Origin of the sequence: Endozoicomonas sp. (assembly GCF_051008435.1) — a bacterium.
Taxonomy (GTDB): Bacteria; Pseudomonadota; Gammaproteobacteria; order Pseudomonadales; family Endozoicomonadaceae; genus Endozoicomonas_A.
This window is the reverse complement of record NZ_JBPCXO010000334.1, coordinates 1-47,191: the sequence shown is the minus strand read 5'-3', so window position 1 is coordinate 47,191 and position 47,191 is coordinate 1. Positions and strand designations below refer to the sequence as shown.

Sequence of the window (47,191 nt, the reverse complement as noted above, 5' to 3'; positions counted from 1 at the left end):
TCCCACGCTCCAGCGTGGGAATGCATACTGACCTCACCGTAACCTTTCTACCTCCTGCAAACCTTCAATCCCCAAATAATTCCTGACACTGGTAAGTGGCCTGACGGTCTATGTTTTGAATGTTGCTATGCTGTCTTTCTTCAGCTCTGGGCTTTGCGCTAGAAGAGGTACATAATTTTCATGAATGACATAAACATGGATTTTCATGCTCCAGAATCAGCAGATGCCTCATTGAGTTTAGAGGTATGGTTACGCTCTCTGGTCTGGTAAAGCCGAGCTCCAGTGCAGCACGTCTACCGCCATAAAATAAGGTGGGTCTGGCTGTGTGAATGGGTATCGACTTTTACCCATGATTAATTACGGGTACTTTGGCAGTCACGTATGCGTTCCCACGCGAGAGCGTGGGAACGAGTCAATTTTTTAACTTGATAGAGATCTGGTAGGAAATGACTCTTCATCCCCTGAGAGAGGAAGAGTTATCTAACGAAGTGGGAAGTGTGGGAAAACAACTGGATTTCCCACGATCAGGTGCGAACCGTCAACATGATTTTGGGCTAGCGGTCCTTCTGAATCACGTGAGTGATATGGTCAAAGTAGCCTGTACCGACTTCTTTCTGAGGGCATACAAAGGTGTAGCCTCGTTCATAAGCCGCCTGTTCAGGTTGCTGAACCATTTCCGCGTAATGCTTCATGCCTTTACCCTGGCCGTAGTGGTAGGCCAGATCAAACATGTTGTGCCACATGCTGTGAATGCCTGCCAGCGTGATGAATTGGAATTTGTAGCCCATTTCACTCAGTTCATCCTGGAAGCGAGCAATGGTTCGATCGTCCATGTTCTTTTTCCAGTTGAATGAAGAAGAGCAGTTGTAGGCCAGTAACTGATCCGGATGCTCGGAACGAATAGCCTGAGCAAAGGTTCTCGCTTCATCCAGATCGGGTGTTTCTGACTCGTACCAGAGCAGGTCAGCAAAAGGAGCGTAGGCCATGCCTCTGGCAATGGCTTGCTCAATACCCTTGCGTGTACGGTAAAAACCTTCTTTGGTCCGCTCTCCGGTCAGGAAAGGATGATCGTATTCATCAATGTCGGAAGTAATCAGATCAGCAGTACTGGCGTCGGTTCTTGCCATGAGTAAGGTAGGTACTCCAGCAACATCGGCAGCCAGTCGGGCAGAGATCAGTTTGTCGACAGCTTCCTGGGTAGGGACCAGAACTTTTCCGCCCATATGTCCGCATTTTTTGACGGAAGCCAGCTGGTCTTCAAAGTGGACACCTGCAGCACCGGCTTCGATCATGCTTTTCATCAGTTCGTAGGTGTTGCGAACACCACCAAAGCCATCTTCGCCATCGGCAATGATAGGGGCAAACATGTCTTTGTAACCTTCATCGCCGGGCCCAATGCCATTTTTCCACTGAATCTGGTCAGCTCTCATGAAGCTGTTGTTCATTCTTTCTATTAATGCAGGTACTGAGTCTACCGGGTAAAGAGACTGATCCGGATACATGGAGCTGGCAGAGTTGTTATCTGCGGCTACCTGCCATCCAGAGAGGTAAACAGCTTCCAGTCCAGCTTTAACTTGTTGCAGTGCCTGTCCACCGGTCAGAGCTCCCAGGCTGTTGACATAGCCCTTGCGAGACTTGTCTTCATAGAGTAATGTCCAGAGCTTCTCTGCTCCCATCTGTGCAAAGGTATTTTCTACCTTGATGGAACCGCGCAGACGGACGACATCCTCAGCTTTGTAGGTGCGTTTTACATTCGCCCAGCGAGGGTTTTCTGACCATTCCTGTTCAATGCGGGCAATTTCTTCAGCGCGATTATAAGTAGACATTGTATCGCCTCTCCTGAAATTCAAACGGTTGTTTGTCAAGGCAGTTTCAATCTATAACAAAAGATCACAAACTTGATAATTTATTATCGTTATGATGATTATTCTTGTGGAGAATGATGCTCTGTCTTTGTTTAAAATCGGGCCCTTGGCTGAAAAAGATCACTTTTTAATAGACGGTTTATTGCTCTGGAAAGTTCATGCCAGAAGGTTTTCAAAGGTAAGAAGTGGTTGGATAAGAATTTCAGGTTCAGCGTCATTCGGGATCCAGGCAACGGTAGTATGAATGCCCTCAAGAAATGAGTAGTGAAAATGAGCCTGTTTTCTTTCTGTGCCAACACGGTCCAGAAAAATTCCGGAATGTCCGGCCAAGAGGAGCCTGTCCGGAGGGTAGGAAAATCCGGTTCCCAGGGCTTTCAGGCAGGCCTCCTTGCCGGTCCATAATTGAAGGAAATGGCGATGATTGCTGCCAATGCGATCCAGTTCTTCTGGCAGGCAGCAGATCTGCTTTAACAGTTGGAGATCATCGACTTGCCGATCTGGTTCTATATCTATGCCACATTCATGGCTCAGGCTGAAACAGAGAGCAATACAGTGTCCTGCATGAGACAGATTAAAGTGGATAGGGTGCGTTTTAATTTCAGGCTTGCCGAGGAGAGTTTCCGTGAACTGCCATTGAGAAGGTGACAAATCTCCGGTCATTTTACTGAGGCAGATTCGAAGCACTGCATGAGCCAGAAGATATCGATCCTGATCTTCGGACTTTTGAAAATGCCATATTTTCTCCAGTTCTTCTCGAGAGAGCAGTGACTCCAGAAATACTCTGCACCCATGATCTGAAAGTGAATTCAGGCAGGCAAAACAGACTATGAGTTCATTCGAGAATATGCTTCTCATGCAGCCATTGTCCGATTGTTTGAGCCACATTGTGAACGGCAGGGGGATCCATCATGCTGTGATGATTGCCTGGGGCCGTTTTAAGGATAATCCTGCTGCCAAATAGCGCCTTCCAACTTATATCAGCATTGCAATGCATGCCTTTCAGTGTTGTTTCAGCCTTAACATAGAGAGCTGGGCAATCAGGAACTGTCTTGGCAGGTCTGTAGTTATGCATGGCATTACCGTAAACACTGAAGATATGGACGTAGTTTCTCAGTTCATCGGCACTGATACCTTTTATGGCAGGGTGACGGGACGACGCCAGAAACCACTCCAGCCTTTCTGACTCAGGCACTGCTTTCAGCGCTCGCCTGGAAACAGCTTGCTCTGGATGAGCGGCGTTCAGAGAAACGCTCATCTGTACCAGTACATCAATGTTGTCATAGAGTTTGTCTGGCAGTTGCCCGTAGGCTGGAGCATCCAGCAGGATCAGTCCAGCAATTTCATGACCAGCAGCTTTCAGCTGACAAGCCATTTCAAATGCAATCATCCCGCCCAATGAACCACCGCCGAGGATCATTTCACCCGACTCCTGCTGAGGTATCCGGGAAACATAATCACCGGCTATTTCTGAAAGCTCTTTCAAAGGTTCGGTCTGGCCATCCAGGGCAGGGGATTGAATACCTGTAATGGAGAGCTTTTCAGGCAGGCTGGAGACAAGGCTTTCATAGTAATGAATAGTCCCACCGACCGGGTGAATCAGGTAAAGCTGAGGGCCGCTCTCATCACCTTTTCTCATCTCTATCAGGCAGTTGGATGACACAGCGCTTTTGTCGATAAGTACCTTGGCCATGGATTCAGGCGTCCTGAGGGTTTGTAGATCATGAGGTTTAAGTTGGCTGCCAAAGAGCTTGTTCGTTTCAGCAATCAGTCGTATAGCCAGTAATGAGTCGCCACCCAGGTCGTAAAAGTCACTGTCTGGCCCCAACTTACGGGTACCAAGAAACTCAGACCAGAGCTGACAGACTTTTCCGAGCAGAGTATGGGTGTCAAAAGAAGGTCGGGGCTCTTCGGTTTCTTTCAGACTCGGTGGCGAGTATGCACTGCCAGTTTGTTGGTCTGGAACAGACCAGAATGACTGTTGCTCAAAGCCGCGAGGTGGGAAAAAACAATGGTCTGCTGATTTGATATCCGGATTGATGGTATTCCAGTCTGGTTCTATACCGGCCTGCCAGAGCTGTCCAATGGCAGTTAGGGCAATCTGTTCGTCGCTCAGGGTATCTTTTGGTCCTGCCAGAGTCTGGACCGTTGCAAGGTGATCCTGATGTTGCCTGACCAGGTGGCAGAGAGTTTTTCCTGGACCACACTCAACAAAGACCTGGTAGCCTGAAGCCAGAAGGATTTTGACATTATCACTGAATCGAACCGTGCTGCGAATCTGATCATTCCAGTATTGACTCATTTTTCCATGATAATTACTGAGCCAGCCGCCGGTAACGTTGGCTGTTACAGGAATTTGAGGTGGTTTGAAGTGGATGGAGTCCGTCAGCTCTTTAAACTCCTTCAGCATGGGCTCCATCATGCGAGAATGGAAAGCATGGGAGGTATGCAATCGTGTAAATGGGATGTCCTTCTCAGCGAGTCTTAGCTCTGCCTTTTTAACAATGTCTTCAGGCCCTGAGAAGATGCATTGCTGTTCGGTATTGATGACAGATTGATCAAGCTCCAGGTCATCAAGAAACCCGAGAGTAACGGCTGGACTTTGGGCAGATAACATGCAGCCGTGGGGCATGGCTTGCATTAACCGGCCTCTGGTGCAGACCAAATGCAGGGCATCTTCAAGAGAAAGTATGTCTGCAAGACAGGCTGCAGTGTATTCCCCTATGCTGTGCCCTGCCAGGGCATCAGGCTGAATACCCCAGAACATCAATTGTTTCGCCATCGCGTATTCAATGATGAACAGTGCTGGCTGAGTCATGGCAGTTTGCTTCAATAAGTGAGCTGAATCTTTTGCCTGATTCCATAGTAATGGCCGAAGTTGATTGACTATATTCTTTGGCATCTGTTTAAAACATTCTTCAACGGCCTCTCGAAAACAGGGCTGACTTTCATAGAGCTGAACGCCCATTCCCGGAAACTGGCATCCCTGGCCGGTACAGAGAAATACGATTCCGGTATTCTCTTTAATGAGGGGAGAGTCCGGCTCAGCTGTAATATAAGATTTATCAAGGCCCTCAAGAATAAATCCGCGTTGAAATTGTTCATCCCGATATGAAATGAGTCCTGACAGGTTAGAAAATGAAGACGAATTGCAGTGAGCAACCAGTCTTTTTTGCCACTGATCAAGCGTCGAGTTAGTTCTGGCTGATAAAGGCAAAAGCCTGATAGTTGAGTTGGATTCGAGCGCTCTGTTCTTATCTGAAAACAGTTCTCTTATAATGATGTGGGTATTGGTTCCACCCATTCCGAATGAGCTGACACCAGCCGTTCTTGGATGATCAGACTGCCACTGTTCAAGCTCACTGCTGATATAAAAAGGTGTTTTATCCAGGTTGAGCTCAGAGTTAGGCTGCTGAAAATGAAGGCTGGGAACGATCCAGCCTTTTTGCACGCAGAGGCTGGCTTTAATCAAACCTGCGATGCCAGCTGCTACATCAAGGTGGCCAATGTTGCTCTTAACTGAACCAAGGGCACAACGGGCGTTTTCTGATACCAGGTCAAAAGCCTGGCGAAGGGCTTCTACTTCTATAGGGTCACCAATAGCTGTCCCGGTTCCATGGGCTTCAATCATGCTGATTTCGGCAGCTGTCACCTTCGCCATTGTCATAGCATCTCGAATAGCAGATGTCTGGCCTTGAATGCTGGGCGCGCTGAATCCACTCTTCTGTCTGCCATCATTATTAATCCCGAACCCGGTAATCAGGGCGTGAGCTGCTTCATGGTTCTCTATAACATCTTCTGTTCTTCTTAGCAGAACTGCGCCAATACCATTAGCGGGGACAGTTCCGCTGGCGTTCTGATCAAACACTCGACAATGGCCGTCTTTGGATAAAATGGATCCTTCCTGCCAGAAATAGCCATCTTCAAAAGGCCAGGACAGGGATGAAGCACCGGCCAGAGCCATGTCACACTGGTATTCCAGTAGACTCTGGCAGGCCATAATTACAGCAGAGAGGCCTGTAGAACAGCTGCTCTGGATGGTCACAGCTGGCCCCGTCAGGTTAAGGTGCCATGCGATCCGGGTAGCCAGGTAATCATTGCCACTGCCCAGCAGCCAGCATCGATAATCTCCGAGTCGTTGACGCAGTCGTGTATTACCCGCTACTTGAGCCTGAAAGTACTGACAGATATTGGAGAGGCCCGCAAACACCCCAATGGATTGGGGAGAGTCAAATTCTCTGATGCCACCATCTTCCAGACATTGCTGACAGATCTGCAGAAACTGGCGAACCTGGGGCTCCATAGCTTCGGCCTCCAGAGAGCTGAGACCAAAGGCGTGTGGGTCAAAGTTGGCTTCATGGCCGAGCCATCCCTTGGCGGGCACAAAGTCAGGATGCCGGAACCGATCTTTGCTCAGTCCTGACTTGAGTAATTCCTCGCTGGAGAAAAAACGAATACTTTCTTTGCCTGCGTAGAGATTATCCCAGAATTCAAAGTAGTCATTGGCTCCCGGAAAACGGCAGGCCATACCCACAATAGAAATGCTGTCTGTGAGGGAAGAAGACATGATTATGACTTCTCCTGGTGGCGTCGCTGAAGATGAGCATGGCGCTTCTCTGCTTTGTCTTTAGTCAGAGAATCTATGGGTTGTTGCGTTGTTCCTGACAGGAATTGAGCCAGGCTGGCAACGGTTGGATAGGTAAATAGATGCACCAATGAAAGCTGCTCAAGATAGTCCGGAAGACGTTTCTTGAGTCTGGCTTGAACCCTGACCATCAAAAATGAGTTTCCACCCAGAGTGAAAAAGCCTTTATTGTTGGGTACAGAAGGGATGCCAAGTACGGGGGCCCAGACTTCGGAGATCACTTCTATCAGTCTGTGATATTGGCTGTCATCGACAACTGACAAAGCCTCCTCTATCTCAATAGATGACTCTACATTTTCGATTATACGATGTGGCGGCTCTGGCAGGGTAGAGATTTTGGTGTCCGGACTGTCAATAATGATATCCACCAGATTTAGAAAGTGATCCGCCATGGATTGAATGGTTTTCTTGTGGAATAAATCGGTGTTGTACTCTATCCATCCCGAGAGACCAGAGACATGACTGCACTGCTGGTCGAGATAAAGGGTTAGTTCAAACTGGGACATATTCTTTGTAGGGGCGATCAGACTAACATCAACATCAGGCAAGCTGGGTAAGGCATGAGCTGAATAAGGATTTACGACAATCATCACCTGTGCAAGGGGGGCACGCTTGCGACTTTCAGCCAGTCCAAGGCTGGCAATCAGTTTTTCAAACGGTAGTTGGCGATGCTCCCAGCAGAGTGTCAGCTCTTGTGTCATTTTCTCAAGAAATTCTGAAAAGAATGCAGCGTCTGGAATAGAAATCCGTAGTGGCAAGGTATTGATAAAACATCCTGCAACGCCTTCAAGAAAATCATAGTTCCGAGTTGTTACAGGAGTTACCAGACAAAACTCTTTCTGCTGACTGAACGAACTCAGCATCATGGCAAACAGGCTCGCCATCAGATTGAATAGCGTTGTAGCCTCGTGGTTGGCAAGATTGTTGAGCGCACGAGTGTGCTCTACTGAAAACTCAATCGGAACCCGCTCTCCAGGAAATGTCTGTACGGGTGGATAAGGCCTGTCATTTGGCAGATTGAGTTCTGGAACCTTCATCATATGTTGATGCCACCAGACCATTTCCTGCTCCTGAAAATGCTCGACCCACTCTTTTTCCCAGAGTATGTAGTCCCGATAACTGAATGCGGTCACAGGAAGAATACTGGAACTCTGCTGGAGTTTAGCGCGGTATATTGCTGAGAGTTCGTCCATCAGTGTGACGCTGGAGTGACCGTCAGTAATCAGATGGTGTTGATTCAGGATCAGGATGTAATAACTGTCCTCGACCAGGAGCAATCTCAATCGATACAGTGGGGGAGAATCCAGTACGAAGTCATATTGACTCTCGGTCTCCAGTTCTGATTTGACCTCATCCTCACGGATGCCCTCAACCTGTAGGTGCAGATACCTGGGGGAGTTGAAAACCAGGCGAGGTTCACCATCGCAGGCTTTGATGCTGGCGCTCAAAATCTCATGCAGTGTCAGTAGCCGGTTGAAGGCGATTTCCAGGGCATTGATGTCCAGATCGCCTGACAGCTTAAGAAACAGAGGGATGTTATAGAGATGACTGCTGGTTAACTGCGAGAAGAACCAGAAACGCTCCTGGCAATAAGAAAGTGGCAAGGAATCACTTGAGCGATTTCGACTTCTGGCAGGGGAGAGTAATGTACTGCTGTCAGGTGACTCCTCAAGCGCCTTTGCAAACTCATACAGCACAGGGTGTTTGAAAATCAGACTGATTGGGATGGTTTTCTGAAGTCGTTTACTAAGACGGGAGATAACCCGAGCTGCCAGTAATGAGTGGCCGCCTTCGCTAAAGAAGTTGGCCTGCCGGTGTTCAACGCTGTGGCCGAGAATAACTCCCCATATAGAAGCAATCTGCTTCTCAAGGGGGGTTAACAGGGGGCTTGTGTTTATGGATTCTCTCAATTGTTCTGGTGCAGGAAGAGCTTGATAATCAAGCTTGCCACTGGGCGTTAAAGGTAACTCAGTCAAAGGAATGATCCAGGAAGGCAGCATGAACTCAGGTAACTGTTCAGACAGCTGTTGCCTGATCAGTTCCATGGTATCTTTCTGCAGGCTATGAACGGTGCAGTAGGCTGCTATACCTGACCTTTCTCCACTCCCCTGTACCGTTACACAACATTGTCTTATATCGGGGAGGCTGGTTAGAACAGCTTCGATTTCTCCCAGCTCAAGGCGCTGACCTCTGAGCTTTATCATTCCGTCCTGTCGGCCCAGAAATTCCAATTCTCCGGATTCATTCCAGAACACCTGATCACCGGTTCTATACAGCTCTCCCTGCGCAAATGGATTTTTAAGAAACCGTTCTCTGGTCAGGTCATCTCGGTTCAGATAACCTCTTGAAACCTGGATACCACCGATACAAAGTTCACCGGGTATACCGATGGGCTGAGGTTGCAGCTGTGAGTTGAGTACATAGAGCTCAGTATTCTGTACAGGTTGTCCAATGGGACAGCTGATTGCTGGAGTGTCGGGATGTGCTGAGCAGGTATGGTAGCTGACATCAATGGCAGCTTCTGTAGGGCCATAGAGGTTGTGAATCTGTGCTTTGGGAAACGTTTTCAGTGCTGTACTGATGACTTCCTGGGGCAGGGCTTCACCGCTGCAGTATACATTTCTGACATTGGGAAAAGTGACGCTGCATGACTCGAGAAACAGATTCAGCATTGAAGGAACGAAATGTACATCAGAGATATTTTTGTCTTGAATGATCGATTCGAGATAATCCGGATCTTTATGAGCTTCTGGCTCAGCCATCACAACCGTAGCGCCACAGAACAGAGGGAGCAGAAGCTCCCAGCCTGAGACATCGAAAGAGATAGGTGTCTTTTGCAATATGCGGCTACTGCTGTTTATGCTGTATTGATCAATCATCCAGAAAAGTCTGTTAATTAACGCTCTGTGACAGGTCATAACCGCTTTGGGACGTCCTGTTGAGCCAGACGTGAAAATGACATTAACCAGTGAGCTGGCTGATAATGATGATTGCTTGGCTTCAGGGACAAAGTCAGTATCTGTTTTCTTAAGATCTGCTTCATGAAGAGCTTGCTTATGAAGAGACAGTATCTTGAGTTTTGGGAGCATCGCTTTCAGCTCATCCTTATGCTCAGGCACGGTGATCAGAAGAGACATGTCACTGTCATGAGCCATAATCTGGAGACGTTGTCTTGGGTAGTTGATATCCATGGGAACATAGGCAGCCCCAGCCTTTAAAACCCCCAGAATTGCAGGTAGAAGTTCCAGTCCTCGTGGACAAGCAACACCGATACAGAAAGTGAGAGATGTTTCTTTTTCGTGCTCAGATTGATTCTGGATGATCAGATGCTGGTATTGTTCTGCTCTCGACATCAGCTCCTGATAACTCAGAGCTTGTTCGCCGAATTCTACAGCGGTGGCAACAGGAGTACGTTCTATCTGCTGGCAGATCAGTCGGTCAATCGTTGTTTCAGAGGGGAAGTCAGTAACATTCCCGGTTTGCCAGCTGTTGAGTGTCTTCAGCTCAGTTCTTGATTGAAGGGTGATTGATCTTAAAGGCTGCTCTGTACTGGTTACTATTTGTTCCAGTACAGAAATAAAATGTTCTGCCAGACGTTTAATGGCAGGCGTTTCAATTCGATGCTGATGATAAAGAAACCGGATCTTCAGACCGTTCAGGGGAATGAACTGAATGGTCAGAGGGTAGTGATTTTTCTCTGCTATTTCGAGATGAGTGATACGGCCGCTTTCAGTAAAGGCTGATGATTGCATGGGATAGTTTTCAAAGACCAAAAGACTATCGAACAGATTGCCGTGTAATTCGGATCTGGCTGCGATCTCACTGAGCGCTACGTAGCCATGCTCGAAAACTTTCTGTTGTTTGCCGTGTTGTGCCTTTAGATGAGTGCTGACACTCTGATTTTCCTGAACAGAAAAACAGACAGGCAGCGTATTGATAAACAAGCCGATAGTATTGGCAATCCCATCAAGTTCACTCATGACCTGTTCTCTGCCAGAAACAGCTGTTCCATAGAGAACGGTTTTCTGATCACTGTATCGAGACAGGATCAGGCTCCAGCTGAACTGGAAGAGGGTATTCAGGGTGATGGCTTCCTGATGGGCCAGGGTTGTCAGTGATTGGTACAGTGACTCTTTGACCGGTGTCTGATACTGCCCGCAATCAATGTCAGCCAGGTCTGTTGCAGCCGGTCGATTTTTTCTATCCAGGCCCAATGGAGTAGGTTCTGAAACTGAGCTAAGTTCCTGTTGCCAATATTGGTATGCACAAGCCTTGTCTTTGCTTTGCAGCCATATCAGAAAGTCTTCGTATTCGGGTACTTTAACGGCAGGGAATGAACTTTCATGGTCAGGTAGCAATTGGCTGGTGTAGATGGTCTCCAGCTCATGAATCAGCAGTGGAAAGCACCAGCCCCCCATCAGGATATGATGCATACTGCACATCACGTAACAGTGTCTTTCAGAGGATTCTGCCAGGTAAATCCGAATGGGCGGCTTTTCTGCAATATCGAAAGGTGTGCTTGCGTCCTCGGCAGTCAGGCGTAGCCATTGCTCTTTGGGGTCTTTGCTATCTTTCCAGTCAAGGATTGTAAGGTGGTCGGTGATGCTTTTCAGAACTACCTGCACAGGATGAGAGTATTGTTGCCAGAGGAACAGGGTTCTGAGCATTCGATGACGCATGAAGAGTTCCCGGCAGGCAGTTCTGAAAATTGACTTGTCTACAGGCCCATTGATCTCTGCAGAAATCTGCACCTGGTAAAGTGTACTTTCCAGATCATACTGGCTATGGAACAGGATCCCATGCTGGGTAGGAGACAGGTCGTAGACTCGCTCGAGTTCCTGACCGAAAGATTCTATAAGGTGTTCGGTCTCTCTTTTTGGCAGGGTGCATGCCGGGAAGTCGCAGTAACAGAAATGAGTGATTTCCTGACTACAGCCATGCCGGATCAACTTTTTCAGGTTAATCAAATAGGCCTGGAGAATATCCCGTATTGGCTGTTCGAAATAGTTACTTCTGGCAGAGCAGAATACTACTAGTTCTCCTTCACTGATTGTGATCAGCCAGTTGCAGGCACCCACCTGTCTCCCGGGTTCTTTCAGATTGTGGGCCATGCCCCGTAAGTCAGGTTGCCAGACGGTATTGCCCGAATGAGCTGGACTTTGCCCCAGAAAATTGAATGTCATGGCATTGGAAGGCTCAATGGCGAGTTGTTTACGGGTGATGGGGTCTGGGTGCTCCCAGCGCAGAATGTTGTAGCCACTACCCTGATCGGGAGGGTTCAGCAGTTCTACTTTGACAGAGAGTATGGCTTCCGTTAACCGTTTGTCTTCATTCTGAGTTTTCGGGTATTCGAAACAGACCGGGTATAAGGCAGTAAACCAGCCAGTGGTCAATTCCATGGTCTGATCAAAGTGGTTTATTGTGCGACCATGACCTTCGAGTAATAAAGCCAGAGAATGAGATTCTCTTTGTTCTGTAGTGAGCAGTAAACCGGCCAGTAAGAGTGTTTGTGGGGAGGTCAAAAATGGATCACTGGCACTGGAGAGTAACAGCTTGGTTTCGCTTTGACTGATCTTGACCTGTTCAAAGACCCAGGAGGACGCTTCAGGTTTTTCTGCTCTACAGCTGTCAATACTCTGATGATATTGCTGGACTTGTTCCAGCCAGTAAGGCAGTTGCCTGCTGATGAAGGGGGTGGAGGATAAACCCGAGATGGCTTGACTTATCTGACGCAGCTGGTGGGTTCCTTTCATGGGACATGGGATTTTTTTCTCGATTAAAGTTGAACAGGTTTCTTGCAACTGGTGATCAAATAGCTGCCAGGATACAGAATCGATGAAAAAATGATGAACTGAGACCAGCAGCCATCTCTGCTTACCATGTGTGGCTATACCCCCGGCGACCGGAGCCTTGTTTTCAATATCCAGTGCTGACTCAAGTCTTTGGAGGCATTGACCGAAAAAGATATCGACTGTCGTGTTGTCGTCTGCACTGAACTCAAACCACTGAGGCAAAGGAAAGGCAGTTTCAAGCCTTTGCTGTGAAGTATTCTGAAGCGAGAAACTGCAATTCAGACTGTCATGTTGTTGGACCAGCCACTCAAAGGCTCTTTTTATGACGGGTATGGCTTCAGGTCGGTATATTTTCCAGGACAGAGTCTGGACCCAGTCCCTGAATTGATTCTCTTTATAACGCAGTAGCCATTTTTGCATTGGGAGTAACGGCAGGATTCCGGAGCTACGCTCAGCTTCGTCCTGTGGTTGGTCAAATCTTATACTATGAGCCAGTGTCGAGATGGTTGGGTTGGCGTAAAACTGTTTCTGGGTAATGTACAGTTTTTGCTCTCTGGCCCGGGCAATAATCTGTATACAGAGAATAGAGTCGCCACCAATACTGAAAAAATTATCATCTTGTTGGATCGTATGAAGGCCGAGAACGTCTTTCCAGATTGAAGCGATCACATTCTCGGTAACGTTGAACTGATTGTCCTGAGAACGCTGCTGATACTTTTCAAGGTACTTCAAAGGGTCAGGGAGTGCTTCATAGCGGATTTTTCCGTTGCTGTTCAGTGGCATGGTTTCCACTGCAATGAGCAGAGAAGGAATCATGTAGTCCGGTAACCAGCCGTCCAGCTCCTGTCGAATACTCTCACTTGCTCGCCTGTGGTGGTCGTCCTGATACCATCCCACCAGTTGCATACGTCCCTGAACTTCACGTGCATTTGCAGCCGCTATCTCAATATGTCTGCATTGCTCAAGGGCGTTCTCGACCGAGTCCAGTTCAACACGAAATCCCCGAATTTTTACTTGTCGGTCTGTTCGACCCAAAAACATCAAAACACCGTTATTGTTCAGATATCCCCGGTCTCCGGACTTATAAATTATGTCTTGTTCTTTGAGCCAGTAGGGGGCAGGCAGGAATGTTTTCTTCTGTTCATCAGGGCGGTGCCAGTAACCCAGGGCGAGTCCTTCTCCCGTAAAGCAGATCTCACCTGGTATACCGGGTGGTAGAGGGTTATTGTCCTGATCCAGAATAAAGACCTGGGTTCCCCTGATCGGTCTACCCAGCGGGATGGAGCCTTGGCAGTCGGCAGCAAAAATCAGGTGTGTTGTACTGAACGTTGTGTTTTCAGTAGGTCCATAGCCATTGATCAGGTATTTAGGGGCACCATCAGGGCATTTTAGAATCTTTGAGACCAGCTCCGGATTCAGGATGTCGCCTCCAGTAAGAAGCGCTCTTAGATTTCTGAATAGAGAGGGTTGGTGACGAGCAAAATGATCGAACAGTCCTGCTGTCAGCCAGAGAATGGAAATGGCTTCTCGCTCCAGACAGGCTGCAAAAGCCCTGTTATCACTAATGATGTCTGGTTCCGGGATGACCAGTTTTGCTCCATTGAGCAGGGCCCCCCATATTTCCAGCAAGCTGGCATCAAAGGAAGGATTGGAAAGGAACAGAAAGTGGTCACTGTCAGTAATGGATATATAGTTTGGCTGTATGACCAGCCTGATAATAGCCCGGTGGGGAGTCATCACTCCCTTTGGGTTGCCAGTCGTGCCAGAGGTATAGAGTAAGCAGGCCAGGCTGTCGGGGTTCAGTGTTACTTTCGGGAGGTTTTGTTCGGAAGTGGATTTTTCAACTAGGGACTGCCAAGTGACAACAATGACTGAATGATTATTGCTGTCGCTGCTGGACAGTTGTTTTCTTCTTTCTTCGCAATCAACAATGCACAGAGCGGCCTGGGTATCTTCCAATAGAAAGTGGACGCGGACAGCCGGTGAAATTTCTGTAATGGGTATCCAGGCTGCTCCCAGTTTGAGACAAGCCAGCATCGCTGTGATCAGTTCATGGCCTCGATTCATCCAGAGGGCTATCATGCTGCCTGCTACAGGGGCTGCGTTACTTATTTTAATGGCCATCAGGGAGCTGCTCTGGTCCAGTTCCTGATAAGTAATGGTCTTATGTAATGTCTTGATGGCTGTTTTCTGTCCATGTTCCCGGACTGCTTTCTGAAACAGATCCAGTAAATTTTCAGTGATGCTGGGAAGTTCTGGTTGCTGCCAGCGAAAAGTCTCCAGAAATGTTTCGGGTATCAGAGAAAGCTGACTGAGTAACAGGCTGTCTTTTACTGTCACTTGCTTAAGAAAGTGCTCAAGGTAGTTCATTAGATTTGCGATCAAGCTGGGTTCCAGCATTTGTCCCTGGAATTCTGTGCTCAGGGTGAACCGGTTATTCTCTTGTAGAAAACGAAAACAGAGATCAAATCGGGACACGTTCAGGGCGTCTATGATTCTGGCTGGGCAGGGCTGGCCATCCAGATTCAGTGCCACTTTATCGGTTTCTTCTTCCATGACTGCCAGTACCCTGATCAGGGGAATGCTACCTGGTACTCGACTGACCCCCAGAGACCTCAAGATCTGGTTGAGAGGAACACCCATATAGCGGACTGCACTTCGAATATCCTGTGAGGTTTTAATTAGATAAGAGGAGTATGGCTGGTCATGAACTTCGACTTTGACGGGCAGGGTGTTCACCAGGCAACCTACTGTTTCGGCCAGTGCCGGGTGATTACGTTCAGAAGCAATAATTCCCATGGCGAATTCTTTTTGACCACTCCATCGATGGAGCAGTAATTGCAGGGTTGAAAGCAAGACCAGAAAAGGGGAGCTGTTATGTTTCTGTGCCAGACTTTTTACTGAGTCCGATAAATCATCTGATAGTGTGTGGAGCACCTTGCTGCCCTGAAACTGGTCTCTGTTCTTCACCGGCACATAACCGGGAATTTCAAACTCTGGAACTCTCTGTAGCCAGTTCTGCCACCAATCCAGCCGATGCTGAAGCCTTGCGCCAGTATAAAAATGTGATCGCCAGAGACAATATTCAGTGAACTGGACGCAGGGGTTTTTTATTGGGTCTGAGGTTCCCTTCAACAATTGCTTATAAGTCCGGGACAGGTTTTCAGACAGAATTTTCAGGGATATCCCATCAATCAGAAGATGGTGCAGAGTCAATAAGAAAACAGAACGATCTTCATCCATCAGGGTTACCAGTTTTGCCCTGAACAGTGGTAGCTGATCCAGTTGAAAAGGCAGGCTTGCTTCCTGCTCAATGACCCGCTCAAGCTGGTTTTTTGTTATCTGTTCCTCTTTAAACTCATAAGAGAATGGTTCACTGACTGTTTGAAACGGCTTTTCGTGCTGAAGCGTAACGGAAATCCTGAGTACGTCATGGTTCCTGATCAGGTGACACAGTGCCTTGTTCAGTATTCTGATATTCGGTTTTTTATGTAGAGTGAAGATCAGGGTTGCATTGTACAAAGCATGTTGTGTTGCGCGGTTGGTTTCATCAAACCAGATATTGGTCTGAGTGGGTGACAGTGGGTAGATTGTGGTTTCAGGCAGTTGTCCCAGTTCACTCCAGAGGGCATCTTCATGTTCCAGCTCTTTCAGCATTCTGATGACTGGCTGTTTGTTAGACTTTAACCACTGTCTGCTTTCATCGCTCAGCTGAGTACCCTGAGGTGAGCTGATGTAGATGGATTCAGTACCGCTCTCGTTTTCTGTTACTGTCAGCAGGAAGCCTTGATCTTTCAGCTTCCAGATTTCATCGCGAATAGTCACGATCAGATGACCTCGTGGGTAACTTCGTTCTGATCTTCAATCCATTGAGCCAGTTCAGCCAGGGATTTAAGGTTATACAGTCGATTGAGTGTCACTGCACAGTGAAACTGTTGTTGCATAGCCATGACCAGCTGGGCCGCTCTGATCGAGTTTCCGCCAGATGTAAAAAAATCATTCTGCAGAGTGAGGGTGTTGTCTTTCAGAATTTTGCTGCAGATAGTCAATAGTTGCTCTTGTATGGATGTCAATGCCGTTTCTGTTGCAAGCTGGATTTCTTTTCTCGAAGGCAGTGTTAGAGCCTTACGATCTACTTTGCCATTGATAGTGAGTGGCATGTTTTCCATAGCAATAAAATGAGAGGGAATCATATAGGGAGGCAGTTGTTGGCGCAGAAAATTCAGCAAATCCCCCGGTGCAGGAGATGGATGGTTGTCCAGAGCAGATAGCGTATAGAAAGCGGCCAGTGTTTTGTGGTGGTGCTCATTGACACTTTTGACCACAGCAAGTGTTATTGCTGGATGGGAAAGCAGTTGCTGCTCAATTTCACCGGGCTCGATTCGATGTCCCAGTACTTTCTCCTGAAAATCAGTTCGTCCCTGAATTTCCATGGATCCATCTTCCAGAAGCTTTACGAGATCACCAGTACAGTAAACCTTTTCATAACTGTTTTGACCTGTGTGCAGTAGTTTGAACCTTTCCCTGGTGAGTTCTGGCTGGTTAACATATTTCTCTGCCAGACAGCGGCCACCAATATATAGTTCACCAGTCAATCCCGGGGCAACAGGTTTGTCATCGCTATCAACGACCCAGGTTTTTATATGAGGTAGTGGTCGTCCAATATTGTAGGGTGATAAACCTGGATGGTACTCAGTGCCTGTGGCACACATGGTGGTTTCGGTAGGGCCATAGAGGTTGAAGATTCTTCGGTCTGGCAGCCATTTATTTAAAAGACTTTCAGAGCACTTTTCTGCCACTATGATCAGTCGATTAAGGCTGGGGAGTTCAGGTTTTAACAGTGTCAGCACACTGGGTGTTACTGCCATGACATTGACAGCCTCTCTCTTTAAAAGCGTCTGCAGCTTTTGTGGTGCCTGGCGGAGCTTTTCGGTAGCCAGTACCAGAGTACAGCCCAATAACAGAGTGTTAAATATTTCAAAAATACTGAGATCGAAGCTGATACTGGCAAATTGAAGGACTTTATCCCCTTCGTGCAGTTGCATGGTGTTGACTGCAATCAGCCTGCATAGGCAATCATTACGGATCAATACCCCTTTTGGAATGCCTGTTGAGCCAGACGTGTAAATAACATAGGCGAAGAGTGAAGGGGAAAATGTCGATTGAACCCCTCCTTTTTTGTTTTTGTCTGGGGTATCCAGAAGGATGCATTCACAGTTCAGGTCTTCAAATTTTTGCTGATTCTTCTGATCAGTCAGAGCAACCTGGCATCCTGAATCAAGGAGAATGGCCTGTATTCGGCTCTGGGGTTGATCCGGGTCAACAGGGACCCACGGCACACCAGCTCTGAGACAGGCCAGAATGGCTACCGGAACACAGTATTCCCGTTGACAGCAGATACAAATCGCCAGATGCTTTGTTTTACTGTTTTCAGTCAGTCTTTGCTGTATACATACAGCCAGTGAAATTGATTGTTCAAGAAGCTCTCTATAAGTCACTTTATGCAATGAAGAAATCACTGCAATTCTGTCTGGGTGCTTTACAACCTGCCACTCAAACCAATCCCAGGGATGCAAAAATCTGGGGTCATGCGCAGAAAAATCTGACGACCTTTGATGGGTATTCATCGCTTGCTATTTTCTGTTTTAACCAAGCTGGCTGAAGTATAGATGTCTGTCACTGATTCTCAATAAATGCATATGAAATATTCAGCTATATTTTTCATTCCGAATTGATGAATTGTTTTTATTTTAAAAAATGACTGCCCCGGCAATTTCATGAATCATCAAGGAGTAGTGGTGATGTATACTCGTGCCCGGCGACATCATTTTGATGTGGCGATTATCGGTACTGGACTTGGTTCTACTATCCTGGCTCTGATCCTTGCCCGGCAGGGGTTGGATGTTATTTTGATTGAGCGGGGTTCTCATCCCAGGTTTGCTATTGGAGAATCATCCATCCCGGAAACGTCCCTTTATCTTAGAATTCTCGCACTTCGTTATAATACGCCTGAGCTCTTTAATATTGCATCTTTTAACAGCATCAACAGCAGTATCAATCATAACTTTGGTATAAAGGTGAATTTTGGTTTTGTTTTTAATAAAAAAGGAAGCCAGTACAGGACGGGTGATGGTTTTCAACTCAGTGCCATTACCGGTGAATATGCAGAAACACATTTGTTTCGTCAGGATATTGATGCCTGGATGCTGCAAAATGCGATTCACAATGGTTGCTGTGTTTATCAAAATACTCTGGTTAAAGGGGTTGATATTTCAGAGGATGAAATTCGTGTTCACCTGGAGGGTCATCCTGACGTAACAGGGCGTTATCTGGTGGATGCCAGTGGCCATAACTCTCTGATATCAAAGATGTATCAGTTGCATAATCCTGAACCGCTGGAAACCTGTTCGAGAAGCATTTTTACTCACATGATCGATGTGCGCTACTTCGACGATGTTTTACCATCAGCTGAATCTGATCAGTGTTCCCCCTGGGCAAAAGGAACGCTTCATCATTTGTTCGATGACGGTTGGATGTGGGTGATTCCTTTCAACAACCATTCAGATGCCAGTAACAGGCTTTGCAGTGTAGGGTTGATGTTGGATGGGCATAAACACACGGAGTTGATTCACGATCCTGAAACTTTTTTTTGTCAGTGGGTAGAACAGTATCCTGATCTAAAAAAACAGTTTGAAACGGCCAGAGCCATTAGGGAGTGGGTTTCAACTCCTCCTATTCAGTACTCAGCTACACAGTCGGCAGGTAAGCGCTGGTGCTTGCTTTCCCATGCTTATGGCTTCGTTGATCCACTGTTTTCCAGAGGGCTTTTTAATACGGTATCTGTCGTTAATCAACTGGCTGTCAGGTTAATGATTGCGTTCAAAAACAATGATTTTTCAGAGTCTGGCTTTTCCAATCTGAATCAGTGGCAGCAACAAACTCTTATCTGGAACGATCGGCTGGTGGCAGGTGCTTATTGGAGCTTTGGTCATCCCGAGTTATGGAAGTGGTGGTTCCGAGTCTGGGCCCTGACTTCGACCTGGGGGGGTATTCACCTGCTCCAGGCTTATCAATTACTGGAAAAGGATCCAGGCAGCATTGAGGCCTGTCGATTGTTGGATAATCCATCATTTCCAGGTGCTTTGGCTCCTGGGAATAAAGCTGTGAATGAGTTGCTGGCTTCTGCTTTCAAGGTTATGAAGTTGTTCAGGTTACGCAAAATATCTCTAAAGCAGACAGAGGCGGGGCTCAAAGCGTTGTTTATTTCTGTTGGTGATCTTCTGCCTCCAAACTTTGACTATCTGGATGAACATGCGAGATTCGGGTACCTGGATAAAACGCACAGTGCTCAGATGGAGCAGTGGATCCAGAAGTATGCAGATCGCTCTGGTCAATGAACAGAAGCCAGGTATTCAGGGTTGAGTGCTCTGGATACAAGTGTATTGGCGTACAGGAGAGAAAATTTCATGTACAACCGGGAATACCAGCACCTCTATGCCCAGTGGCTGAAAGTGGCAACATTGCGCAACCGGCCACACAGAGTTCTCGATAAAGACAGTGCCCGTGGAGCCTTTTTTCCAATAACGCATCAGCCTGTAGCCTTGCATTCAGAACTGATGAGTATGGGAGAGGACGCCATGCACTTTCTTCTGGTACAGGGAAGCTACAAGTACATGAAAGATATCATGCTCACTGAGATAGAGGTGGTATCACAATACTCTTTACGCGAGTGGATGAGAGGTGCAGAGAGCGATATTACACCGCATCTGAAGGCCATTCTGATGACGATCGTGATTGACGAGTATTATCATGCATTCATTGCTCAGGATTTTATTGACCAGGTGAGTTCTCACACAGGGATTGAGCCCACACAGCATCCGGGAAAGGTCGAGCTGCAAAGAGCCATTGCTCAGGCACTGGATGCGTTACCAGCCAGGCTTCATAATACATTCTGCCTGATGGCTGTTTGCATTGCAGAAAACACTCTGACGCGGGAGATTGTTGATTACATCAATGAAGATGAGCAACTGTGTCTGTTTTTTAGATCGATCATCTCTGATCATCTTAGAGACGAAGGCAGGCATTGTGGCATTTATGAAACCATCCTTTCAGAGCTTTGGATTATAACTGGCTCTTCTGATCAAGGCCTGATTGCGCGGTTGCTTCCGGGTTTTCTTAAGACCTACCTTGGCACTTATTATCAACAACAGCATGATTTTGCAGTGCTCTCTCAGCTTGGGTTGTCGGAACCGCAATGCCAGAGAATTGTGTCAGATACGTGGGATGACTACCGGCTTACTCCTGAGCATGGAATGCTGAAAAATATTCTGGCATTGTTTGATCGAGCTGGTTTGTTGACGAGCGGTGTTCTCAGCGAGAGTCTGTCACAAGCGGATCTCTACAGTATATAGGGACCTGAAGAGAGCGGTTTTCAGAAATCAAACGTTTGTTTGACTTTGCGGCAGCGATGTCTCTATCCTTGGCCATCTGGTGAACCGCTTCAGGACGTGAATAAAAATATGAACTTGGCTCGTGTTGATCTGAACCTGCTGGTTTATCTGGATGTGCTTCTGCGAGAGCGAAGTGTTACCAAAGCGGCTGAGCAGCTGGGGATTACCCAGCCAGCGATGAGTAATAGTCTGAAAAGACTCAGAAGTCTGTTCAATGATCCCTTGCTGGTGAGAACCAGTGAAGGTATGTCTCCTACTGAAAGGGCTCTGGCTCTGAAACCTCAGATTGCTGATGCCCTGAAACTTCTTGAGCAGGCTGTACTGCCCAGGGATGCTTTTAATCCAGGGGATAGCTCTCGAGTATTTCGAGTTATGGCCAGTGACTATTCAGAATCTACCCTGATTCCTCTTGTACTGAAGCGACTCAGGGCCGAGGCGCCCGGTATAACTCTCGATATCCTTACGCCCAGTGATGTGACCTTTCATGATGTAGAGCATGGCCGAGTTGACATGGCCATCAACCGATTCAGAAATATGCCCCAGTCTTTTCATCAGTCATTGATCTGGGAGGACTCTTTTTCCTGTGTATTGAGTCGGGATAACCCGATCATTGATAACTTTACGCTGGAAAACTATCTTTCTGCGCAGCACATCTGGGCCAGCAAGACGGGTATGGGTGTGGGCGTTGGTATTGATCCTAAAGATGTTCAGCAGCTGGGCTGGGTGGATGAAGCCTTATCTGCACTGGGGTGTAAGAGAGAGATCAGGGTGCTGACCAGGCACTATCAAGTAGCCATGCTCCTGTCCTCCCAGAATGATCTGATAGCAACGCTTCCCAGCAGGCTGGCGGAGCAGCATCAGCACAGGGAGCAGCTGGTGGTTTTACCGCCTCCTTTTGAGATAAAACCTATTCAGTTGCGCATGGCCTGGAGTCCGTTGTTGCATCACGACGCAGGGCACAACTGGTTGAGGCAAATCATAAAAGCGGAAGCATCAGCTCAACAGACGGAGCGATCGGCTGTGTTTGCATGATAACCAGTGTTAACTTGTGTGATATTGTTTGTGTTCAGGGTAGTAAAGAGTGTTATTCGGTGTTAATCTTTGGTTGTCCTTGAGCGATGACGCATAGCCTGGTGCTCTGCATGCCTCTCGATGTTTAGCAGTCCTGGTCATAACACAATGAGATCCACCGGAAGGTAGAATAAAAATGAACTGGTTAACACAACTGAACACAGAACATTCTCTTTATGAAGTAGCGGATGAGTGCATTGAGAATATGTCAGAGAGCTACTACCTGCTGATTGCTGAGCAGAAGCAGGAATCTCATCCGGACGACTAAGTTTTCGGATTTTCAAAAAGCCGCCATTGTGCGGCTTTTTTTATGTACAGGATGTACGGTATCCCGGAAATGCAGGAGCAACTTCCGGGGTTTTATTGATAAAAGGGATTTCTATTATTTCTGTAAATGTCGTATATAAGTGAACTGAATTGGTCAACGACTCTCGGTTCAAACAGAATAGGTTCAGGCTTGAACCATCACTTCATCTCAGGAGTCTTTCTGGAATTCAGGCCGAAAGCTTAAGCCCGACAGGCTCCCGGCAAAGCCCGGTAGTTTGCCCCAAGAATAACAGCGTATAGAAGGAAGGCACATGGCTGATCGTATCCAGATCGGAGGTTTGCAGATAGCAGCCCCTATCCATAATCTGTTAGTTGAATCTATTGAGGGCACTGGAGTCACTCCAGAGGTCTTCTGGTCAGGTTTTGAACGTGTTCTGGATGAGTGCGTTGTTGAGAACAGGGCTTTGCTGGAGCGGCGAGAGGCTCTGCAAAATCGAATTGATCAGTGGCATAGAGAGCATAAATTGCAGCCCCATGATCCTTCTGCCTATAAACAGTTTTTGTTAGAAGTTGGTTACCTGCAAACTGAAGGTGAGGACTTTCAGATTACAACGGAGAATGTGGATTCTGAAATCGCTTCTCAGGCTGGCCCGCAGCTGGTAGTGCCTGTGATGAATGCCCGTTTTGCATTGAATGCAGCGAATGCCCGTTGGGGGAGCCTTTATGATGCTCTCTATGGTACGGATGCCATTCCTGAAAGTGATGGTGCTGAACGGGGTAAGGGTTATAACCCTGTTCGGGGGCAGAAGGTCATTGCTTTTGGTAAAGCGTTGCTGAATCAGGCCGCCCCTCTGGTAAAAGGAAATCATTCAAAAGTAACGGGTTATTCAGTCAGGGAAGGGGAGTTGGCGCTCTCTCTGGAAGACGGCAGTGTCACAGCATTGGCTCAACCTGAGAAGTTTGTTGGCTATTCCGGCAGTATCAATAATCCCAGTGCTGTTCTGATCAAAAATAACGGCTTGCATATTGAAATCCAGATTGATAATCAGTCTCCAATCGGTAAAACCGATGCGGCAGGAGTAAAAGATCTAATAGTAGAAGCGGCTCTGACAACCATTATGGATTGTGAAGATTCCGTGGCTGCGGTTGATGCCGAAGATAAAGCTCTTGTCTATCGCAATTGGTTAGGGTTGATGAAGGGGGATTTGCAGGAGACCTTCACCAAAGGTGATAAAGCCTTAACTCGTCAGCTGGTAGCTGATCGCAGTTATACCTCACCCGCTGGTGGCGAGTTGTCTCTGCACGGCCGCAGTCTTATGTTTGTTCGTAATGTCGGACACCTGATGACAACGGATGCTGTACTGGATCGTGAAGGTAATGAGATTCCAGAAGGTATTATGGATGGCATGTTCACTGCCATGATTGCCATGCATGATCTGAAAAAGCAGGAAGGTATCAGAAACTCCCGAACGGGCAGTGTTTACATTGTTAAGCCCAAAATGCATGGCCCGGAAGAAGTGGTCTTTACTGATAAGTTGTTTGGCAAGATAGAAGATGTTCTGGGTCTTGACCGCAACACGCTGAAAGTTGGCATCATGGATGAGGAGCGCCGTACTTCCGTTAATCTGAAAGCGTGTATTCGGGCTGCCAGAGATCGTGTGGTTTTCATTAATACCGGCTTTCTTGATCGTACTGGTGATGAAATTCATACCAGCATGGAAGCAGGACCAATGATTCCAAAAGGTGAGATGAAGCAGTCTGCCTGGATCAATGCTTACGAAGATCAGAATGTTGAAGTGGGTCTTGAGTGTGGGCTGGCGGGTCGTGCCCAGATTGGTAAAGGGATGTGGGCCATGCCAGATGAAATGGCTAAGATGCTGGCTACTAAAATTGGGCATCCACAGTCTGGAGCTAATACTGCCTGGGTACCTTCACCCAATGCAGCGACACTTCACTCTACTCACTATCATTCTGTCAATGTGACTGAAGTTCAGGAGTCAGTAGCAGAGCGTCAGAGAGCCAGTCTGAATGATCTTTTGACCATTCCCCTTATTGAGTCGCAGGACCGATCTTCTTTGACTGAAGAGCTGATTCAACAGGAACTGGATAATAATGCTCAGAGTATTCTGGGTTATGTAGTTCGCTGGGTAGAGCAGGGTGTAGGTTGTTCAAAAGTGCCTGATGTTCATGATGTGTGTTTGATGGAAGATCGTGCGACACTGCGTATTTCCAGCCAGCATATGGCCAATTGGTTGAGGCATGATGTCTGTTCTCGGGAACAGGTGATTGATGCTATGAAGCGTATGGCAAAAGTAGTCGATGAGCAGAATGCGGGTGATCCCAGCTATCGACCCATGGCAGCAGAATATGATGCCAGTGTTGCCTTTAAAGCAGCGTGCGACCTGGTGCTGAAAGGTTGTCAGCAGCCCAGTGGCTATACCGAACCAGTATTGCATGCAAGAAGGCGGGAATTTAAAGCCAGCGTGAAATAGAGCGATTGAAAAGTTATGAAAAAGCCCTCAAATTGAGGGCTTTTTTTGACCTGGAAGGTCAGCTGAGGCTTATTACGCTCATCTCTGTTTAGATGGCTTTGGCCTGCGTTGCTGCATTGCCAACGTAGTTAGCGGGTGTCAGCTTCTTAAGTTCAGCTTTCACTTCGGCTGGCATGTCCAGGTTATCAATGAAGGTATCCAGAGTTGTCTGGGTGATACCATCCTGGCCACGCGTCAATGCCTTCAGTTTTTCGTAAGGCTGATCAATACCATAGCGGCGCATCACTGTCTGGATGGGTTCCGCCAGTACTTCCCAGGAATTGTTCAGATCTTCGTTCAGGCGGTCAGCGTTTGCTTGCAGCTTGCTAATCCCTTTCAGGGTTGAAGCATAAGCGATAAGGCTGTAGCCAAGGCCAGCACCAAGGTTACGCAGAACGGTGGAGTCGGTCAGGTCACGCTGCCAGCGGGAAACGGGCAGTTTCATGGCCAGGTGCTGCATGACAGCATTAGCAATGCCAAGGTTGCCTTCAGAGTTTTCAAAGTCGATTGGATTAACTTTGTGAGGCATGGTGGAAGAACCAACTTCCCCGGCAACGGTCTTCTGCTTGAAGTAACCCAGAGAGATGTAACCCCAGATATCGCGATCGAAATCGATCAGGATGGTGTTGAAGCGACAGATGGCATCGAACAGTTCAGCAATGTAATCGTGCGGCTCAATCTGGGTGGTGTAAGGATTCCAGTCAAGCCCCAGACTTGTGACAAACTTTTCAGCTTGCTGCTGCCAGTCCACTTCAGGGTAGGCTGAAATATGAGCGTTGTAGTTACCTACTGCGCCATTGATTTTACCAAGAGGGGTGACATTTTTGATCTGTTCAATCTGGCGACGCAGACGGTAGGCAACGTTGGCCATTTCCTTACCCAGTGTGGTAGGTGAGGCAGTCTGGCCGTGGGTTCTGGACAGCATAGGTTGATCGGCATGCTGATGGGACAGAGCTTCAATCTCTTTGATGATGTTCTGCATAGGTGGCAGAACAGCTTCTTCCATACCGGTCTTGATCATCAGGCCATGGGAGAGATTGTTGATATCCTCAGACGTGCAGGCAAAGTGAACAAATTCACTGATGGCTGCGAGCTCGCTGCTATCTTGCACCTTTTCCTTGATCAGGTACTCAACCGCTTTTACGTCATGATTGGTGGTACGTTCTATTTCCTTGACTCGCTGGGCATCTTCCAGAGAAAAACCGGATACCAGTTGGTCAAGCAGGGCGTTGGCCTCGGCTGAGAGGGCGGGAACTTCGCTGATTTCGGGGTGACTGGCCAGTGCCTGTAACCATTTAACTTCAACGGTTACCCGAAAGCGAATCAGGCCATATTCACTGAAAATGCTTCTCAGGCTTTGGGTTTTGTCCCCATAGCGACCGTCGACAGGGGAAACAGCAGTCAGTGCAGACAGCTCCATGTTTAACATGCCTTATGCTCGTAGAAAGGGCGCATCATACCGGAAAACCGAATAGGATGCAGGGTGGATGATTCGTTACTTGCTGTCCGACTCATGGCTGTTGTGGCGTTGCAGGTAAATTGTTGATTCATGGTCGGCACAGCGGTTCTGTTAGGTGGTAGCTGGGTCTATAACTGGTTCAGACCGTCGAGTAATTTTTTTCGGCTGAGCAGCAATTGCCAGCGGCTTCCGCCGGTCTGGCGCCATAGGATAGCGGATCGTATTCCTGCAAACAGGATGGCCCGGATCTTATCTGCGTTCCCGGAGTTTTGCAGGTGCCTCAGGTCTCCCGAAACTTGTACCCTTGTCTTAAACGTGCTGACGGTATCCAGGTAGATACTGGCCAGGCTTGCGATCACATTTTCGTGAAGGATGCCAAAGTGGTCAGCCTGCTCCTGGCAACGCTGAAGTCGTTGGGAGATTTCAGCCAGCATTTTTCGGTTGCGGGACAGCTTGCGTTCAAGATGGATAAGGGTCAGGGCGTAGCGAACAATGTCAGCCTGAATGGCGTCAGCCTGGCGTTGAAGGACTTCCTTAAGCGTTTTTCTGCCAGAAAGCAGGTTATCGTAGCCGCCGTAAACATCCTCGACATTATCTGGAGAGGTTGCAAACAGGCTGTTGATCAGGGGTTCCAGCTGTTCTTCATGAATTTGCCCGTTTTTGGCCAGGCGTTCTACAAGGCCGGCAGCCTGAAAAATAGCTGACAGCGCTGCTGCCTGTTCCTTTGCTGTGTATTGCACCTGAGTTTCTCTACCTTCTGAGTGCTTTCTTTATCCGGGAGGTTGCCTGCTCCCGGATATGAAGAGGGTGGTTTGCTTCAATCAATTGATGGTTTATTGTGCTTCAATTTCGCTCAGGGAGTGGTGTCTGGTTTCGATCACACCACCGCCCAGACAAATGTCATCCTGGTAGAAAACAACAGATTGCCCTGGTGTGACCGCTCTCTGGGGCTCATCGAAAATCACAAGGTATCGTCCATCCGGGGTTTGTTCCAGGCGGCATGCCTGATCCTGTTGGCGATAGCGGATCTTGGCGGTCAGCGCGGCTGGCAATTCAGGAGCGGAGTCAGAGATCCAGAATATTTCAGAAGCCGTCAGAGCTTCTGAAAACAGCATAGGGTGGTTATTGCCCTGAGCCACGACCAGTTGGTTGTTTTCAAGATCCTTTTCAACAACATACCAGGGAGATTCTGATGCGCCTTTCAGGCCGCCAATGCCGAGGCCCTGTCTTTGACCAATAGTGTGATACATCAAGCCGGTATGCTCACCGATGACTTCGCCCTGATCTGTTACGATCGCACCGGGCTGAGCAGGAAGGTATTGCTTTAGGAAGTCGCGGAAACGGCGCTCTCCTATGAAGCAGATACCAGTGCTGTCTTTCTTGTTGTGAGTGATTAGCTCATGTTCTTCTGCAATTCGGCGGACTTCCGGCTTTTCAATGTCACCGACAGGAAACAGAGTTCTGGCCAGCTGTTCGGCACCAACCTGATGCAGAAAGTAGCTCTGGTCCTTATTTGGATCCAGACCTTTTCTCAGACAGGCCTGATCATTGATCGTGTCCCGACGGGCGTAGTGGCCCATGGCGATATAGTCCGCATCCAGTGTCTGGGCGTAATCCAGGAAAGCTTTGAATTTGATTTCTTTATTGCAGAGAATGTCCGGGTTGGGTGTGCGACCTGCCTTGTATTCCTGCAGGAAGTGTTCGAAAACATTGTCCCAGTATTCGGCAGCAAAGTTGGCTTTATGTAGTTTAATTCCAATTTTGTCACAAACCGCCTGAGCATCTTCCAGGTCGGTCATGGCGGTACAGTATTCTGTGCCGTCATCTTCCTCCCAGTTTTTCATGAAAAGACCTTCTACCTGGTAACCCTGCTGTTTAAGCAGAAGGGCGGACACAGAAGAGTCTACACCGCCGGACATACCAACGATTACGCGGGTATCATGAGGGCTTTTGCCAGAAATGGTTGCAGAAGAGTCTGTCATGGTTACTGTATAGCTGAATCAGGAAGCAGAGCATTGTACCTGTCTGGCGTTATGACTTCTATATAGTCTTTATTAAGTAAGACTACGATGTACAAACAGAGGATTATGTAGCAAAACTACATTTATTCCTTACGCTCATTGGTATATCTTATAGGCCGCTCTTTATAGGCAAAGAATGCCAAAAGCGTTATGGGGCTGTGCTTATAATGTGATAACAGTGGTCGTCAAGCTCCACTTAAAACCCCTCCGCAGAGGCACCACAGCCAGTTGTTTTTTGGAGATAACATGACAACAGATACAACCAGAATTATTTACACCATTACCGACGAAGCACCCGCCTTAGCCACCTACTCATTGCTCCCAATCGTCAATGCTTTTACCCAGGCGGCTGATGTAGCTGTTGAGACCAAGGATATTTCACTGGCAGGTCGTATTATTGCCAATTTTCCTGAAAAGCTGACTGCTCAACAGAAGCAGAGTGATGCCCTGTCCGAGCTGGGTGAATTGGCCAAGACACCTGAAGCCAATATCATCAAGTTGCCTAATATCAGTGCTTCTATTCCGCAGCTGACCGATGCTATCAAAGAGTTGCAGGAGCATGGTTATAACATTCCTGACTTCCCTGAAGAGCCCAAGAACTCTGAAGAGCAGGCGGTTAAAGCTCGTTATGCAAAAATACTGGGGAGTGCAGTAAACCCGGTGCTCCGTGAAGGTAACTCAGATCGCCGTGTTGCTGCTCCTGTAAAAGAGTATGCCAGGAAGAACCCACATTCCATGGGTGCCTGGGTCGCAGATTCAAAGTCTCATGTTGCTCATATGGAGAACGGTGACTTCTACTCCAGCGAGCAGTCTGCTGTCATGCCTGGAGCGACCGATGTAAGAATCGAATTCGTTGGCAAGGATGGATCTGTTTCTGTCCTGAAGCAGAGCACTAGCTTGCTGTCAGGCGAAGTGATCGACAGTGCTGTTATGAATGTAAAGGCTTTAAGAGCATTCATTGAAGCTTCTGCGCAGGAAGCCAAGCAACAGAATGTCCTGCTGTCCCTGCACCTGAAAGCGACCATGATGAAGGTTTCCGACCCGATCATGTTTGGTCACGCAGTGACTGTCTTCTTTAAGGAAGTGTTTGAGAAACACGCTTCCGTCTTTGCAGGGCTGGGTGTTGATCCTGATAACGGCCTGGGCGATGTTTATTCAAAGATTTCTAAACTGCCCGTTGAGCAGCAGGAAGAAGTGAAGGCCGATATTCAGGCTGTTTATGAATCCCGTCCTGAGCTGGCAATGGTGGATTCCGACAAGGGTATCACCAACCTGCACGTACCTAACGACATTATTATCGATGCTTCCATGCCTGCAGCCCTGCGTTCCTCTGGTCAGATGTGGGGGCCTGATGGCAAGCTGCATGATACCAAGGCGATGATTCCGGATCGTTGTTACGCCGGTGTTTACCAGGAAGTGATCGATTTCTGTAAAAAGAATGGCGCCTTTGACGTTACCACCATGGGTAACGTTTCCAACGTAGGTCTGATGGCTCAGAAAGCTGAAGAATACGGCTCCCATGACAAGACCTTCAAGGCGCCATCTGACGGCATTATCCGTGTTGTTGAAGAGTCTGGCAGCACTGTGTTTGAACACAATGTTGAAGAAGGTGACATCTGGAGAATGTGCCAGACCAAAGACGCACCGATTCGTGACTGGGTTAAGCTGGCCGTTAATCGTGCCCGTGCAACCGGTGCTCTGACCCTTTTCTGGTTGGACGAGAACCGTGCTCACGATGCAAACCTGATTGCCAAAGTGAACGAGTATCTGAAGTTCCATGATACAAAAGGTCTGGATATCCGTATCCTTTCTCCTGTAGAAGCCTGCCGTCTGAGCATGGAAACGATTAAAGAAGGTAAAGACGCTATTTCCGTCACCGGTAACGTTTTGCGTGATTACCTGACCGACCTGTTCCCTATTCTGGAGCTGGGCACCAGTGCCAAGATGCTGTCGATCGTACCTCTGCTGGCCGGCGGTGGTCTGTTTGAAACCGGTGCTGGTGGTTCTGCACCTAAGCACGTTCAACAGTTTGTAAAAGAGAACCATCTGCGTTGGGATTCTCTGGGTGAATTCCTGGCTATTGCAGTGTCTCTGGAAGATATCGCAGTGAAGACTGAGAACGGCAAGGCTCAGATTCTGGCAGATACTCTGAATGCGGCTATTGGCAAATATCTGGATGCTAACAAGTCACCATCACGCAAGGTTGAAGAGCTGGATAACCGTGGCAGTCATTTCTACCTGGCGCAGTTCTGGGCAGAAGCCGTGACTGCTCAGGAAGATGATCAGGAACTCAGCAACAAGTTTGCAGAACTGGCAAAAGAGCTGGTTGAGAAAGAGGCTCTGATTGTTGCCGAGCTGACCGATTGTCAGGGTGATGCTGTTGAGCTGGGTGGCTACTATGAGCCGACTCCGGAAAATGCAGCTAAAGCCATGCGCCCAAGTGCTACCTTTAATGCAGCGATTGATGGTTTGAATTAATTTCTGATCATTAGTTTCTCATTTTAAAAGTGGCTGCAGACATTCGTCTGTGGCCATTTTTCTTTTCTGTCAGGTCAAAGAGTCATATTTCTGTTTGTTTTGCTGGTTTAATCCGACTTGCTGTCGATGGTATTAATAAAATCATCTGCTTTTCTTCGGGTGAGTGACGTAAATTGTTTTTCTTTGGTCCCGGCGTGTTTAGAATGGTAAACAGGGCGTTGTGCTTTTGACGTTTGTACGTCAGTCGACACCTGGTTATGGGCGGTCCAGAGCCTGGAAAATTCAGCTGTAAATTCACCTGGAAGCGAGTGCAATGCAGCAGATAGCAGTTCATCAATACATGAGTAATTTTGAGTGGCTTCGTCTAAGCTTAGAGAATGAAGGGACAGAGCAGGAAGGCGATCACGATGTCGCCCTGGCACCAGCTAAAGCCAGAGTCAAACCGCCCGCTATGTATCAGGTACTGCTCTTAAATGATGATTTTACACCGATGGATTTTGTAGTTGAGGTCCTGGAGAAATTTTTCAGCATGGGTACTGAGCAAGCAACACAGGTCATGCTGATGGTTCATACGCAAGGCAAAGCTGTATGTGGAATTTTCAGCAAGGATGTGGCTGAAACCAAAGCCCGGCAAATCAACGAGTACTCCAGAGAATTCCAGCATCCCCTGTTGTGCAAAACAATTAAGGCCGATTAGTGTTCTCAGGGTAATATCATATGCTCAATAAAGACCTCGAACTAACGCTTAACAGCGCTTTCCGTGACGCCAGAAGTAAGCGGCATGAATTCATGACCGTGGAACATCTGTTGCTGGCGTTGCTTGATAATGAATCAGCTTCCCGTGTGTTAGTGGCTTGTGGTGTCGAAACCGACAAGCTACGGAAGGAGCTGATTGAATTTGTTGATTCAACCACACCTTTAATACCTGTCAACGATACAGAGCGCGAAACTCAACCGACACTCGGCTTTCAAAGAGTTCTGCAACGTGCTGTTTTTCATGTACAAAGTTCCGGTAAGAAAGAAGTCACTGGGGCTAATGTTCTGGTCGCTATTTTCAGTGAACAGGAAAGTCAGGCTGTTTATTTTTTGAAACAGCAGGATGTCGCCCGAATTGATGTCGTGAATTATATCGCGCACGGTATTTCAAAAATGCCGGGTAATGAGCTGGAAGAGCTGGGTGGTGAGCTCATGGAGGAAACTACTGACTCCGACGCTACCGGTAAAGATCCGCTCAAGAATTATGCGACCAACCTCAATGAGCAGGCTCGTCTGGGCAAGATTGATCCTCTGGTGGGTCGAGCAGAAGAGGTTGAGCGAGTCTCCCAGATTCTGACGCGCCGTCGTAAGAATAATCCTCTGCTGGTTGGTGAAGCCGGTGTGGGTAAAACAGCGGTTGCCGAAGGTTTAGCAAAAAGGATCGTCGATGGGGAAGTGCCTGAAGTCCTTTCCAAGGCTGTCGTTTATTCTCTCGATCTCGGGTCGTTACTGGCAGGCACCAAATACCGTGGTGACTTTGAGAAACGATTCAAGAAGTTATTGAGTGAACTGAAGAAGCTTGATCACGCCATTCTTTTTATTGATGAGATTCATACCATTATTGGTGCGGGTGCTGCATCCGGTGGTGTGATGGATGCTTCCAACTTGTTGAAGCCGTTGCTGACTTCTGGTGATCTTCGTTGTGTCGGTTCTACAACTTTCCAGGAGTTTCGTGGGATTTTTGAAAAGGATCGTGCCCTGGCCCGTCGCTTTCAAAAAGTAGATATCGGGGAGCCTAATGTTGAGGATACCATCGATATACTGCGTGGGCTGAAGAGCCGTTTTGAAGAGCATCACAATATCGAATATATGGACGATGCCCTGAAAGCTGCTGCTGAGTTGGCTAATCGCTACATTAATGATCGTCATATGCCTGATAAGGCCATTGATGTTATTGATGAGGCGGGAGCCTATCAACGGCTGCTGCCAGAGGAGGAGCGCAAGAAGATCATAGAGGTAGAGGATGTTGAGAGCATCGTTGCCAAGATTGCTCGGATTCCTCCTAAGTCTGTATCTTCTTCTGATAAAGAACTGCTGTCCAAGCTTGAAAGAAATCTCAAGATGGTGGTCTTTGGTCAGGACGGTGCCATTGTTTCTCTTTCAACAGCCATCAAATTATCCCGGGCTGGCCTGAAAGCACCGGACAAGCCTGTAGGCGCTTTCCTGTTCTCAGGTCCTACCGGTGTCGGTAAAACGGAAGTTTGTCGTCAGCTGGCCAAATCGATGGGTATTGAGCTGGTTCGTTTTGATATGTCCGAATATATGGAAGCTCATACTGTCTCAAGGTTGATTGGTGCGCCTCCGGGTTATGTCGGTTATGACCAGGGTGGTTTGCTGACAGAGGCAATTAATAAAACACCACACTGCGTGTTGTTGTTGGATGAGATTGAAAAAGGCCATCCGGATGTGTTCAACCTGCTGCTGCAGGTAATGGATCATGGTACTTTGACTGACAACAATGGTCGTAAAGCTGATTTTCGAAATGTCATTCTGGTCATGACCACGAATGCGGGTGCTGAAACCATGACTCGCAGCTCGATTGGTTTCACTGAGCAGGATCATACGACAGATGGTATGGAAGCTATCAAGAAAACCTTTACTCCGGAATTCAGAAACCGACTGGATTCCATTATACCCTTCGAGTCATTGAATGAAGATACCATCAAGCATGTGGTTGATAAGTTCCTTACAGAGCTTCAGGCACAGCTGGATGAGAAAAAAGTTCAAATTGATGTCGATGATAAGGCTCGCGAGTGGCTGGCAGAGAAAGGTTATGATCGTATGATGGGTGCCCGTCCGATGGGTCGTGTCATTCAGGAGCATCTCAAGAAGCCCCTGGCGGAACAGATCCTCTTTGGAAAGTTGTCCGAGAACGGTGGTTTTGTTCGCGTGACAGTTAAGAAAGGTGAGCTGTTCCTGAAATTCGAACCCGCCAAAAGCCTGGCTTCAGATCTTGAAGCGGTGGATGGTGAGCAGGGCTGAAGTACGCCAGGAGAGGGACAGGGGCAATGGGCCCCTGTCAGCGGGAACGGTAGGTGATACGGCCTTTGGTCAGGTCGTAGGGAGTCAGTTCAACCTTGACTTTGTCACCTGTCAGGATACGAATATAGTTTTTACGCATTTTTCCTGAAATATGAGCGGTCACAACGTGGCCGTTTTCCAGTTCCACTCGGAACATGGTGTTAGGCAGGGTGTCAATGACAACACCTTCCATTTCAAGACTTTCTTCTTTCGCCATATAAAGTTTGACCTCAGAAATAGAGCGTTAGCTGAATAATTCTGGCAGGCATTCTGCCTGAAAACCTGCTTTAAAGCAAAGTGAACCGGATTTTATCGATGGAAACTTAATTCCCTGTCAGCGTTTACAGTGAAATTCCGTTCCAGATTTGAAAGAAATGACAAGTAATTGCAAGGGATGTAAAGAGTCTGGAGCAGATTCGACTTACTCATGACCAGACTCCAATAAATAAATTATTGGGTCATTACTTCAGAGTAACCCAGTGATTATTAACATAGACTTCCAATGGACGGTATTGAATCTTGTAGCTCATTTTTTTGCAGTCCTTGATCCAATAACCTAAATGAAGGTACTTAAGTCCTAGTTTTTTGGTTTCTTCTATTTGCCAGAGTATGCAATAACTGCCCAAGCTTCGGGTCTGACTGATTTCAGGGTCATAAAAGGTATAGATGGCAGAGAGTCCATTCGCCAGTTCATCCGTGACTGCAACGGCGACCAGTTTATCGTCCAGCCAGAACTTGTAATAGCAACAGAATTCCGGAGAGCCTACCAGAAAAGATTTGAACTGCTCCATAGAAGGAGGGTACATGTCGCCATCTCGATGTTGAGTGGAAATGTACTTCTTATAGAGCTGGTAAGTTTCGTCATCGTATTCAGCTTCAGAGCGTGTAACGACGATATCCTGATTTTTTTTGAATAATTTTCTGTGTTTGCGCTTGGGTTCAAACAGGTTCACGACCACTCTGGCTGGAATGCAGGCATTACACCCCTGGCAATGAGGTCTGTAGATATGACGACCACTTCGTCTAAATCCTATGTCGGCGAGGTGTCGATAGAGAGCGGGGTTCAGATCCTTGTCGGGATCCATGAACAGTGTTATGGCCTGTTTGTCCTCAAGGTAGCTGCAGTTATGAGGTTGGGTTGCATAGAATTTGAGGTCTTTAAGTGCGCTCATCGGGTCCGGCCGTCCATTGCCCTGTTAATTTCCAGTGTGCACTGGTTGGAGGCGTTCGGCAACCGTCTTTTAATGCCTTGAGAAATGCATCCCGACTGATCATTTTTGCACCCAGAGACTCAAGGTGGGGGCTGTGTATCTGGCAATCAACCAGGCGGAAGTTCCGGCGCAGTAGTTCTTTGCACAAAGAAATCATTGCGAGTTTAGAGGTGTTTGTGGCAAAGCTGAACATCGACTCGCCAAAAAAAATCTTGTCAATCGCTACGCCGTAGAGCCCCCCCATCAATTTATTCTCTGACCAGACTTCCACAGAGTGAGCAAAACCTTGTTGGTGCAATTCTGAATAAGCTTCTTTCATTTCGTCGATGATCCAGGTGCCCTCCTGGTTAGCTCGGGGAGAAGAGCAAGCTGTCATCACTTCGTTGAATGCCTCATCGAAACTGACCCGATAGGGGTGCTTTTTGAGAAAACGATTCATTGAACGACTGATGTGTAATTGATCAGGATAAAGAACCATACGCGGATTAGGCGACCACCAGAGAATGGGTTCACCTTCGTTAAACCATGGGAAAATGCCATTCTGATAAGCATCGACCAGTGTTTCAGGCTCGAGGTTTCCTCCCATGGCCAAAAGGCCATCAGGGTAATCCAGCGCCTCATGTATCGGAGGGAATTGAGGTTGATCTGGATCAAGTTGGGGAATGGTTTTGCGCATTATCTGGACAATCTGGTTAAAAAATAGAATGTGGCTTCGGTCATGTTGTTCATGAGTGCGGTAAACTCAGGTTCTGATTAGTGTATTCACTACTGGGCGTTCGTTCTCTCAGAGACTATTTTCATAGAATCCTTCCCCCCTATCAACAGGAGATAGCTGTGAACCAGCTTGTTGAATTATCCCCTCAGCCCATTTGGCGACACTTTCAGGCACTTTGCAAGATTCCCCGTCCCTCCAAGCATGAAGATGCTGTTCGTACCTATGTAAAAGAATTTGGTGAGAGTCTTGGTCTGGATACCATCGTAGATGAAGTAGGTAACCTGATCATACGTAAACCAGCTACACCGGGCATGGAAAACCGTCGAGGTGTCGTTTTCCAGAGTCATCTGGATATGGTGCCTCAAAAGAATGCCGATACGGATCATGATTTTACCCGAGATCCTATCAAAGCTTATGTTGATGGTGAGTGGGTAACCGCTGAGGGGACAACTCTCGGAGCGGATAATGGTATCGGTGTTGTTGCTGCCATGGCAGTACTGGAGTCAACAGATATCCCTCATGGTCCATTAGAAGCATTGTTTACCATTGATGAAGAAAGTGGCATGACAGGTGCTCACGGCCTCAAGCCAGGCATACTTCAGGGTGAAATTATGCTGAACATGGACTCTGAAGATGAAGGGGAGCTCTATGTTGGATGCGCCGGTGGTGTCGATGTCTCTGTTTCTCACCGTTATCAGGAAGAATCTCTGGCGGAAGGGTACAAGAGTTTTCACCTTTCTCTGAAAGGGCTTAAAGGGGGTCACTCTGGAGTTGATATAAAGCTGCAGCGTGGTAATGCCAATAAATTGATGGTCAGGCTGCTGAAGGCCTTATCTGCTAAAGACGTACGTCTGGTAGAGTACTCCGGTGGCACCTTGCGAAATGCAATACCCAGAGAAGCCTTTGCTCAGATAGTGGTTCCGTCTGATAACCAGGATGAGGCAGCTCGAATAGTAGATGAACATCTGGAGATGTTTCGTGTTGAGCTGGCAGAGGTTGAGCCTAATCTGAATCTGGTAATGATGGAGTCTGAACCAGCCCAAAAGGCAATGAGCAAGGCTCATCAGAGTCAGCTGCTGGATACGCTGCATGTATCTCCTAATGGCGTTCACCGCATGAGCCTGAGTGTCGAAGGTGTTGTGGAAACATCCAATAACCTGGCCGTTATCAAAGTCAAAGACGGTGAGATCGCTGTTGAAAACATGGTTCGCAGTCTGATCGACAGTGCCCGAGAAGATCATGCTGAAAGCATTGCCAGCCTTTATAGGCTGATCGGTGCCGAGGTGAAAAAGCAGGGTGCCTATCCTGGTTGGAAGCCCAATACTGAATCCACTATTTTGAAAACCATGGTGGACATTCATGAGCAGCTCTTTGGCTACAAACCAGAGATTAAGGTGATTCATGCAGGTCTGGAGTGTGGTCTGCTAGGCAGTGCCTACCCAAACTGGGATATGATTTCCTTTGGCCCTACCATCCAGTTTCCTCACTCTCCTGACGAAAAAGTACACATTCCAGCTGTTGAGAACTTCTGGAACTATCTGGTGAAGACCCTTGAGGCCATACCAGAAGCCTGATTTATCAGTAATGTTGCCAGAATGAGCAAATAAACTGGCAACATTACAAAAAATTGTGTAAATTGCGCTTTCCTACGGGGGGTAAGTGTAATAAACTTGCCTCCGTCTACAGTCAGTCTGCTTTTGCCAGCCATTGAATGAAGAACAATTCATCTCAAAATATCAAATATCCCTCATACATGTGTGGATGCCCTGCGCTGGCAAGGGCCGTTTCCTATTGTCATTTCAAACTCTTTCCGGAGGTAGGTAATTAATATGGGTACCCTGAGCGCGGGAGGCCGTTTCTTTAAAAATGAAGAACTGGATATCATTGAGCAACAGCGCCTGCAAGCTCTTCTTGAAATCACGGATCAGCACGACAAAGAAGTGACTCAGCTGAAGTCACGTCTTGAAGCGGCTGAACAGAAAGCTGAAAAGCTCAATAAGCAGGTCAAGAGCGCTGATACCGAGCTGAAAACGCTTCGTGCAAGCAATCCTGATCGTATGAAGAAACAGATCAAGCGTCTGCAGGAACAGAACCGTACTCTGACCACAGAGAACGGCACTCTGAAAACCAAGCAGAAACAGCTGACTCAGCAGCTTAGTGCCAGCAAACAGGAGCTGGAGCAGCTTCAGGCTGAAAGTACTGAGCAGGAAGGAAGCGAAGAGAGCTGATAGAAAGTTCTTAAAAGTTGCAGCAGGCTGTGCAGCGTATGGATATGAGGCTCACGCCATCAGGCAGTTATGTCTTGAACAGATATATACTGTATAGCCCTTGCTGATTCACTCATTTGACTCATCCAGTAGTCATTCAGTAGTCATTTTTCCCCATAAGGGGTTCGATCATAGCCTGAATTTCATTTATCCTTTTGAAGTTATCTGAATAAGCTCCTTTTGCATCATCAGGGTGCTTGCAGTTGAGCAATTAACCATCAAGAGGGTAATTTATGAGTAACTGGTCATTGTGTCAGTATGAAGGCGTTGATCACCTTGAAAAGTCCTTTTCATTCAAAAAATATTCAAGATCACTCTGCTTTCTCAATGCCGTGGCAGGTCTGGCTGAATCCTATGTGCATCATCCAAGAATGGTTATTGAGTGGGGTCAAGTAACGGTTGCCTGGGGTACTCATGAATCAGAAGAAGGTTCCGGTGTTCTGGCCAGGGATCGTCATCTTGCTGAAGAAACAGACAAGTTGTTTGACCTTTTACAGGCCAAGCAGATATCCGGTGATGTCTCGTTATGACTGTTTCTGAACAGGCAGGCTGAACCAGAACAGGCTGCCTGTTTTTAGATTCTTAAACCCTATTTCGCCTCCCATAAGCTCGATGAGCTGTCTCGAAATGCTCAGGCCTAATCCAGAGCCTCCATGCTCTCTGGATACAGAGGAGTCACCTTGGGTGAACGAGTTAAAGAGCTTATTTTCCATTTCCCCTGCTATGCCGGGTCCGGTGTCTTCTATCTCGAATCGCAGTGTCTGTTTCTGTGGGTGATTGATGTCCGCGTTCAATCTGACTCTCATCTGAACGGTTCCGGAGTGGGTGAATTTAATAGCATTACTGATCAGGTTAATTAATACCTGTCTGAGCCTGGATGGGTCACCCCATGCCTTTCCCGGGACGCGTTCATCAAAGAAATCTATAAATTCTAGATTTTTTTGGCTGGCCAGAGGAGTAAACATGTCCACTACCTTGATGACAACTTCTCTGGGAGAGTACTCCATATATTCAAGCTGCAGTTTGCCAGATCTGATCTTTGAGTGATCAAGGATGTCATTCAAAATCTGCAAAAGGGCATTGCCAGAGTATTGGATGGTCGCTATATGCTCTAGTTGTGATTTGTTGAGGCCGGTCTCAGACAGCAGATCAACAACCCCCATAATACCGTTCAGAGGGGTTCTGATCTCGTGACTGACTTTAGCCAATAGCTCGTTTTTGGCTTTGTTTTCTGTTCTGGCTACCAGGGCTGCCTGTCTGATTCGTTCCTGTTGCTTGTTGTAGAGATGGAGGCGGTAAGCCATGCCCATCAAAAGAATGATGCATTGGGTAGCAAAAGCAATTTTAAGGCCGTAAGTGGTGTTGGAGTAGTTGTGAGAAATTCCGAGGTTGGCAAACGTCACAAACACAATGACTGAAACACAGAGTGTCCAGGCGGCCACGAAGATGTATGCCGGTTTGTACTTTTGGAAGGCTCGGGCTATTGCCTGAGCCAGGATCCAAACGACCATAATCGATTCGACAACAATGATGGAAAAAGATGCCACGACATAAGGCAGCCATGGTGAAGAGATCAGGGCAAGTACGGCATAACCAATGAACAGGCGATTGACCAGGTCAGCCCGGGGAAAGGCTTTTTTCAAATGCAGGTAAGATCGGGCAAACAAAGTGACAAAAATTCCCGTCAGGCATTGAAAAACCACCACGGAAATCTCCTGGAACTCCAGGGCGTTGGGCCATAGTGAGAAACCGCTGCCATCCAGAGACATTATGGCCAGTGTAAAACTTGCAACTTGAAAGAAATAATACAGAAACAGTCGTTGTTTGAAGATCAGGGTGGCAGAAATGCCCACCAGAATCGCCATCAGACAAATCCCATAAAACAGTCCATCTGCCCAGTATCTTTGTTCTGAAATCTCAATCAAGGACTGTGCGCTGGTAATGTACAGGGGGATATGGAGTGAACTTGAGCTCTGTACATCAATGTAAAAAGTCTGCAGTGAGTGAGCTGGAGCGGTAATCGGGAAAAGGAGTTGTTGGGTTTTTAGCGGGCGCTGTTCAAAGGGGAAGCGATCGCCACCCTTCAATGTTTGCCACTTTCCATGGTCATTCTGGAAGTGCAATGAGACAAAGTCCAGGCGTGAGAAACCGGATTCAACGAACAGGTCTATGGGTTTATCGCTTGTATTTTGTATGTTGAATTTTAGCCAGATGCGATCGTTGCTATAAGCGAGGTTAAGATACTTATCGGTAACCGGTGTAAACCGGATGAGTGGGTTGTCCACCAGGGTGTGAATATCAAGATTTTTGTCTTTGGTTCTGAATAATTCAAGATAAGGCGTAAGATCTACGAAACCCAGGTTACGATCTGCCTTGACCGCATTTACAGAGTCGTTTGCTGCCGCTCCTTTCATGGGTAGAGAAAGAAATATGCAGAGAAGAATTGAAGTAACTATCCCTGGCTTGACTGCGCTCATCATGGTGCCTGTAAAATGTATCCATCCTGCTGTGCCGAAAACATCCCTCATGACTAAGACTAGAAGGATGACGTTTTTGAGATGGCCCTGATTTTCAACTATAGGGCGATCTATACGACATTATTAAAGTAATTATCTGGCAGGTGATCATTATGTCCCGCATGTTCAAGAATTTCCAGTAACCTTGTTATATCATCGCTTTCAATCCAATCAACGCCAGATTCAGCCAGTCGTATAGCTTCCTGCTCATGGTTGCTGAAACCATCCCCTGAATAGCGTCTGTCTTCCGGGAAAAGAGTATAGGCACCGACCAGCATGTCCCGATTATGGAATGCTGAAACTGTGTCGGTATCCAGTAACGTATGTTCAGCATCCACAACCGTAGACTGAATAAACTGCCCCACCAGATTATGCTTGAGCAATCTGTTCAGTAAATTGTCAGAGGGTGTTCTCTCCAAGAGATGATCCTGCTTTTCACTCTGATCGACAAAGCGGTTAATCCAGTCACCTAATCCACCCAACATGCTGCCATCATAGGCAAAGCCGCTGTGTATTTCAGGGCAAGCTTTTTCCAGGTATTCCAGCATGAAAAAATCAAAGGAGGTAACAATCACTCGATCCTGGGAGGCTGTTTCTCGAATGATTTCAGCGACTTGAGTACCGGTGTGTCTTCGATTCCAGTCAGGTGCGTAAGCCTTCATCTCAATATTAATAAGAAAGTCACTCGGCAGCTCCCAAATAACTTCTTCCAGCAAAGGGATCTTATGTTCCTGAGAGTATTTGACAGAGGTGCCATCACCCCGGTCAATGGATTTCTGAATATTCAGTTTGGAAACCTCATCCCATGTCATCTGGGAAATAAGGTTTTTCACGCCCGTAAGCCGCTCGGTATCTTCATCGTGAAAGACGACGATCTTCTCATCCCGAGTCATGTAAACATCTAATTCCACACCGTGGGCTCCAAGGTCTTTGGCCTTTCTGAAGCCTGCCAGAGTATTTTCCTGGTAATGAGTAGGAGTCCCTCGATGACCCAGAATCAGAGGGAAGGGCCGGGAGTTAAAGAATCCGTTCACTGTATAATCCTGAAATCGAAAGCCGCGATGCTATCGATATTTGCAAGAGTTTGCTTTGCGAAATTGAGAATTTGAGAACTGTGTCACTGTATGCTTGTCGAGCTTTGTATAGTAAGTACGGTACTCGAAAGCATAAATCCGGCAGGCTACTGGCTGATGGAAACGGTTTATCTTTCGATTGGGCTGATTGTGAAAAAATTGCCTGTCTACTATTGTCTTGACGTTGCGTATAGGTGGATATTTTGCTTATCATCAAGGGCAGATTATGTCACAGCCCAATTCACTGATATGACAGTGATTTCTAAAGATGCTCTGTTCGGTATCTTTAAATAGGGATGACAAAAAATAACATGTAAATAATAAGGAAGCTGAGCGGTGGTTCTTTGTGACTGGATCTCTGGGGCAATATCCCATTGTTAAGTCCGCCACGGCTCAATATGGCTTTTATTAATAAGGAAACTTATTAGGTGCAGATCAATTTGTCCTCACCATGCCGTAATAAAGGATTTTAACTTATGCCGAGACAAGCGCGAATTCATCTTGTTGGCATTCCCCAGCATATTGTTCAGAAAGGGCATAACCGATTACCCTGTTTTTTCGATGACGAAGATTATGAATTTTACCTGAAGAGTCTTAGGGTGGCCTCTGATCAGTACCAGGTGCAGGTGCATGCTTACGTTTTATTGCCTAATGCCATTCAGATAATCGCGACACCCAGGATTGATAAGGGTATTTCGTCGATGATGCAGTCTTTAGGCAGGCGTTATGTCCAGTACATTAATCATCGTTACAAGCGTTCAGGAACCCTTTGGGAAGGGCGTTTTAAATCCAGTCTGATTGATTCTGAAAACTTTCTGCTGACCTGTTATCGCTATCTTGAGTTAAGGCCTTTGCACCTGGGTCTGGTTGATGAGCTGGGTGAGTATCGCTGGTCCAGTTATCAGCATCATTGTGGTAATGAGATCTGTAATCTGATTCAGGATCATCGTTTGTATCTTCAGTTAGGTGAAAATCGAGAAGAGCGCTGCAATGCTTACAGTGAATCCTTCAGGTATCGCTTTGATCGAAGGTTACTTAATTATGTGGCAGAAACCGTTAATATGGGACAAGTGTTGGGTGGTGATGCTTTCAAGGAAAAGATAGAACAGATCGCTGACCACCGAATCAGGCCTCTGAAGAGGGGCAGGCCCAGAAAGAAAAAGGCTGAGTTGGAAGAGGAGAGCTCTTGAATTAAGAGCTCTCAGTATTCACTTTAAAAACAATGAGCTGCGTTCTTTCTCAGGTGTGAATGATACGCTTCATGTTTGTTGTCTTTTGGCTGCTTAGTCCGCCGTATGGTAATAATCCCAGCGGATTCCCATATTGACCCCAGCCGCTCTTAGCTCAAGTATCACCGGCTGTTCAACGGCAGCTGTATTGATATCTTCCACCTCCATCTTACCCATTACATTTTCCATGCCGTCAGGCTTTCTGAATAATCCTCTGAATTCGTCCGGATTGGAAAGGTATTGGAGTACATGGCCCAGCTCATGCATCAGACAAACTTCTGGCGGAATGGTGCCATAGTGGTTGATAGGAGCCCGGGTGCCACAGCATGCCCAGAAAGGTTTACTTTCTTTCTTGTTGGGTACCCAGGGTTGTTGAGGTCTGGATTTAACTTTATCGACCACGTTCAATGCGTAGCCTGGATCCCACTCGACTGTTCCCACAAAAGCAGAATCTGTTGGTTGGGTTGGGTGGCGATATTTATCAACGAGGCCAGGGCCTACCTTGATGGTAATAATCTTATTGTGATCCCTCAGGTCGCTGATGATTTCCTTGGCTAGATTTGATTTCTCCAGAAACTTACAGGCCTTGGAAAATGCATCTAAAGCATCTTTGCCTGATATCCCGTTAGCCGCTTGTATTCGAAAGGCCATAATGTGATCTCCCTTTACTCGATTTCTTGATTTATGGGGAGCTGGCCCAGGTAACAGCAAAATATCTTGATCAGCTGAGTTGAGAACAAAATTAATACAAAGGAAAGGATGAATCCACAATATTAAGTGTCGTGAAAAAATTGGTGTCAGAGTCAAAAGCAGGAGATATATCTCAACAGAGCCGAAAGGATCCCAGACAGTGTTATCCCTGCTGGCGTCGGGATGAGTGAGCCATTATTCAAGAAGTTATAAAAAAAATTAAATAGTGTCAGAGTGGGATTTAAAAATGAAAATTCGGCTTTGCAGCTGAATTTTGATTTGTTTTAATGCAATCAGACAACAACGAAGCCCTCAGCTGTTATGAAGCGCCCTCAGGGTTAACAAGAAACTCCAGAGGAATTCTTTGTTGGCTACGTTCTCAGCCACAAATGCCCTAAAGGCATTTTAAAACAACAATGAAAGAGGATTTCATCGATGGCTATATACATGAACTTCAACAGCAAGAAACCTGCAGGTAACGTTACTGCTAAAGGTTACGAAGACTGGATTGAAGTGGATTCTTTCTCATTTGGTGTTGGCCGAAGCATCACCATGGAAGCGGGTGCTATGTCCAACCGTGAGGCTGGCCGTCCTTCCCTGAGTGAAGTGTCCGTGACCAAGTTGCTGGATGCGTCTTCAGGTGGGTTGTTCAAAGAGTCTGTAACCGGTTCTGAAGGTATCACTGTCGTGATTGATATTGTTCAGACTGGAACAAACACTGTACAGAAATACGCCAGCTACACCCTGGAAGAGTGCATGGTTTCTTCCTACAGCATCGGTGCTTCTGCCGGTGGTGCTCCGACTGAAACTGTTTCTCTGAGCTTTGCCAAGATTGTTGCTGACCTCAGCCACGCTGACAAGACTCACAAGAACAAGAAGAATCTGAAGGTGGGCTACGATCTGACCACAGCCGAGCCTTTATAATTCCTGTAGTCTTTATGACAGTCACCCCAATTCAAAAAGGTGGCATAGGAATCAGAAACGTGCAGGGCTTTATAGCCCTGCGCGCTTTTTTTCAGTTAAATAAATAAATACTGTCCATGTTTCCCCTTCCCCGGCAGAGGTGAAGCCTTAGATACAGGCCGGTCATCAACCGGTAGATCCTCAACCATATTACCCGATGAACGACTGTGCATCGTAGTTTTCGGCGCGTACCGTTCCACTTCTCTCTTGAGCCCAGCCAATTCTTTGAAAGGCTCACCCAGCTGAGTAATCTGTCGAACCAGACGAGCATTACCGACTGCTCGTACCGCCACTCCGGCACCGGCCGTTGCAAAAATCAGAGCAATGGTCAGCAGAATCTCAAAAGCCGCACCCCCGGCAAACTCGCTGACTTCCAATGGGTGTTGGGCGCGGTAGTAATCTTTGGCAAACCGGACGAGCAGTGTCTGGCATTGTTCGTCGTCCCAGATGATCTGGGTGATTGCCCAGGCTTCCCTGAATGGGCCTGTATCCACTTTTTGCGGATCAAAACCCAGAGCTTCGATCAGCTCCCGGTTTCAGTATTCATGAATGGCTTAAGCCGTTCCTACAGTTCAAAAGGTTCTGTTAAACTCAGGTTACCACGTTGATGAGGGTCATATTCCCCACCGCTTGCGGCGGGGTAGTTGATTGATTCATTTTCACGGAGTGCAGTGGAAGATGCTGGCATGTAAGACTCAAGGCCTGACACTATGCTCTACTCTCTGAGTCTGATTCCCGAGTTAAACTTCTACGCCTTCGACAAGATTGGCAAACCTTCCATAACATGAGAAAAGTTCTTTGTCTTCACTTAAGTCGCTTTCCAGAAATAAGCGAACCAGCCGAATTCTACCGATCGGATAGTAGCTATTCATATTGTCAATTTCTTGAAAGTAAGGTTGCAGGGCTCTATATGCTTCATTGGCGGCATGATTGCCTTTTTTTCTAACAAGCATATTTTCAAGTACTTGTCTTTCTTTCTTAATCTCTTCTAACTTAGTCATTTATTCACCTAACAGTCGAGCTGCTGAGAATTGATCTCGATTGATAACTAGTGTTTGTATCCCACCCCCAAGTCTGGTGAACTCACCGCCGTTTACAGAAAAAGGTGCTATTTCACTTTGAAAAACCTCAACATCAGTTTTCGCTGCTATTTCATAGACATCGAATGAATCAGGGATTTGAGGTAATCCAAGGAATGAGCCAGCTTCACTAGGGTCTTCAGGTAAATGATCCAGCATATCCTTGGTCATAAAATAGGGTGAATTTTTTCCAGGTGGTCCACTGTTTCTCGGGACAACTTTATATAGTTTCTCGCCAGTTTGCAGCTTTGTAATATCGGGTTCATAAAGTCCTGATTCCAGTAGTTTACGGGATATAGTTAAAGCTAGAGGTGGTTCAATACCTTTGTCTATAAGGTGGTTCAATACCTTTGTCTATAAGGTGGTTATACATTTTTTCACCTGCCGGGAAGTCTCTAGGATTTTTCACTTGGAGGCCATCAGGGCCAGAAGTATTCCAGTCAACTTGTTCAGGGGTGATACTGGCTTGTAAAGTTTTGCCTTTCTCAATGCTTTCGTCTGACTCTAAAGGTTTTTCCTTTAGTGGTTTCTTGTGATTTTGTTCTGGATCAGACTTAACTTTGGTACCCATTGAAGGAGGCGGATTAGCCCTAACAACAGGCCTATCATCAACCGGAAGATCCTCAACCATATTGCCTGATGAACGACTGCTTATCGAAGTGTTCGGTGTGTACCGATCCACTTCTCTCTTGAGCTCAGCCAGCTCTTTTAACCGTTCACCCAGCTGTCTCATCTGACGGATCAGGCGTCCCTTGCTGGCCACGTGTATCGCCACTCCGGCACCGGCCGTTGCAAAAAGCAGCACAATGGTCAGCAGAATCTCAAAGGCTGCTGACCCGGCAAACTCGCTGGCTTCAATAGGGTGTTGGGCACGGTAGTAATCTTTGGCAAACCGGACGAGCAGTGACTGGCATTGTTCGTCGTCCCAGATGATCTGGGTGACTTCCCAGGCTTCCCTGAATTGATCAGTATCCACCTTTGGAGGATCAAAACCCAAGGCTTCGATCAGCTCTTGGTATTCGCCTTCATGATAGGTCTGTTCGACCTTTTCCAGCCATTCAAATATGGAGTTTTCATAGAAAACGGCCTAAATGGCTGTAGCCAAAAAAGTCTTCTTATAACTCACCCCGCTCATACTGTTCGCCCAGCTGTTGCCACAGATCCAGTAAGCCCAGGTCGTAGAGGAGGTGGTAGCTGAGTGATATATCAGTGGGTTCATAGGAACCTTCAAAACCCAGTGGGCTTTGTCGGGATCGATTGACAAGAGCGTAGCCGTCTATGGTCGACTGCACGCAGAGCATCTCGCCGTCTACATCTTCATCAGCACTGGTCATGGCTCCGGCATGCAGGCCGCCTTCCGCCGGTGGCTTTTGAAAGTCTGCCAGAGCTTTGGGGAACCAGCTGAGAACTTTGAGAGGGAAGTCATATTGTTTACAGCCGTATTTGTCGCCGGTTTTCAGATGTCTTACATAAGACACCAGGATTGAAAGCTGATCGCTACGTTGAACAAAAGTATAAAGGTCTTTACCGTCGGCTGTATCCTGTAAGCGAGCCAGCTCAATGGCGTCTGAAGGCAGCTGATTATGGCGGGCAATTTTCGGCAGTGCGGTTTTTAACGGGTATTCCTGAATATAAGTCATATCAGTTTCAGCTCCTCTACAATCACAATGGCATCAGCGTTATCCAGCTGTTTCAGAAGATTGACTTTACCCACCATGGTCTCTATAACTGTTTCACTACTTTTTCTGTTTTTCCCATTTCCGTTAAGAAATTCTGTTGATAATTTGTAGATGTTTCCATATAGCCTCTGGCACA

Annotated in this window: 32 protein-coding genes; 13 read left to right on the top strand and 19 right to left on the bottom strand. The window is 47.2% G+C overall.

Features of this window, described 5'->3' with window-relative positions; translation table 11 throughout:
- Window positions 1-554: 554 nt before the first annotated feature.
- From aceA to ACR2PX_RS16925, 5 genes are all read right to left on the bottom strand, one after another.
- Window positions 555-1,826, bottom strand: coding sequence for an isocitrate lyase (gene aceA, locus ACR2PX_RS16945; RefSeq protein ID WP_434000540.1), 1,272 nt, complete (start codon window positions 1,824-1,826; stop codon window positions 555-557).
- Between the two features lie 195 nt (window positions 1,827-2,021).
- Window positions 2,022-2,720 (bottom strand): 4'-phosphopantetheinyl transferase family protein, encoded by a 699-nt coding sequence (locus tag ACR2PX_RS16940; protein ID WP_434000539.1) that lies wholly within the window; start codon window positions 2,718-2,720, stop codon window positions 2,022-2,024.
- Window positions 2,698-6,429 carry a type I polyketide synthase gene (locus ACR2PX_RS16935; protein ID WP_434000538.1) on the bottom strand — a complete coding sequence of 1,244 codons (3,732 nt, stop codon included), beginning with the start codon at window positions 6,427-6,429 and terminating at the stop codon, window positions 2,698-2,700. The genes ACR2PX_RS16940 and ACR2PX_RS16935 overlap by 23 nt, the downstream gene beginning before the upstream one ends.
- 2 nt (window positions 6,430-6,431) lie before the next feature.
- Window positions 6,432-16,124 (bottom strand): amino acid adenylation domain-containing protein, encoded by a 9,693-nt coding sequence (locus tag ACR2PX_RS16930; protein WP_434000537.1) that lies wholly within the window; start codon window positions 16,122-16,124, stop codon window positions 6,432-6,434.
- Window positions 16,125-16,126: 2 nt separating this feature from the next.
- Entirely contained in the window at window positions 16,127-17,875 is a 1,749-nt protein-coding gene (locus ACR2PX_RS16925) for a non-ribosomal peptide synthetase (protein WP_434000536.1), read from the bottom strand.
- Between the two features lie 201 nt (window positions 17,876-18,076).
- Here ACR2PX_RS16925 and ACR2PX_RS16920 point away from each other — a divergent pair, with 201 nt between their 5' ends.
- The 5 genes from ACR2PX_RS16920 (at window position 18,077) to ACR2PX_RS16900 (ending at window position 24,579) form a co-directional block, all read left to right on the top strand.
- Window positions 18,077-19,696, top strand: a complete 1,620-nt coding sequence (locus ACR2PX_RS16920) for an NAD(P)/FAD-dependent oxidoreductase (RefSeq protein ID WP_434000535.1) — start codon at window positions 18,077-18,079, stop codon at window positions 19,694-19,696.
- Between the two features lie 69 nt (window positions 19,697-19,765).
- On the top strand, window positions 19,766-20,710 hold the full coding sequence (locus ACR2PX_RS16915) for a diiron oxygenase (RefSeq protein WP_434000534.1): 945 nt from the start codon (window positions 19,766-19,768) through the stop codon (window positions 20,708-20,710).
- Window positions 20,711-20,818: 108 nt separating this feature from the next.
- Complete coding sequence (locus ACR2PX_RS16910) at window positions 20,819-21,781, top strand: LysR family transcriptional regulator (RefSeq protein WP_434000533.1); 963 nt, start codon at window positions 20,819-20,821, stop codon at window positions 21,779-21,781.
- Between the two features lie 175 nt (window positions 21,782-21,956).
- Window positions 21,957-22,088, top strand: coding sequence for a hypothetical protein (locus tag ACR2PX_RS16905; protein ID WP_434000532.1), 132 nt, complete (start codon window positions 21,957-21,959; stop codon window positions 22,086-22,088).
- A gap of 310 nt (window positions 22,089-22,398) precedes the next feature.
- Window positions 22,399-24,579, top strand: coding sequence for a malate synthase G (locus ACR2PX_RS16900; protein WP_434000531.1), 2,181 nt, complete (start codon window positions 22,399-22,401; stop codon window positions 24,577-24,579).
- A gap of 88 nt (window positions 24,580-24,667) precedes the next feature.
- On the opposite strand, the gene purB is transcribed toward ACR2PX_RS16900, so the two are convergent.
- The 3 genes from purB to mnmA form a co-directional block, all read right to left on the bottom strand.
- Window positions 24,668-26,038 (bottom strand): adenylosuccinate lyase, encoded by a 1,371-nt coding sequence (gene purB / locus ACR2PX_RS16895; RefSeq protein WP_434000530.1) that lies wholly within the window; start codon window positions 26,036-26,038, stop codon window positions 24,668-24,670.
- A 167-nt stretch (window positions 26,039-26,205) separates the two neighbouring features.
- The gene (gene hflD, locus ACR2PX_RS16890) at window positions 26,206-26,817 is read right to left on the bottom strand and encodes a high frequency lysogenization protein HflD (RefSeq protein WP_434000529.1); all 612 of its coding nucleotides are present in this window, start codon (window positions 26,815-26,817) and stop codon (window positions 26,206-26,208) included.
- A 93-nt stretch (window positions 26,818-26,910) separates the two neighbouring features.
- Window positions 26,911-28,059: a tRNA 2-thiouridine(34) synthase MnmA gene (gene mnmA, locus ACR2PX_RS16885; RefSeq protein WP_434000528.1), complete on the bottom strand. Its 1,149-nt coding sequence runs from the start codon at window positions 28,057-28,059 to the stop codon at window positions 26,911-26,913.
- A 285-nt stretch (window positions 28,060-28,344) separates the two neighbouring features.
- Between mnmA and ACR2PX_RS16880 the strand changes: the two genes are divergently transcribed.
- The 3 genes from ACR2PX_RS16880 (at window position 28,345) to clpA (ending at window position 33,594) form a co-directional block, all read left to right on the top strand.
- The gene (locus ACR2PX_RS16880) at window positions 28,345-30,576 is read left to right on the top strand and encodes an NADP-dependent isocitrate dehydrogenase (protein WP_434000527.1); all 2,232 of its coding nucleotides are present in this window, start codon (window positions 28,345-28,347) and stop codon (window positions 30,574-30,576) included.
- 313 nt (window positions 30,577-30,889) lie between these two features.
- On the top strand, window positions 30,890-31,273 hold the full coding sequence (gene clpS, locus ACR2PX_RS16875; RefSeq protein ID WP_434000526.1) for an ATP-dependent Clp protease adapter ClpS: 384 nt from the start codon (window positions 30,890-30,892) through the stop codon (window positions 31,271-31,273).
- A gap of 20 nt (window positions 31,274-31,293) precedes the next feature.
- A complete protein-coding gene (gene clpA / locus ACR2PX_RS16870) occupies window positions 31,294-33,594 on the top strand; it encodes an ATP-dependent Clp protease ATP-binding subunit ClpA (RefSeq protein WP_434000525.1) in 2,301 nt (766 codons plus the stop codon).
- A 37-nt stretch (window positions 33,595-33,631) separates the two neighbouring features.
- Here the strand turns inward: clpA and infA are convergent, their stop codons facing one another.
- From infA to aat, 3 genes are all read right to left on the bottom strand, one after another.
- Window positions 33,632-33,850 (bottom strand): translation initiation factor IF-1, encoded by a 219-nt coding sequence (gene infA, locus ACR2PX_RS16865; protein WP_034842760.1) that lies wholly within the window; start codon window positions 33,848-33,850, stop codon window positions 33,632-33,634.
- Between the two features lie 244 nt (window positions 33,851-34,094).
- Window positions 34,095-34,805 (bottom strand): arginyltransferase, encoded by a 711-nt coding sequence (locus ACR2PX_RS16860; protein WP_434000524.1) that lies wholly within the window; start codon window positions 34,803-34,805, stop codon window positions 34,095-34,097.
- A complete protein-coding gene (gene aat, locus ACR2PX_RS16855; protein ID WP_434000523.1) occupies window positions 34,792-35,520 on the bottom strand; it encodes a leucyl/phenylalanyl-tRNA--protein transferase in 729 nt (242 codons plus the stop codon). The genes ACR2PX_RS16860 and aat overlap by 14 nt, the downstream gene beginning before the upstream one ends.
- A gap of 158 nt (window positions 35,521-35,678) precedes the next feature.
- Between aat and ACR2PX_RS16850 the strand changes: the two genes are divergently transcribed.
- From ACR2PX_RS16850 to ACR2PX_RS16840, 3 genes are all read left to right on the top strand, one after another.
- Window positions 35,679-37,133 (top strand): aminoacyl-histidine dipeptidase, encoded by a 1,455-nt coding sequence (locus ACR2PX_RS16850; RefSeq protein WP_434000522.1) that lies wholly within the window; start codon window positions 35,679-35,681, stop codon window positions 37,131-37,133.
- A gap of 255 nt (window positions 37,134-37,388) precedes the next feature.
- Window positions 37,389-37,787 carry a hypothetical protein gene (locus ACR2PX_RS16845; protein WP_434000521.1) on the top strand — a complete coding sequence of 133 codons (399 nt, stop codon included), beginning with the start codon at window positions 37,389-37,391 and terminating at the stop codon, window positions 37,785-37,787.
- A 272-nt stretch (window positions 37,788-38,059) separates the two neighbouring features.
- Window positions 38,060-38,356 carry a 4a-hydroxytetrahydrobiopterin dehydratase gene (locus ACR2PX_RS16840; RefSeq protein ID WP_434000520.1) on the top strand — a complete coding sequence of 99 codons (297 nt, stop codon included), beginning with the start codon at window positions 38,060-38,062 and terminating at the stop codon, window positions 38,354-38,356.
- Here the strand turns inward: ACR2PX_RS16840 and ACR2PX_RS16835 are convergent.
- A complete protein-coding gene (locus tag ACR2PX_RS16835) occupies window positions 38,351-40,303 on the bottom strand; it encodes a 7TM-DISM domain-containing protein (RefSeq protein WP_434000519.1) in 1,953 nt (650 codons plus the stop codon). The genes ACR2PX_RS16840 and ACR2PX_RS16835 overlap by 6 nt on opposite strands.
- A 110-nt stretch (window positions 40,304-40,413) precedes the next feature.
- Window positions 40,414-41,376 (bottom strand): glycerophosphodiester phosphodiesterase, encoded by a 963-nt coding sequence (locus ACR2PX_RS16830; RefSeq protein ID WP_434000518.1) that lies wholly within the window; start codon window positions 41,374-41,376, stop codon window positions 40,414-40,416.
- A gap of 515 nt (window positions 41,377-41,891) precedes the next feature.
- Here ACR2PX_RS16830 and ACR2PX_RS16825 point away from each other — a divergent pair.
- Window positions 41,892-42,605 (top strand): transposase, encoded by a 714-nt coding sequence (locus ACR2PX_RS16825; protein WP_434000517.1) that lies wholly within the window; start codon window positions 41,892-41,894, stop codon window positions 42,603-42,605.
- Between the two features lie 93 nt (window positions 42,606-42,698).
- On the opposite strand, the gene ACR2PX_RS16820 is transcribed toward ACR2PX_RS16825, so the two are convergent.
- Window positions 42,699-43,295, bottom strand: coding sequence for a hypothetical protein (locus ACR2PX_RS16820; protein WP_434000516.1), 597 nt, complete (start codon window positions 43,293-43,295; stop codon window positions 42,699-42,701).
- A 474-nt stretch (window positions 43,296-43,769) separates the two neighbouring features.
- Between ACR2PX_RS16820 and ACR2PX_RS16815 the strand changes: the two genes are divergently transcribed.
- A complete protein-coding gene (locus ACR2PX_RS16815) occupies window positions 43,770-44,258 on the top strand; it encodes an Hcp family type VI secretion system effector (RefSeq protein WP_434000515.1) in 489 nt (162 codons plus the stop codon).
- A 95-nt stretch (window positions 44,259-44,353) separates the two neighbouring features.
- Here ACR2PX_RS16815 and ACR2PX_RS16810 read toward each other — a convergent pair whose 3' ends face one another.
- The 5 genes from ACR2PX_RS16810 to ACR2PX_RS16790 all read right to left on the bottom strand — a co-directional run bounded on the left by ACR2PX_RS16810 (window position 44,354) and on the right by ACR2PX_RS16790 (window position 47,016).
- Window positions 44,354-44,791 carry a hypothetical protein gene (locus ACR2PX_RS16810; RefSeq protein WP_434000514.1) on the bottom strand — a complete coding sequence of 146 codons (438 nt, stop codon included), beginning with the start codon at window positions 44,789-44,791 and terminating at the stop codon, window positions 44,354-44,356.
- A gap of 246 nt (window positions 44,792-45,037) precedes the next feature.
- A complete protein-coding gene (locus tag ACR2PX_RS16805; RefSeq protein ID WP_434000513.1) occupies window positions 45,038-45,298 on the bottom strand; it encodes a hypothetical protein in 261 nt (86 codons plus the stop codon).
- Window positions 45,299-45,721, bottom strand: a complete 423-nt coding sequence (locus ACR2PX_RS16800; RefSeq protein WP_434000512.1) for a hypothetical protein — start codon at window positions 45,719-45,721, stop codon at window positions 45,299-45,301. It lies immediately after the preceding gene.
- Complete coding sequence (locus ACR2PX_RS16795; protein WP_434000511.1) at window positions 45,693-46,373, bottom strand: hypothetical protein; 681 nt, start codon at window positions 46,371-46,373, stop codon at window positions 45,693-45,695. Before ACR2PX_RS16795 ends, ACR2PX_RS16800 begins: the two co-directional genes overlap by 29 nt.
- Before the next feature lie 118 nt (window positions 46,374-46,491).
- The gene (locus tag ACR2PX_RS16790) at window positions 46,492-47,016 is read right to left on the bottom strand and encodes a hypothetical protein (RefSeq protein ID WP_434000510.1); all 525 of its coding nucleotides are present in this window, start codon (window positions 47,014-47,016) and stop codon (window positions 46,492-46,494) included.
- Window positions 47,017-47,191 lie beyond the last annotated feature (175 nt).

Coding starts and splice junctions, on each gene's coding strand:
- aceA (WP_434000540.1), bottom strand. CDS start 1,826: ATGTCTACTTATAATCGCGCTGAAGAAATTGCCCGCATTGAACAGGAA.
- ACR2PX_RS16940 (WP_434000539.1), bottom strand. CDS start 2,720: ATGAGAAGCATATTCTCGAATGAACTCATAGTCTGTTTTGCCTGCCTG.
- ACR2PX_RS16935 (WP_434000538.1), bottom strand. CDS start 6,429: ATGTCTTCTTCCCTCACAGACAGCATTTCTATTGTGGGTATGGCCTGC.
- ACR2PX_RS16920 (WP_434000535.1), top strand. CDS start 18,077: ATGAATCATCAAGGAGTAGTGGTGATGTATACTCGTGCCCGGCGACAT.
- ACR2PX_RS16915 (WP_434000534.1), top strand. CDS start 19,766: ATGTACAACCGGGAATACCAGCACCTCTATGCCCAGTGGCTGAAAGTG.
- ACR2PX_RS16910 (WP_434000533.1), top strand. CDS start 20,819: ATGAACTTGGCTCGTGTTGATCTGAACCTGCTGGTTTATCTGGATGTG.
- ACR2PX_RS16905 (WP_434000532.1), top strand. CDS start 21,957: ATGAACTGGTTAACACAACTGAACACAGAACATTCTCTTTATGAAGTA.
- ACR2PX_RS16900 (WP_434000531.1), top strand. CDS start 22,399: ATGGCTGATCGTATCCAGATCGGAGGTTTGCAGATAGCAGCCCCTATC.
- purB (WP_434000530.1), bottom strand. CDS start 26,038: ATGGAGCTGTCTGCACTGACTGCTGTTTCCCCTGTCGACGGTCGCTAT.
- mnmA (WP_434000528.1), bottom strand. CDS start 28,059: ATGACAGACTCTTCTGCAACCATTTCTGGCAAAAGCCCTCATGATACC.
- ACR2PX_RS16880 (WP_434000527.1), top strand. CDS start 28,345: ATGACAACAGATACAACCAGAATTATTTACACCATTACCGACGAAGCA.
- clpS (WP_434000526.1), top strand. CDS start 30,890: ATGCAGCAGATAGCAGTTCATCAATACATGAGTAATTTTGAGTGGCTT.
- clpA (WP_434000525.1), top strand. CDS start 31,294: ATGCTCAATAAAGACCTCGAACTAACGCTTAACAGCGCTTTCCGTGAC.
- infA (WP_034842760.1), bottom strand. CDS start 33,850: ATGGCGAAAGAAGAAAGTCTTGAAATGGAAGGTGTTGTCATTGACACC.
- ACR2PX_RS16860 (WP_434000524.1), bottom strand. CDS start 34,805: ATGAGCGCACTTAAAGACCTCAAATTCTATGCAACCCAACCTCATAAC.
- aat (WP_434000523.1), bottom strand. CDS start 35,520: ATGCGCAAAACCATTCCCCAACTTGATCCAGATCAACCTCAATTCCCT.
- ACR2PX_RS16845 (WP_434000521.1), top strand. CDS start 37,389: ATGGGTACCCTGAGCGCGGGAGGCCGTTTCTTTAAAAATGAAGAACTG.
- ACR2PX_RS16840 (WP_434000520.1), top strand. CDS start 38,060: ATGAGTAACTGGTCATTGTGTCAGTATGAAGGCGTTGATCACCTTGAA.
- ACR2PX_RS16835 (WP_434000519.1), bottom strand. CDS start 40,303: ATGAGCGCAGTCAAGCCAGGGATAGTTACTTCAATTCTTCTCTGCATA.
- ACR2PX_RS16825 (WP_434000517.1), top strand. CDS start 41,892: ATGCCGAGACAAGCGCGAATTCATCTTGTTGGCATTCCCCAGCATATT.
- ACR2PX_RS16820 (WP_434000516.1), bottom strand. CDS start 43,295: ATGGCCTTTCGAATACAAGCGGCTAACGGGATATCAGGCAAAGATGCT.
- ACR2PX_RS16815 (WP_434000515.1), top strand. CDS start 43,770: ATGGCTATATACATGAACTTCAACAGCAAGAAACCTGCAGGTAACGTT.
- ACR2PX_RS16805 (WP_434000513.1), bottom strand. CDS start 45,298: ATGACTAAGTTAGAAGAGATTAAGAAAGAAAGACAAGTACTTGAAAAT.
- ACR2PX_RS16790 (WP_434000510.1), bottom strand. CDS start 47,016: ATGACTTATATTCAGGAATACCCGTTAAAAACCGCACTGCCGAAAATT.